Source organism: Enterococcus sp. LJL128, assembly GCF_056924295.1.
Window position 1 is genome coordinate 1 of record NZ_JBXPBP010000009.1, and the last position, 56,966, is coordinate 56,966.

Here is a 56,966-nt window from a genome sequence, read left to right on the forward strand (position 1 = left end):
TCCAGAAAGTTATCGAACCACCTTGGAGACATTTAAAAAGTTTCTTCCACAAATCAAAAATGCTCTTCAACACACCTACTCCAATGGACCGCTGGAATGTTTAAACAACCATATCAAAGTTTTAAAACGGAATGCGTATGGCTTCCGTAGCTTTTACAATTTCAAACTGCGAATTATGATTCGCCACGGCAACGCTTTAATTGTAAACTAAAAAAGACCAAGAGAAATATTTCCTCTTGATCTTCAAAAATTCTAAGATTTCTCTTCACCAACATTAGTTGACAAAGAGCCAAAAACCGTAAGCCTTTTTGTATTTATTGTATGTTTATTTTTCGTAGCCTTGATAAGTGTTTGTTTTATACTCATCAACAGTGGACTTATTATCGTTTTTACTGTAAACGCTAGTTGAATCAGCGCCTTTATCTTTCTCGATTTCTTCCAGTTGTTTCAACTGATCCTTGTAGCTATATTGAGATACATCTATTGATTTCAAGCCGCTGCCTTGATAGAAGCGCAACAGGTCGCCAGTATTAATCTGGTCAGATATTTCCAGTTGAGTATTGGCTTTTTCTTTCATTGCTTCAGCTTCCTGTTGAATTTCCTCAGTAGGGGAAACAATTAGTCTGCCAGTTCCTGTTTCATAAATGTTGGAGCCTAACATTGTATATTTTGGTGAAACATAGTTTCCATTTCTGAAAGCAACGATTTGCTCATTTTCTTTTGAGAATAAATCCTGTCCAAGCATGATGTAGTCTTTTGTATCTACACCCAGCAAATGCATCAGTGTAGGCAGTGCATCAACTTGTCCGCCATATGTGTGGTTGATACCTCCGTTTTCCTGACCAGGAACATGAATCATGTATGGTACGCGCTGCAGTTGAGCAGTGTCAAAGTCATTCCATGAAGCCTTTGATTTACCTAACAGTTCAGCTAAATTCTGATTTCTTGAAGAGGAAATACCATAGTGATCTCCGTAAAGAACAATTACAGAATTTTCATATAATCCAGAGGACTTCAAGTAGTTGAAAAATTCTTCAACTGATTTATCCAGATAGTTTGCTGTAGCAAAGTAGCCGTTAATTGTTTCATCACCAGTATCCGCAATCGGGAATCCTGCTTCATCATTTGTGAACTGAGAGTAAGGATAGTGATTAGATACGGCTAGGAATTTTGAATAAAACGGCTGCTGTAAGTGTTCCAAATACTGTGCGGACTGTTGGAAAAATGGTTTGTCATGCAGTCCGTATTGGAATGAATTATCATCGTTGACATCATAGTAGCTGGCATCAAAGAAATAATCATAGCCTAAATGCTTGTAAGTTTCATTTCTATTCCAGAAATTGCCGGCATTTCCATGGAAAACAGCACTTGTATATCCCTGTGTTTGATCGAGAATTGCAGGAGCCGCTTCAAAGGTATTCTTACCGCCGATTTGCGTGAATAATGATCCTTGACTTAGTCCGAATAAAGAATTTTCAAACAAGGTTTCAGCATCACTAGTTTTTCCCTGTCCAACCTGATGGAAGAAATTATCAAAGCTGAATGTACTTTGATTATGGAAAAGGCTATTGATAAATGGTGTTACTTCATGCTCAACACCATTTTCGTCTTTCAGCTTGTAATCAACAAGAAACTGCTGGAAGCTTTCTAAATGAATATAAATGACATTTTTTCCCTTAGCAATGCCAAAGGTTTCATCATTGGGAGCTGCATAATGGCTGTCGACATAACTTTCAACATCTTTCATGTCATTGGCACTGGCTTCCGCCCGTACTTGGTTTGTCTGGTAGGTCTTCACTCCGTCATAGACAGTGAAGGCATTTAATCCTAAGAATTTTACAATATAGTCACGAGAAAACTCTCTGCCTAACAGCTGAGGTCTTTCCGTTTCAGCAAGAAATAGATTAAACAGGAAGAATAACGCTGAAACTAAGCTAATTGAAACAGCCACCCGAGCTCTGACTGGCCGGTCTTCCATTTTAATTTTTTTAGTAAGGAGCAAACCGCCTACAATAATAAAGTCAATCCAGTAAATAACATCGTAAGGACGGAATAAGCGCAGAGCACTCTCTCCAAGTCCGCTGGCAACTTTGCCGGCACCCATCATTGTATTGACTGTAATAAAGTCGGTGAACTCTCTATAGTAGACAATATTTGAAAACAGCAACAGCGTCATGAGGAAAAAGACAACCATCATCGTAATATAAGCCCGTCTGGTTTTACGGACATATAAAGCAATCGCCAAAAGGAAAAAGGTCGTAGCGATTGGATTAATTACAAGAATGATGTACTCGTTGATATTTTCGAGCCTTAGGTGAAAGTCCGTGACATAAGCCAGTAAATTCTTCAGCCATAACAGGACTGCAACCGTTGTGAAAAGACCTAATCGCGTATTCAAAAATTCAGGTAATTTAATTTTTTTTATTCTATTTAACATGATAATTCCTTTCCAACCCTAAGTTCGAAAAAACTTAGATGTGTTTTCATGAAAATTGTGATTTGCATACATGTAATTTTACCTTTTCCGCCGAAGACTGTCAATTATTCCTACGATTATTCTAGCGTTTTGTCAAGAATTTTGAGAAACTTTAATAATCTATAGAATTAAAGACAGGACAGGCTTTTTTTGATATACTTTTTTGGACAGTTGATTGTGAATCAATAAAAAGAAGAATAAGGTGAAAAAGTGAAAATACAAGTAAAAAAACAAGCAGCCAATAAGTTTCGTCAAGGATACCCGCTGGTAAAAGAGGAAGATTTACAGCAGCGCCCTAGTCAGCTGCCTACAGACTGGATAGAGTTTACTGATCCGGCTGGTAAATTTGTCGCTTATGGTTATTTGGCAGAACAGAATAAAGGACTTGGCTGGCTGTTGAGCTGGGACGAGAAAATATCTGTACCGTTTTTTGAAAGGCTATTTAAAAAAGCAAAGCTGGAAAGAAGTGTTTACGCGAATGACAGTAGTACCTCTGCCTATCGGTTATTTAACGGAGAAGGTGATGGTTTAGGCGGAGTAACGATTGACTGCTACAACGATTTCGTCGTGTTCTCCTGGTATAATGAAACGATTTATGAGAAGCGTGAAGCCATTATCCAAAGTTTCAAAAAAGTTTTTGACGAAATAACCGGCGCATATGAAAAGGTTCGGTTTACTTCTTCTTATCCAGAATCTCAGCATTTGTACGGAGAGCAGGCAGAAGAACCTCTGTTGGTTACTGAAAACGGCGTCTCCTACGCAGTCTACTTGAATGAAGGGCTGATGACAGGGATTTTTCTGGATCAAAAGGAAGTACGTGGTGAGTTGATAAATGGCTATGCAGCAGGGAAAACAGTCTTGAACATGTTTAGCTATACAGGTGCTTTTTCTGTGGCGGCAGCGATGGGCGGTGCAATTAGTACAACAAGTGTAGATTTGGCTAAAAGGAGTCTGGCAAAAACAACGGAGCAGTTTGAAGTAAATCAGCTGCCGCTTGCACAGCAGAAAATCGTTGTGATGGATGTGTTTGAGTACTTCAAGTATGCTAAAAGAAAAGACCTGATTTTTGACTGTATCATTCTTGATCCGCCAAGTTTTGCAAGAAATAAGAAAAAAGTCTTTACTGTAGGAAAAAATTATGGTGAGTTGATTGAACAATCGATTGATATACTGGCAGAGCAGGGACAAATCATTGCGTCAACAAATGCAGCGAATCTTTCGCTGGAACGTTTTACAAAATTAGTAAAAGACGCATTGAAAGAAAAAAGTATTTCCTCATACACGATAGAAACTATCTATCAGCTTCCGGGAGATTTTAAAGTAAGTGAAGATTTTCCTGAGGGAAATTATTTAAAAGTATTGTTCTTAACTATAAAAAAATAGCTATATGATAAAAAGCGACATACAGTAGTTGATTTAAGGGAATAATAAAGATTCAAAAAGCAGAGACTGTATAGGGACCTGCTTTTTGTTTTAGGTGAACATTTAATAATGGGGTGATTAAAATGGCAAAAAAATCAAAAGTTCATAAAACCAATGCAATGAGAATTGTGGAGCAAAAGAAGCTGCCATACAAGCAGTACGAATTTCCTTGGAGTGAAGAACATTTAGGGACAGATAGCGTATCCGAGCTGTTAGGAGTTGAAGAAAAGCGAATATTTAAAACCTTAGTAGCTGTTGGAAATAAGACTGGACCAATTGTTGCCGTGATTCCGGGAAATACCGAATTGGATTTAAAAAAATTGGCGAAAGTCAGCGGCAACAAAAAAGTTGATATGCTTCATTTGAGAGAGCTGGAAGAGACAACTGGTTATATTCGCGGCGGCTGTTCCCCTATAGGGATGAAGAAGCTGTTTCCAACCTATATCGGATTGGAAGCAGAGCAATACCCCGCCATTATTGTTTCCGCGGGTCAACGTGGTCTTCAGTTTGAGCTTGCACCAGAGGATATTGCAGCTCTTACAAGAGCTAAAATCGTGGATATTACTTTATGAATCTACATTCTAAAAAAAGGAAGCAGTTGAAAAAATAACTACTTTCCTTTTAATGATTTCTGGAGTGCCTGCCGGGCAAGATTGTCAGCCCCTTTGTTTTTATTTTCAGGAATCCACTGAATCAGCAAAAGTGTGAAATGAGACTCTAATTGTTGGAATCGTTTGAGATACGGCTGAAAAACAGGATTACCCGTATAATTTTTATCAATCGTCTGTACGACGGTTTTACTGTCTGAATGAAGAAAAATGCTGGTTGTGGTAAACTGGTGATCAATCAGCCATTCCAAAGCAAGGATAAGGATTTTGAATTCTGCTTCGTGGTTGGAACATTCACCTAAAGAGAAATGGAGCTGTTCATGGATTTGCTCCCCTGTGACGACGATTCCACCGCCGCTTGGTCCGGGATTTCCCTTAGTAGCAGCATCTACATAAATTCGTAACATGATTTTCTCCTTTATATTTTCTGTTTAAAGTCTAAGTGTGTTACTATTGTACCATATGAAATTTTAGGTAAGGAGTCGTTGTATGAAACAAAAAAAATATTTCTGGCAACCAGAATTGTCAACGGCTGTTATATACTGGTCCTGCACGTTCGCCATATTATTTATGAGTTTAATCTTATCATTAGAGTATACAAGACCTTATCTTGTTAGTAATCTAGTGATGGTCGTCTTTTTTATCTTTGCTTATTTAGGATTTAACCGCTATTTTAAGCTGACTGCAACAAGTCTGTATATTCATTATTTTTTACCCTTTCATAAAAAAGAACTTTTGCTGGAAAACATTCGTTTAGTCAAAGTAGGCACTAAAAGTATCGAGATTATTTCTGAGGATTTTTCTTCCGGGTCCAGAATTTATCTTATGACGAAGAAACAAAAGCAGGGGCTTATTGAGGCTTTGAAGAAAACTGAACGTTTTTCAGATAAAATTATTTATGACGATCAGCTTAAATTAGGAGAACATTGAAGGTTGGCAAAAACTTCGCTGTGGGAATAGCGTTTCTGGGGATAAAAACTTTAGGGCAATTATTTAGATAGAGTAGAACGTCAAAATGGTGCGGTTTTCTCTGTCTTTTATTTTTTAGGAAAATAAGATAAGATAGGTAAAAAAACTGAAGGGAAAGAAATAGATGTGGAAAGATGATAAACAAAAAAGAGATGCCTATGAGTTAATGCTGCAGCAGTTGACTGGATTGACAGAAATTGAACATGATGGAATAGCGAATTTAGCAAATTCTTCAGCACTCTTAGCTGATGCTTTACCAGAGACGGTGTTTGCTGGATACTATTTGTACAATGGAGATGAGCTGGTTTTAGGTCCATTTCAAGGAAAAGTTTCCTGTACAAGAATTAAAATGGGAAAAGGTGTGTGCGGAGAGTCTGCAGAAAAACGTCAAACATTAATTGTTGATGATGTGAAAAAGCATGAAAATTATATTTCCTGTGATTCTGCAGCCCAATCAGAAATTGTTGTGCCGATGGTAAAAGCAGGCGAATTGATTGGTGTTTTAGATATTGATGCAGGAGTGACTTCCGGCTATGATGAAATAGATCAGGAATATCTGGAGAAATTTGCAGATATTCTTCTTAAAAATTCTGAGTTTTAACTTGTGGAGAAATGGTAGGCAGATGTTTCGTTCAAAGCCCTTTTCTGTGAGATAATCATAGAAAACAACAAGGGAGATGTCAACGTCATGGAAGTCTATTTGAATTTTAAAAATGAAGCAGCAGCGGTTATCAAATTCTATGAAGAGGTTTTCGATACGCCTTCGGCGAATGTTATGACCTTTGGTGATATGCCGGAAGATCCGGAGCACCCAGTTTCAGAAGATATAAAGGATTTAATATTGAATGCCAGTATGGTTATCGAAGGTACATATGTCATGATTTCTGATGTGCCGGATGGAATGGGGAAGCCATTGACCGTAGGAAATAATATTTCGTTAGTCGTAAGTACGGATGATGAAGAAAAAATAGACCGTCAATTCAACCGTTTAGCAGAAGGTGGAACTGTTGAAATGCCTTTAGGACCAACATTTTGGTCGAAGAAATATGGGATGCTGACAGATAAGTTCGGCATCAATTGGATGTTCTCTTATTATGCGGAAGGAGAGAACAATTAGGACCAACCTTTGCTATTGACCAGTTGAATTATTAAAAAGCAGCTGATGTTCCTGCTCAGGAGTATCGGCTGCTTCTTTGAAACCGCAAAAATGAGTTGGTCGATTTTGGCGAAACTGATTGGATTCATAGCTGATTTGTTATGGAGAAAATGAGAAATATTTTGCGTAGATGTTTTTCTGATATGTAAAAACGTTTTAAGGGCGGGAAAAGACTATATTAAATGAATTAGCTGCTCGCTTTATTTAATGGTATAATTATGTTATACTATTCTAGCACCAATTTTTCATGGGGGCGTTACGGATTCGACAGGCATAGTTGAGCTTGAATTGCGTTTCGTAGGTTACGTCTACGTAAAAACGTTACAGTTAAATATAACTGCTAAAAACGAAAACAAAACTTTCGCTCTAGCTGCGTAAAAACAGCGGGTGAAGATCCTCTCGGCATCGCCCATGTGCTCGAGTAAGGGTCTCAAACTAAGTGGGATACGCTAAATTTTTCCGTCTGTAAAATTTAGAAGAGCTTATCAGACTAGCAATACAGAATGCCTGTCACTCGGCAAGCTGTAAAGCGAAACCCTAAATGAGTTGACTATGGACGTAGAGGTTTAAGTGACAATATGTTTGGACGCGGGTTCGACTCCCGCCGTCTCCATAAGAGATTTAATAATAGACAGTAGAAATGCGATTGTACAGGGCTGTGTACAGTGTTTCTGCTGTCTGTTATTATTTTGAATACGAGATTGAATACGATTAGCTTAAATGCCAACATAATTAGCGAATAATTTTGTGGTCTTTTCTTTGGTATCCTTAGTGACATGAGCATAAATGAAATGTTGTTATACAAAGCATTTTATGGAAAGTTCCTTTTCTAAAGGAGCGTTTTTTTATGTACAGTAGTTAACCATTGTTAGCCTTTATAGGAATAAGGCAATAGCGTATATGTCATTTTTGTAATCAGCTAAGAGATATAAAAATGTCAACATTTGTCAACGAATCGAGGAGGAATGCCAAGGGTGATAGTTCTAATTGTAAAATAAAATAATATAATATGGTGTTTTATTTTTTCTTTTGGTATGATTGAACAAAAAGGAGTGTACATTAATAATATGAAAATTGTGGGTGAATGGGTAAACAAGATGAATGAGTACCAAAATGAAAGATCGGTGACTCAAGAAAAAAAAGGTTTTTTTGAAAGAATAAAAATAAAGTTTGTTCCCATCAAAAAAGTTGTTGAAAACAATTGGCTTATATTTGTAGTATCAACAATCATAGCAATCCCTCTTTTTATAATGTTTTATTACATAATTGCTAATATCGCTAATAATATTACTAATCACGAGGAAATAAAATCTGGATTACAGATTTCAGGATTACTGTTAGCTATTCCTATATTGTGTTTGGACGCATATTTCATGTATAAAGCGAGTATAAAAAAAATGCCAATCTTAACAATATTTTTTATAATTTTTGTGATAGGAATAGCTATGCTGAATATACTAGCAGGATTAGATTTTATCGAAATTGTCAAAACTAAAGAAGAGGATTTAAGTGGCTTATTTTTTTTGGTGTTTCTATTGGATGTCTACACAATTTCCTTTATGTTGACGAAATTAGTCTGTCTGATATTTGATAAAATTATTGATAAGATAAAAAAAGTTAAAAATTGGATAGTAGATGAAGGTGAAAATAACAATGATATCTTAAAAGCAAAGTTATCTTTTATTAATAAAATCATTACAGGTTTTATTGCAATTGTAGCTTCAATTCTAGGTCTACTACTAACTTTAAATCAAATTTTATAGTTTCACAAGCAAAAGATGTTAATAAAAAATCTTATTATAAACTGGAAACGAAATGGAAACAAGCCATAGCAGAAGGCAAAAATGTATCAGTAGAAATTAAAGTGAACTACACTGATAACGCTTTACGACCTTCATCATTTGATATTAAATCTAAAATAGATGGCGAAATTAAAACAGTAACTTTATTAAATCAAAATTTTTAGCGAGGTGCCGAAATGACAGAAACATTTGACAATAAATTCATGGATTTACAGTTTGCTATGGTTAGTGTAGCCGTTGAATTTGTTAATAAAAAAGCAGATAAAGCCTTTGTTTATGGTTCAATAGAAGAAGGCGTTGTGACAGGTGATGTGTTTTATCAAGTAGGGAAAAGAATCTTTAAAAAGCATGAGTTATCTAAATTAAATGACTTTAGCAATATTAACATGGGCGATGAAATGCAGTATAGAATGCTGGGACTATTTTCAGAAGATTTACAAAGTCTGATGAAATTATTTAAAGAAGATAATAGAGAAGTTCCGACAGAGTTCAAAATGATATATGACATTAACAGTGGAAAATTCAACTCAAATTTAAGCTATGATCTTAAATATTCGGATTCTGACTATAAAGATGCTTCCGATATTTTTGACAAATGGTTTGACGAAGTAAAAAAAGAAATCGAAGGATAAAACAAAACGCTTTGACTGCTCAATAATGATTTGAATGTTAAGTTGATTTAACTAGGTAGAAAAGGAGACTGTTTATGAATCAATTATTTGATGATTTTATAATAGAGCAGAAAGTCAATAAAGAATTAATTAAAATGTATCAAGGCAGAATCCCAGAAGAAATGTTATTACTTTGGAAAGAATACGGATTTGGTACATTTTTAAACGGATTCATGAAATCTGTAAACCCTGATAACTTTAAAGAATTACTGGTTGAAGGCAGTCAACGATTCCATGATGGAATTGTCTTGTTCGCAACTGCAATGGGGGACTTAATTATTTGGGAAGGAAGTTTTGTAAGAATATTAAGATTTAGATATGGTAAGACTGATACGGTAATATCTGGTTTTAAATTTTTCTTTGAAGATTTATCTGATAAAGACTTCAGAGCAGAGGTTTTAAAGTGGTCTCCGTATCTTTGCGCTATCGAGATGCATGGTAAGCCTAAGTTTGACGAATGTTTTGGCTATGTTCCTCTTTTAGGATTAGGTGGGGCAGAACATGTTAACAATTTGAAAGTAGTGAAGCTTAGGGAACACCTGATGCTCATTACTGAATTGATGGGTACTATAATTTGAAAAAATGGAGAAAAGGCTGCTCAATTATGAGAGCCTTTTTGTTGATTAATCGTATATATATATCAAAAAAGCTTGTAAAAAAAAGTTATATGATAAAAAAGTTGAAAAGCGGTAATTCTACGAGGGAAGGACTGCACCGTTCTCCTGCGACTTCACATACTTACTTTCTAGGTGGGGGGAGTCTCTGCTCACCACTGTTAGCATTCGATACCCTACTGCTACTATTCATCAGTAACATAAAACTTAATTACATTAACTTTATTTTTCTCCGACTTACTTTCCCAAGGATTTTATTTCTCCTGATTACTTAATTTTCTTGATATAATCGCATCCATTTTATTTAAAGTATCTGTAGCTTTAATTTGATTGCCTGGATATTCATCATTCTTGGCTATTTCAGAAAGCTTTACCATCCTTTGCTTTCTTATCATTATCACTTCATCTCGAGAAATTTCTTGCAAATCCTTGAACCTAGCCAAAATCACATTTTTTCTAAAAATTTTATTGGCTTATTATCCACAGTTTAATCTTTCCATCTAATAGAATTACCGAAATCTTCTATATAAGCTTTGATTAGGAACTGAACAAATTTTTCATGTTTCTGATTATCTAATACAGCCATAAGCCCATCTTCTTTTATGTAATAAAAAAAGAAGCATAAGCGATCTAATCTTTTTTCATTTGCTGTTGATACCTATCTTCTCTTGTATAAATGTTTTTAACAAGTGGGTAAACGTCACTATATACTTCTACCAACTGCCTTAATCCTTCTCGGTTCACATAGCTATCATTTATGCTGACTAAAGCTACACCTTCAATATGATGCTTTTTATCAGCAATTGTTAAATGTCCGCCTCTAACATTTTCAATTCCGTTCTCCAGCATATACTCAATAACTTTATTAGTAACATATATATTCCCTTCATAATGGCTCGTCAGTCCAATATCATGCACTTCGAGTATTTTTATTGGAGGATTATTTCTTGTCAATGAAAAATCTCCCCTTAAATGATAATTAAACACTTTATCTATATCTCTTGAAGTATGTCCTACATAAAATGTTTTGTCTTTCAACTTTAAAACATAGACTTTTCGAAATCTCTTTTCGCCCATAGCTGTTATACTCCTCCCTTTGATATTACTGAAACTATACCAAATAAAGAAGTTTACTCATAGGCTTTTGTAGCACAATAATTACGCACTCATGGATTGTTGTAAAAATAGAGTAAATCAAAAAGAGTACTTCAACATTTTTTGAGTAAGTTACTTCAGACTGGATTGTGATTGAGAAGGTAATTACAGATGTAGTTAATAGGTTGCATTTCAATTCTTTATGTTTGATGTTACAATCAATTTGAGGTGATTAAGATGAATAGAAAGTTGTTGAAATTATTTGAAAAATTAAAAATAATTATTTCAGGAATAAAAGAAGGAGTCGAGGAAGCTTTACATCTATACAAAGTAGCATTACAAATGATTATAATGCAAATCGTAATAGCATTAATTCGTGTTTCTTTTCCAGAATTTCATAAAAATTATTATTGGATTTTTGAATGGGTAAATCTCTTTATTGCAATCTACGGCGTGATTCAAATGTTTATATTTACTTATAAGATTTATACAAAAGAATGGAGAAAACTAGATTCTTTATTGCAAGAATATGAAGGGGAGGCTTCGAAATTTGACTTTTCATTTCCAAATGATTTTATAAAAGGTATCTATCTAGGTGAAGGAGTAAGAGGAAATAATGTTGATTTCATAAAAAAACTAGATTCAGGAGTGAAAAAGTTAGACCCTAGTCAGAAAAAAATTGCGTTAATACATATTAGAAACTATAATAGTAATTCTTTTAATTTTTTTTCAGGGTATTATATATTTGGTATTTTAAGTATACTTGCAACAATCTCGCCATTGTTTAGCTTTGAAATGTTAAAAGCTAGTAGCGCTTTTTTTATAACTGTTACTATATATGCGCTCACTGTAGGAAGATACATTTATCGAATAAACAAAAAGAAAATATATATTTGTAAAATAGTAGAAGATGTATTGAGATACTCAATTGAATAGAAGTATATAGTAAGCGCCCCACGCTTATGAGAATTTTATTGAATACGATATTGAATACGAGACAGTTTAAAATATATGAAACTTGATGATACTTTAGATAAGTGAAAGTATTTAGTTTTATTGATACTGACACATAATTAAGGCGTATGAAATCGAATTTTCTAATCCCGCCGTCTCCATAAGAGATTTAATAATAGACAGTAGAAATGCGTTGTACAGTGTTTCTGCTGTCTATTATTTACGTTAAATGCCAGCCACATTCCAGTATAATTTGTGAATGGCTCAGCAGTCTTTTTTGTGACATGTGCATAAATGTTTATTGCTATCCAGTGCAAGGGTAGCTGCAACACTATTTGAAATACTAAAAAGTTAAAAAGGCAAACATATATATTTAATTATTGACCGATTTAAGGAGGACAAATAATAGAACAGAAAAAGAGTCTGAGACATAAACAAAATCCCAGACTTTTGGCATCCTTAAAACCGAATAAACAGTATTACAAAAACAGCTTTCTCGAAAATAAGCCGAATAATATCAAAAATATGAGAAGCTCCAAGTGGGGATCAATCAATAGTTACTCGGTCCCCTCGTAGTGTTTCTTGACAATTTTCGGATTATTCTTCTTATTGCTGTGAAATACAGTGAGGGACGAGCTGATGTTAAACAGTACCTACTTGGTTCTTGGAGCTGGACACTTTTGTCACAACCTCTAACTTGAATGATGCCATTTACCATTACTAGATGAGCTTATCAAAACATCTTTATCATTAATTCCTAACTCACTAACAAGTAGCGATTTCACTTCATCTGCTGGATGAGTTGTGTTAAGTCGATAAATCTTTGAACCATAGTTGTGCCATTCACCAAGCTGCATCAATTTTTCAGAAAAAAGAATATCAGGCTTAGTACCTTCGAATAAAGCAAAGAAGTCATAAATATACTGACCATCTGAAGTTTTAAATGGGTTATCAGGTGATCGTTCAATCGTTTTTCCAAATGGTTCATAGTTCTTTTTAGGTGTACTCAGATAACGCTGATTACTTGCGGGGATAATCATTTTTTTAAAAGCATCAAATTCTTTTTTGAACATAAGAATCCCTCCAAACTACTCTAATGAATAAAGTATATACCATAAAAATATAAAAGCACTTATCAGGAAACTAGATATACTTAATTGTTAAATCCAATCTTTTGTAGTGAATGCTCCTAAAAGTTTCTTCTTTTAGTTTTAGCTCAATGAGGTTATCTCCAAACAAACAACCAATAAAAGAGCTCGATTTTCTTTTTCATCAAAAATAGATATCTTAACATCAGCATTTATATAATGTTTCTGCTGCCTTTTTGTTTAAGCATATATGTTAAACTTGAAAAAAGTATATACTTCACCACTTGACTACTAAATATTATTTAAGAGAATAGATCGATTAAGCATGTAATTAGAAATGTCAGTCCCAATAGCAGAGTTAAAGAAAAGCCGAGGACATTGTGCATATTCAGGCTGTTTCCATTTCCTTGATATTTAGTAATCAAAAATCTGGAATCAGAAAAATATTTTCCTTTTTCTCTTTTAGAACGTAAAATTCCAGGAAATGAGCAGATTGGATAAGCAAGTAATATTAAGGATATAAATAGATTTATTGTAGTATTCATTTAACACACCTCTTTTCCACTAACTTATGCTAAACCAATAGTCATACATTGCAGTAAGGAAATCATTTGAAATTTTGAGAGCTTTCATGTTAGGTAAAACTGAATCAATTGAACAATAAGGACAAATCGCTGTATCTCCAATCTCTTCATTCAGATAAAAAGTGATTTCAATAGGAGAGAATATTTTTAAACAATAGAAACAGCCGCATGTATCCGTATAGTCAAAATACTTTTTATTACCAGTACAATAAATATGTGCATGTTTAAGCGTCTCTTTGGAATAATTCATAAATAACCTCTTTTTAGTTAGGATAATTTTATGCTAATGATATCAGAGAAGTTAGAGAAATACTATAATGGATAGAGGATGCAGCACTTGAAAAAAACTGGAAAATTCTAGATTTTTTCTGTAATAATAGAGTGAAACTCATGGTCAGAAAGATAGAGAACAAGAATGAATCGCAGTTTAATATTAAAGCGTTGTCAGCAAAAAAGACCTACTATCAGAAAATGACGGTAGGACTTTTTCTATAAAATTATTCAATAATCTAAAATACGCTCTTGGTTGCCCGCTCTTTTGTATTAATCTTCTTTAAATATATCTGTACTAGTAACAAATGACCGAATAACCGTTCCACAATCTTTACAAATTACATGATGTAAGGTCTCGCCAGAAATCATTAATAACGCATTTTCAGGGATAACTTTCCCTTCATGAACTTGTTTGGCCCGGACTGTTTCCAGACCACCACAGTATTGACAGACATCAGCTTTCATCATAATTCCCAACCCCTTTTAGCTATTGAGTTAAGTATAGCAGAAAGAATCCCCTTGTTAAACGTGGATTTGCTAGAATGATGCTATTCAAAAGAAGAAATTGTAGTGACAATATCTTCTTCTAAGAACGTTACTTCCGAGATAATTAAGCTATTACATCCAAATATAGAACCGCTAAATATTTTTTGAGAAGCCGCTGTAATGACTACCCACATCTTTTTACCATCTTCCTTTTTTATTAAAACTAACTCACCAACATTAAATTTCTTCACAAAACATCCTCCAAATATAGGTTGTTCGCATTATAGTGTTTACTAAATCATAAGTAAATATGAAAATGATACAAAAAAATAGAATTAAAACGTAAAAAAAGATAATAAAAACAGGAATCAAAACATTGGAAAGGCTTTTACCTGAAATTTTTTAGCGACTCAGTACAAGTAATAGTTTCAATACTACGAGTTTAGGATAAAACTGTCTCCTTTTTTAACCAAGGTTGATTGTGAGGAAGAGTGAGTGAACAGAAAATTCAAGACTTTGAAGTAAGACGAAGATATTAAAACTGTTTTTACTAATAAAATAAAAAAACTTCCTAATTATTAGGAAGTTTCAAAAAACAAGCAAAGAATAATCTCGGACAATACATTAATTGCCCATCCATAGATTTTTTTCATGTACAACACCTCTGACTTAACTATAGCAGAAAGCTGAGTTAAAGCAAATGAGACTAAAGTCTGAACCTAATCACCAAGTATAAATACTGTTCAAATAGGCTATATGGTGGGGTGAAAACTCAAAACAATACAGGTAAAAAAAACAATAGTTTAAAGCATAAATGAAAAATAGAATGTAATGAGTAAAAGAGAGAAGGATGGTTTAAACGAGTACAAGGGTGAAGAGAGCTGACTTTCAGTGCTGTTATCCGAAAATATAACGTCTATAAAATAACAATAGTTATATATCAAAAAATGGCATAAAAATGAAAAAATGTGATAAAAAAACTTGTTTTTAGATGTGCAAACAAGGAAAAAATTATGTTATTATTTTAATACAGAAGAAGGGAGAGGATAAATAAAAACAGGTGACTTGTTAGGTATGTTTTCAAGTTCAGCTTTGACAGGGCTGACAGCAGGAGTGAAGTACATACTGAAGCTAAGAGAGTTCAGAACGTTTTAACAGATTGATAAAATGACATAGTTTTTATTGATCAGTATCAAAAAGGAGTTTGTTGACACAAAAACAGCAGTGTTGGATGGTTTGTTGGAAAGTTGCTGCTATGGTGAAGCAAAGTAAAATGAAAAATTACCAATAGAGAAAGATCAGCTTGGGGGCTGATCTTTTATTTTTTTAATAAAGTATGATTTATATTTGTTTTCTGTTTAAGCAAGCTGGCGTATGCTTGTTTTGTCAGAGAGGAGAAATATTTTATGAAGAAATCTGTGAATAAATGGATGATTAGCACCATTGTAATCAGCGTTCTATCAGTAGGAATCATCGGCTTTTTGAGCTATAAGCTAATATCTCAGCCAAGCATGGAAAACATGAGAGAGCGTCAGCCAATAGATGGAGAGCTGCCAAATGACGGAGAGCGTCCGGAAGGTGCCCCACCTGGAATGGAAGGTAATTCTGAAATGGAAAGCAGTGAAGCTGCGGATATATAGTTCGGGAACTCAACTTTATAAAAAAAGAGAGACATACCTGAACAACAAAAGAATAATCCAAAAGAATTAAGCTGATTTTTCTTGAAAGTAGAGCAGAAACCTACTATTAAGAAAGACAGCTTTTTATTTGAAAGCCATTAGAGAATTTTACCTGTTATTTGTTATTGAATAGTGTCCAGCTGTTGCCATAGACTGTATAAGACACTGTTAAAAATTATTAAAGAATAAAAAACAGCAATTATCTTTTAAAGGAAATTGATTGCTTTCCTAGATTAAGAATAGGTATAATAGTCAAAGACCATTAGAAAAATAAGATGAATTCCAACTTCGTGTAAGGTATAATTTAATGGAAATAGTTAAAGATTGAGGAGCACATTGAATGTATATATTTTGTTTATTAAATGAAAGTGAATTTGAGAGCTATGTTAATCAAGCTGAACATGGAAACTACCTTCAAACGAAAGAGATGGGCAGACTAAAAACACAACGAGGCGCCAGTGTGTCTTTTCCAGCTCTGAAAGATGAACAGAATAATGTTGTAATAGCAGCACTGATGACTAAAACCAAGCTGGGTGTTGGTTATGTATTTGATATCGATGGACTGGAAGTTCCAAAGGAGAACGAAGCACTGCTTTCAGAGTTTTTTGAAAAGCTAAAAAAACATGCAAAAGATGAAGCGGGTTTGTATTTAACAGTCACGCCTAACGCACCATACAGCACCTATGATTATCGGGGAAATCCTTTAAGTGAAAAAAATGAAGCGTTGATGCGTACATTTGTAAATTCTGGTTTTGCTCATGAAGGTTTTTATCAAGGCTATGCTGCTGATGGGAATCCACAATGGATTTATAAGAAAGATCTTGCGGGTTACTCAGAGTCGGATTTGTTGAAATCGTATGGTAAAGATGCGAAATACAGTTTAAATAAAGCTGGCAGCTTTGGTATTAGAACACGGGAATTGGCTTATGAAGAGCTTGGACTTTTTAAAGAAATTACTGAACGGACCAGCGTTCGAAGAAATTTTACGGATAAAACGTTGGAGTACTATCAAACAGTTTTTCAAGCCTACGGAGAGCGGGCTAAGTTTGTTGTTGCGGAAATCAATTTTCAAACATACTTAGATAGTTTAAGCGAGCAAAAGAAAAAGCTTGAACAAAAGCTGCTGGATATTGAAGCGTTTCTTGAAGTAAATCCTAACAGCCGTAAAAAGAATAATCAAAAACGCGAGTTCACTGATGAACTGTCAACCTTCGAAAAGCGGATACTTGATGGTGAGCAGATGCTGAAGGAAAACGGAGAGCATGTGTCCTTAGCTTGTGCCTTGTTTTTAACGTGTCCTCACGAAACTGTATATCTTTTTTCCGGTACAGAAGAGAAATACAAAAAATTATACGCACCATTTTTAATTCAAGACAAAATGCTTAAGTACTCTGTTGCCGAAAATATTCCCGTATATAATTTTTATGGAATCGAAGGTGTTTTCGATGGTTCGGACGGAATACTGAAGTTTAAACAGGCATTTAACGGATATGCAGAAGAAAAAATCGGTACCTTTAAGCTAATTATCAACCCGACTAAATACAAAGGGTATATGCTGCTGAAGCATACACGTGAGTTTATTAGTAAGCTAAGAGGAAGAGGGTAAAAAAATAAACCTATCTCTAAATAAATCTGAATTGTTAGTATAACTGACTTTCAGATTTATATTAGAGATAGGTTGTTCTATTTATCTTTTATTAAACTTACAGGATAGTCTGAATACTTAGTTTCCTTATTATCATAAGTAAGAATTTTTACTTCTTTTTTTAGTAGTTCAGCATGAAAACTATCTCCAATATCTTCTAAAAGATGAATAAAATCATAAACCTTATTTAGATAAGAAAGGTCTCCAATTTTTAAATATTGTAGAAGGTTATTAAGATATTGAAGATTCATCAAATAACTATAATTTTTACTAGATTTATCTTGTTTTTTTGCTAAGGCAATATATTTCTCAGCTAACTGATAGTCACGTTCGTATAACTTTATAGAAATGATATTCAGAATTACGTTATAAGCAAATTTTTTTGTAGTAATATCACGTTTCTCTTCGTCTTTAATGGGAAAGGCCCTATTGAAAATTAAATCAACTTGCTTATTATTAAACAAAGGAATAGTATTAGACATAATGATATAATCATATTGAATATAATAATTTTTATTCATCAAATAATCGAAAATATTAGAAATTCCATTAGAATCCAGAGGTTCTATCTCCTCCCAATAAGTATGAAAATATCCTTTAATTCCGATGTAATTAGATAGTGCTCTTAAGGAGTCCTTAGACTCTTTTTTCATTTTAAAATAATAATCTAATAATTGTTTTTTCTTGGTTTTATTTTCTAAATGAGTTGCGCAGTAATAGAATAATTCTCTAAAAGATTGTTGGTCTTTGTCTAAAGGAGAGAAATTCAAAAATTCTTCTGCAGTAACAGACATTCGATCCAATATCTGTTCCAATTCATTTAAACGAACTAGTTGTTTACCATTTTCAATACGAGAGTAAGAGGATGGATCACTGTGGTTTTGAAGCATTTCTTTTTGAGTATAATTCAATTTTGAACGAAAAAAACGTAAAGTTTCCCCTATATTCATGGGTTTCTCCTCCTTTGTTTGCTATTATAACATACAAACAGATATTTTTTGCTATTATTCAACTAGTTTACTTAATATTTAGGGAAATTTTTGCGTATTTTGCAAATGGGAGTCATTGCTCTTTATTTCTTCATATTTGTTTGTTATTCTTTACCTAGAAAAATAAATTATCAATTAGTATATTTTTCTTAAATAGCAATAAGGAGGTTCATGATGACAGGTATAGTGATAGGTACAGTATCATTAATTACAACTCTAATAGTTAGTCTTGGAGTTTAATTAAACGAAAAAAGATTTTAAAGGTCGATAGTGCGAATCGGCTAAACAAGTGCGAAAGAACAAAAAGGTAAGAACAACAAACAACTAAAAGAAAAAAATAAGTTGGAAAGTGCAAAGATAGGCTGTGGTGTCTGGGGAGATGCTGCAGCTTATTTTTTTATTGCTAAAAATACTGTTGGAAAAGCCATAAAATGAATAATATCTGTTTAATGAAATTAACAGTTTTCTTCTGCAGTAAAATAGGGTAAAATAAATTTTTAAAAGAAATTGGGGAGTTGAACGGACTATGAATAAGGACGAATTGATTAAGAAAGCTACGGATTTGATTGGAGAAGGGAATTTTGAAAAAGCTAAAAAATTCTTGGAAGAACATAAGGATGAGATTGGAGAGCAATATACGAAACTGATGAAATCTCTTCCAGATAATATGGATATTAACGGGATTGCAGATCAAGTAAAAGGCTTCTTTAAAAAATAGGCAAAAGACGGTTGTGGGATAAATAATCAATTAGCAGTGAAAACAAAAAAGGTATCAGAGAGGTTTATTCCTGTTCTGATACCTTTTTATTCTGTTCTAGAGGTACTACACAAATCATCCATTGGATTGTTTAGCTCCTTAAGCAGTTTGTTTTAGTTGATGTATAGCTCGTTCGATAGTAACACCGTATGCGACTTTGTTATGGTCGTTTGCATCATAGACCATAAACACGTTGTTCTTTGTATCAAATGCTACACGGTAACTAATAGTGTTTGTTTTGAATGTCATAGTGATCATTCTCCTTTCGTGTTAATTATGAAAGGCAACGATGTATGATAACGAAATTCTGTAGTTAGTATAGCATATTTTTTATGAAAAGACAATTTGCTGCTTGCCAGTGAAAAAGGGCTTTTAGAATCTGAGAGAATTGCTTTCCGTTTTACTCTATTCATAGTAGAATGAAAGTGTAGGGAGGGATTCATCATGGATTATAAATATCAAAATATTTTAGTTGCAGTAGACGGTTCACCCCAGGCTGAAAAGGCGTTTGATAAAGCATTGGAAATTGCCAAACGAAATCAGGCCAAACTTCATATTGTCTATATAATTGAAGAAATCAGTAATTATTTTGGTGAGTTGACAGTTTCAGTCACCAATGCGATGGAAGACCTTAGAGTGAAAGAAGAAGAGAAGATGCAGCAAAGAGCTGACTTAGCTCATGCAGGTGGACTGGATGATGTTGCCACATATGTACTGTATGGTTATCCTAAAACTTTGTTGGCAGGTTTTTCTGAGTCGGAAGAAACAATTGATTTAGTTATTATCGGAAAAACTGGTTTAAATGCAATCCAGCGTGTGTTAGTTGGTTCAACTACTTCCTATGTGGTCAATCATGCCGCTTGTGATGTGCTGGTTGTTACAGAGGAAGAATAAAACCGTATCTTAAGAAAAAAAGGCTTCGGTCAAAGTATTTTACCGCTGCAAGTGCGTTTGTCTTAGAGCCTATGCGAACTTGAAGAACGAAACAAAACGAATAATTCGTTTTGTTTCGTTCTTTTTTTAATAGAAAGCGAAAATTATGATAAACTTAATTAGAACTGCTTGTTAAGCAGAAAAAAGAGAGGAGCGTATGTTATGGAACATTTAGTGTATACAGATAAAAAATCCAATGTTCTTGATAAGATTTTGTCAGGAGAAAAAACTATGATAGTCAGGGGAGCTGCCGGCCGGAAAATGCCTCACAGTAGAGTGTTTAAAGGAGAAACATTATACTTTGTCGAAAATGATGGTTCATGTCAGATAAAAGCTAAAGCTGTAGTTAAAGATGTTTTTAACTCGGAAAAAATGACGGAAGATGAATCAACGGCTATTTTAGAAAGCAAGCAAGAACAGCTGCAGCTCTCTGCAGCACAGAAAAAGCGCTGGTATGGAAAAAAGGTACTTTGCCTGGTGACGATTGAGAATCCAGAAGCAATTGAACCGATGACCTATGACCGCCAAAAGAACATGGATGACTGGCTAATCGTTGAGGATATTAAAGACATTATTGTCGGTGGAAATGCTCAGGATTATAAAAATATCCGTCTAAAAAATTAACTGCTAGCTGACAGAAAATGTTTGGATAGCAATTGAATTTCTGTCAGCTTTTTGATACAATGATTGTTATGTGAATAAGAAAAATGGTTGGGCGGAAGCTTCAAGGATCATGTTCTTCAAGGGGTGAGAAGGATGGTTTGTTGAGTTCGGTCTTTTTTCTGTATTATTTTATTAGGAAGGTACAGGTTCTATTAAAAGAAGCCTTCCGCATGACTGTTGGAAGGCAGTCATAAAACATAGATTTAACTGGAGGTGAAATGATGGTTCTGAATGCGTTAGAGCAAATTCGTCAAGCTGAAAATCAGGTGCAGAAGATGAAACAGGACGTACAAAAGGAAATGGCTGATTACGGGCGAGGAAAGGAACAAGAAGTTCTGGCGGCTCAAAAGAACAGCCAGGAAAAAGTAAAAAAACTGCTTCAGGAAACGGAACACTTCCAACAGGAACATCTTCAAAAAGAAAAAGAGGAATTGCTGAAGGATGCCCAAGAGCAGATGAAGCTGTTTCACGAAAAATATGATGCGAACAAAGAACAGATGATTGATTATATCATAGAGAGGGTGAATGAGCTTTATGGCAGTCAATAAAATGGAAAAGGTTACGCTAATAGCGGCTGCTGAGAAAGAAGAAGTAATCCTCCAAGCAATACAGGGTTTGCAGACAATTGAGATTAAAGATTTTCACCATGCAAGCGTCGATCAATCATATATTGAAAATTATTTTGCTTCAAATCGGGTCGGCGAAGAAAAAGCGGAAAAGAAATTTTACGAAGAGCTGCTTTTGAGAATTCAGGATGCCTTATTGTTTATCGAACATTTTTCAACTAACGACGGAAAAAGAAGAGGATTTAAGCGTAGAATTCAAAGCTTGGAATCCTTGGAAGCTTCTTTTAATAAAAAGAAAGTAACTGAATATTTGGAAGGTATTGAACAGTTGAAAAGCCGTTTAAATTTTGTGGAAACACAGCGTAAAAAGCTGTTGACGGATGAAGATTGGCTGGCGCGGTGGCAGTCTCTTGATGTAGTTCCACAGACGGTTTCCCTAAAAGATGCAGTTCTTGTTTCGGGCTCGGTAAACGCAGCGAACAATCAGGATTTTTTAACTGCTATGGAAGAGCTTTCGTTTGTCTATGCTGAAGAGCTGTATCACAGTACGAATCATGTCTACTACAGTTTAATTTATTTAAAAGAGAGTGAAGCGCTGATTAGTGATTTGTTAAACCGGGTCAGCTTTGACAAGCTGAATTATTCTTTCGATGTATTGCCTCGAGAAGCATATGAGGCAACTAAAAAAGAACTCGCTGTGTTAGTTGACGAAGAGAAACAGATTAAATATGAACTGGCAGCTTATCGGGAACATTTAGATGATTTATATACCGGTGAAGAGATGATTTACGCATTGATTTACCGTGAAGAAGCAAAGGCTCATTTGTTAAATACTGCCTATTTTTCTTTAATTCAGGGCTGGATTCCATCGGATGAAAAACAAGTGTTTCTTGATGTGCTGTATGATGCGGTACCAAAATCAGAAATATACAGCGTGTTTGAACAGCCGACAACGGAAGAAATTGCCGGGGATATGCCGGTTCAGCTGAAAAATAATAAGGTGGTTGCTCCCTTTGAAATGCTGACTGAAATGTATAGCCTGCCGAAATATGATGAGATTGATCCAACGCCGGTTATGACACCGTTTTATATGGTTTTCTTTGGAATGATGGTGGCGGATTTAGGTTATGGATTGTTGATGCTTCTGGCAACGCTGGTTGTAAGGAAAACGATGATTTTACCAAGAGGGATGAAGCGTTTTGCAGATTTCTTTTTCATCTTATCTTTTCCTACGATTATTTGGGGCTTTATCTATGGGTCCTTTTTCGGAGCGTCTTTCCCGGAAAGTTTGTTTGGCATTCAGCTGCCGTTCCCAATCCTTTCGACCTCAGAAGACGTAAATACGATTCTTCTGTTGTCTGTAGCATTTGGGTTTATCCAGCTGATGACCGGTCTAATTGTTAACGGAATCGAGTTAACTAAACGGAAACAGTATCTGGAAAGTATTGGCTCCAGCTTTGCTTGGCAGGGCTTGCTGCTGGGGATTTTAATTGCGGTACTGGGAACAATTGTGTTGAAAAACAACGGCTTTTTCCTTACGGGCATTGTAATTGCAGTGATTTCGGCGCTTTCTATTGTAGCTGTACCTGTTATTCAGACAAAATCGAAAGCGAAGGGTCTGGCTAAAGGACTTTACGAGCTTTACAACTTGACAGGCTACATTGGTGATTTAGTCAGCTATACACGTCTGATGGCGTTAGGAATTTCCGGCGGGAGTATTGCGGCAGCATTTAATATGCTGGTGGAATTTATGCCTCCTGTTGCACGTTTTACAGTAGGAATTCTGCTAATCATTGCGCTTCATGCACTGAATCTATTTTTAAGTCTGCTGAGTGCTTATGTACATGGTGCACGTTTACAATATGTGGAGTTCTTTGGGAAATTTTACACCGGAGGCGGCAGAGCCTTTCAGCCTTTGAAAACAGAAGAAAAATATTTAAATATTGAAAAGACGAAATTGAAGAAATAGTGGAGGAATAGAAGATGATTGATTATTTAATAAATGAGAACGGCGGTATAATTTTTGCAGTTTTAGGAATGGCAATGGCAACAATTCTTTCAGGGATTGGTTCGGCTAAAGGGGTTGGCTTCACTGGTGAAGCGGCTGCTGCATTGACAACAGAACAGCCGGAAAAGTTTGGTCAGGCATTGATTCTACAGCTGCTGCCCGGAACACAAGGCTTGTATGGGTTCGTTATTGCGTTTCTAATTTTTATTAATTTGGATAATGGTATGACAATGGTTCAAGGGTTGGATTACTTCGTTGCATCTCTGCCAATTGCTTTTGCAGGATTGTTCTCTGGAATTGCCCAAGGTCGTGTAGCAGCGGCTGGTATTCAGATTTTAGCTAAAAAACCTGAGCATTCCACAAAAGGGATTATTTATGCAGCAATGGTAGAAACGTATGCGATTTTAGGATTCGTTATTTCCTTCTTACTTGTACTGAATGTGAAGTAAGAGGAGGCTAATTATGGATGCAATTGAAAAAATCGTCGAGCAAATCCTCGAAAAAGGAAAAGAGGAAGCGGCGGCCTACAAGACAGTAGAAAAAGAGCGAATCGAAAATGAATTTGCTGAGCAAGCCGCTGCTGTAGAGATTCAGGAAAAGAAGCAAATCAAAAAAAACGATGAACAGATGAAAAAAGCATTCAAGCAAAAGCAGAACCGTCAGCAGCTTGAGGTAAAACAAACTACATTGAATGACAAACAAGAGCTTTTATCCAGACTATTTAAAGAGACCGTTGAAAAGATGAATCATTGGGATTTGACTACGTTTCAACAGTTTGCATCAGGTATTCTAGCAAATTTGGAGTTGGCTGGTGAAGTTGAAGTAAGTGTTGGAGAGTTTTCTCAGGATAAAATTAGTCAAGAATGGCTGCAGACATTTAACACGACAGACTTAAAGCTAACGTTGTCTGATCAGCTAATCAGGAAAGAAAGCGGCTTTGTTCTTGCAAAGGACGGTATCGAGTATAATTTTCTGTTTTCAACACTAGTACAGGAAATTCAAACGGCGGAAAGCTACAAAATTGCTGAGATGTTATTCAGATAGGAGAGGATAACGATGAAAGAAACAGCATACAATCAAATTAATCCTCTAATTCGTTTGAAAGAAACGGAGCTTTTAACTGCCGGACAGTATGATCAGCTTTTAGCAGCAGAAAGCATCGATGACATGAGAGATTTGCTGAAAAATACAGTCTATGGCAATTACTTGCAGGAAGACTTTGAGGATAACTTTGAGTACATTTATTCCAAAGAACAGGGCAAGCTTTACGAATGGCTATATCAGATGGCGCCTGAGCCTGAAATTATTTCTATTTATACTTCGCGTTTCACCTTTCATAACCTGAAGGTGCTGACGAAGGCCGAGGTCACTGGACAGAATCTGGATCATTTGTTTGTTGCAGACGGGCGTTATACGTTAGAAGCGGTGAAAAGCGCTATTCATACTAGAGTATCTAGTGAGCTGCCTGAGATTCTGATGGCGGCAATTCGAGAAGTGCTTAATTATTTGGAAGAATCAACTGTATTGCAGGCTATAGATATTATTTATGACCGGACATTTCTTACCTTTCAACGACAGCTGGCTGAAAAGCTCGGCTATGCAGATGTTTTGGCTGAAGTGATGAGTTTCATCGATTTAACCAATATTTCAATCATGGCGAGAGGCATTGTTCAGAAGCAGACGGAGACTTTCTTATCTACGGTTCTTTCCAGCTCTGGAAGTATTCCGAAAAGTGACTATCTGCCGTACGCTGAAAGCACATTAGAAGTTTTTTCGACATTTGCTGCAGCTACAAAATATGGAGATATCTTAACACCGTTAATTGATTCGGAAACCCATGAGCTTGATTTAGTTGCTTTTGAAAGGGTTAAGGATGATTATCTGACAAATATTTTTAATAAATCAAATGTGGTAGCCTTTGGTCCACTACCGCTGCTCTCTTATCTTAATGCTAAAGAAGTTGAGTGGAAAAATCTACGTTTGCTTGTAGTCGGTAAGAAAAATCATTTCCCGGCAGAACAACTGAAGGAAAGGATGCGATCAGTCAATGGCTCATAAAATTGGAGTAATTGGAGACAAGTATTCTGTGATGCCTTTTAAGCTTTTTGGCTTTGATGTTCGCTACGGTATGTCTGGAAGACAGATTAGAGAAAGTATTGAACAGATGGCAGAAGAAGACTATGGCGTGATTTTTATCACTGAACAGGCTTCTGAACAAGTGACAGAAACGATTGACCGCTATAAGAGCAAAATGAAGCCGGCAATCATCCTGATACCAAGTCATGATGGAACCACTGGAATTGGACGAAAGGCTGTTCAGGAAAATGTCGAAAAGGCAATTGGACAGAATATACTATAAATTTAAATTGAATTAGACAATGAGAAAGCGGGGATAACGGCTTTCTCAGATGATAAAGTTCGAGACAGAAATTTCTGTATGATAATTGTTCAGCTAATTTTTTATTCTTTTAATAAGTAATAGTTCTAATGGACTATTACTTAAAAAGATTGGTTGACTGGAACTGTCTCAGCTTCATTCTCGGAACAGGAGGAAAGATAGTGCAAAAAGGAAAAATTGTCAAAGTATCTGGTCCTCTGATCATGGCAGATAATATGTCTGATGCAAGTGTTCAGGATATTTGTCATGTAGGAGATTTAGGCGTAATCGGAGAAATTATTGAGATGCGCAAAGACGTTGCCTCAATTCAGGTATATGAAGAAACAACTGGAATTGGACCAGGAGAACAGGTAACTTCAACTGGAGAAGCGCTTTCTGTGGAGTTAGCTCCAGGGCTGGTTTCACAAATGTTTGATGGGATTCAGCGTCCGCTGGATACATTTGCGGAAGTAACTGCCAGTAACTTTTTAGGTAGAGGTGTTAAAATTCCCGCTTTAAACCGTGAGAAAAAATGGCTGTTTGAGCCATCTGTCACTGTAGGAACAGAAGTTACTGCTGGGGATATCATTGGTACTGTTCAGGAAACTGATGTTATCCAGCATCGAATTATGGTTCCTGTAGGTATATCAGGAACTGTGAAGGAAGTGAAAAGCGGAGAATTCACGATAGAAGAGACCGTTTATACTTTGGAAACCGAGCAGGGAGACAAAGAATTTACTATGATGCAGAAATGGCCGGTTCGTAAGGGGCGTCCAATTTATGAAAAAATGAATCCGGAAGCACCTATGATTACTGGTCAACGGGTTATTGATACATTCTTTCCTGTGACAAAAGGCGGAGCAGCAGCAGTACCAGGGCCTTTTGGCGCTGGGAAAACAGTTGTGCAGCACCAAATCGCCAAGTGGGCGGATGTGGATTTAGTTGTGTATGTGGGCTGTGGTGAACGGGGAAATGAAATGACGGATGTTCTGAATGAGTTTCCAGAGCTGATTGACCCAAATACAGGTAAATCATTGATGGAACGAACGGTGCTTATCGCCAATACATCAAACATGCCGGTAGCAGCACGGGAAGCATCAATTTATACAGGTATTACAATTGCTGAATACTTCCGTGATATGGGCTATTCGGTAGCTATCATGGCCGATTCTACCTCTCGTTGGGCAGAAGCCTTACGGGAAATGAGCGGACGTTTGGAAGAGATGCCCGGAGATGAAGGTTATCCAGCTTATCTAGGCAGCCGTTTAGCTGAATATTATGAGCGGGCAGGTCATGTTGTGGCACTTGGAAAAGATCATCGAGAAGGAAGTATTACTGCAATCAGTGCGGTTTCTCCATCCGGTGGAGATGTCTCGGAACCGGTGACGCAAAACACGCTGCGTGTAGTGAAAGTCTTCTGGGGATTGGATTCAATCCTCGCTCAAAAACGTCATTTTCCATCGATTAACTGGCTTCAAAGCTACTCGCTATACAGCACAGAGGTCGGAAAATATTTGGATCAGCAGCTGCAAAACGACTGGTCTGGTATGGTTGCCGAAGGGATGAGAATTTTACAGGAAGAATCTCAGCTGGAAGAAATTGTTCGTTTAGTCGGAATTGATTCTTTATCTGATAAAGACCGTTTAACTTTGGAAGTCGCAAAATCATTGAGAGAAGATTATTTGCAGCAGAATGCGTTTGACGACGTAGATACGTTTACCTCAAGAGACAAACAGTTTAAAATGTTGAAACTGATTTTGACTTTCTTTGAAGAAGGAAAGAAAGCGTTGGAGCTCAACGCATACTTCTCTGAGATTATTAATGGAACAGGTGAAATCCGTGATCGCATTGCCCGAAGCAAATATGTACCAGAGGAAGAAATTGACCGTCTGGATGAACTTGTAGAAGTAATTAAGACTACGATGAAACAAATTGTTGCTGATGGGGGGATGACAAATGATTAAAGAGTACCGTACGATTAATGAAGTTGTTGGACCCTTAATGATTGTTGAAAAGGTTGAAGGCGTAAAGTATGAGGAACTGATTGAGGTTCGGATGCAAAACGGCGATATTAGACGGGGGCAAGTGCTTGAAGTCAATGGTGATAAAGCCATGGTTCAGATTTTTGAAGGAACGAGCGGAATTAATATTCGTGATTCAAAAGTCCGTTTCCTAGGTCATCCACTTGAACTAGGTGTTTCGGAAGATATGGTTGGCCGGATATTTGATGGCTTAGGTCGTCCGAAAGATAATGGTGTTGATATTCTTCCTGAGAAACGTCTGGATATAAATGGTGAAGTAATCAATCCTGTCAGTAGAGATTATCCCGATGAATTTATTCAGACTGGAATCTCTGCAATTGATCATCTGAATACACTGGTTCGTGGTCAGAAGCTGCCGGTATTTTCCGGTTCAGGTCTGCCTCATAAAGATTTAGCAGCACAAATTGCCCGTCAGGCCAACGTGCTGAATAGTGAAGATGATTTCGCTGTTGTTTTTGCGGCAATCGGTATTACGTTTGAAGAAGCGGAGTTCTTTATGGAGGATTTCCGTCAAACAGGTGCTATCGACCGTTCGGTGCTGTTTATGAATCTGGCGAACGATCCGGCGATTGAACGGATTGCTACACCAAGAATGGCTTTAACTGCTGCAGAATATCTTGCTTATGAAAAAGGGATGCATGTGCTGGTTATCATGACGGATATGACAAACTATTGTGAAGCGCTGCGTGAAATCTCTGCGGCCCGCCGGGAAGTACCAGGGCGTCGCGGCTATCCAGGCTATCTGTATACCAATTTGGCAACTTTGTATGAACGCGCCGGCCGTATTCGTGGTTTAAAAGGTTCGGTAACGCAGATTCCTATTTTGACTATGCCGGAGGATGATAAAACGCATCCAATTCCCGATTTGACAGGCTATATTACTGAAGGGCAGATTATCTTGTCAAGAGAGCTTGATAAGAAGGGGATTCAACCGCCGATTGATGTTTTACCTTCGCTTTCTCGTTTGAAGGATAAAGGAACTGGAGAAGGTAAAACCAGAGGAGACCATGCGGCAACGATGAATCAGCTGTTTGCTGCTTATGCTCAAGGGAAGCAGGCCAAAGAACTAGCAGTTGTTCTAGGGGAATCGGCTTTATCTGATGTAGATAAAATCTACGCGAAATTTGCAGATCGCTTTGAGAATGAGTATATCAATCAAGGATTTTATGAAAATCGTTCAATTGAGGAAACACTGGATCTTGGCTGGGAATTGTTAGCTATGCTGCCGAGAACTGAATTAAAACGTATCAAGGATGATATGCTGGATGCTTATTTGACTAAGGGAGAGTGAGCACAATGGCTAGATTGAATGTGAATCCTACACGTATGGAGCTTACCCGTCTGAAAAAGCAGCTGGGCACTGCCAGTCGCGGACACAAGCTGTTGAAAGACAAGCAGGATGAACTGATTCGCCGTTTTATTCTGCTGGTAAGGAAAAATAATGAACTTCGTCTTGAAGTAGAAGAAGAATTAAGCGGAGCCCTGTCCAGCTTTGTTTTGTCCAGTAGCACGCTGAATGAAGCCTTCATTGAGGAACTGGTTTCCATCCCGGCAAGTGATGTCACAATGGACATCATTGAGAAAAATGTGATGAGTGTGGCTGTTCCTATTATGAATTTTCATTATGATGAGGAAATTGTCGATGCGCCGTTAAATTATGGTTATCTAAATTCTAATGCAGAGCTGGATCGTTCCTTTGACAAAATTTCTTCTGTTTTGCCTAAGCTTTTAGAGCTGGCCGAAGTAGAAAAAACGTGTCAGTTAATGGCAGAGGAGATTGAAAAGACCCGTAGACGGGTAAATGCTCTGGAGTATATGACCATTCCTCAGCTGGAAGAAACCATCTATTACATCAAGATGAAGCTGGAAGAAAATGAACGTGGAGAAATTACGCGTTTGATTAAAATCAAAGATATGGGTTCATAAAGAGAAGCGTAGTACAGCCACTCTATTTGCCTTCTATCTAAATAAATACAAAATACGACAAAAAAAGAGTCTGAAGGACGGCAATCCTTCGACTCTTCTTTGTTTACGAGAATAACCAGTAGCTGATTAAAAGTACCCCTAAAACAATTCGATACCAGCCAAAAACAGTAAAGTCATGTTTTCGAATATAGTTAAGCAGGAATTTAATGACGACAACTGAAACTAGGAAAGCAACAGCTGCCCCTACTAACAGAATAAAGAATTCAGAGAAGTTAAACAGATTTCCCTTCATTAAATACTTAACAATTTTTAGGAAGCTGGCTCCAAACATAACAGGAATTCCCAAGAAAAAGGAGAATTCAGCTGCAACATAACGGGAAGCACCAATCATAATGGCTCCTAAGATTGTAGCACCGGAACGTGAAGTTCCAGGAACTAAAGATAATACCTGAAAGAAACCGACAATAATTGCTGCTTTATAAGTGAATTGGTTTAAGCTGGTACATTTTGGCTTTTTGTTTTTATTTTGTCTCTCAACAAGAATAAATCCGATACCATAAACAATCAGCATAATAGACACAGTTACAAAGTTATGAAAATGGGCATCCAGCCAGTCATCCATCAGAATGCCTATCACGCCTGCCGGTACACAGGCAACCAGAACTTTCTTCCAAAGTTCCCAAGTGTCTTGTTTTTCTTCTTCGGTTTTTGTTTTGGCAAAAGGATTTAGCTTATGAAAATACAAGACAACAACGGCCATAATAGCACCTAATTGGATAACAACATTGAACATTTCCATAAAATCAGCACTAAGGTTCATTTTGATAAATTCATCGGTTAGAATAAGATGTCCTGTGCTGCTGATTGGAAGCCATTCAGTGATACCCTCGATAATTCCAAGAATAATTGCTTTCCATAAATTAGATAACATGAGTTCATTCCTTTCTATATAAAAATAGATACATGTATAGTATACCGTTAAGTGGAAAAAAAACCAACCAACTATAGATTACATGTATTAAAATTTTAAGTAATTTGTTTTAATTGTGTTTTTGCAGATGTTTTTCTATACTAGAAACAAGGGGGGCTATACTGGAGGAATAGAAATGTATAGACCATTATCAAAAAATGCAGCAGACGCGAGAAACTCATTTTATGCTGTTGCTGACGGAACAGCAGTAAAGATTAATGAAGTGGCAGATCCAGTGTTTTCACAAAAATTATTAGGGGACGGCTATGCCGTTTTTCCGGAAAACGGCATCATTCATGCGCCTGTTTTCGGCAGAATCATTAGTATCTATAAGACCAAACATGCAATGAATTTACGAATGGATAATGATGTGGAGATTTTGCTTCATATGGGAATTGATACGTGGGAATTACAGGGATTTCCTTTTGATTTGAAAGTCACAGTAGGGGAATTAGTAACGCCTCAAATGGTTGTCGCAGAGGTGAATCTCGATGAGTTGAAGGAGTTTGGAAAAGAAACAGATATGATTGTTGCGATTACATCAAATGACGAAGCAAAAAAGTTTGTCATGAAAAAGTCTGGTAAAGTAAAGGTTGGAGAAAAAATAGGAGAAATCATTGATTGATAAAAACCAAATACATAGAATGGATGGATTTACTGTAGACTAATCAGATTGAAACGATAATCAAAGAAACCGGATGATTTTAATGATTACACTATTCCATAGTTTAACTAATCATTTATTCAAATAGCGAGAGTGGAGCACTGGTCAATTTGGCAAGTGCTTTTCTATTTTTATTTTTGTGAAATTTAATTTTACTAATAAGATTATTTTTTTGATTATACTTGAAATTTTATTTCAATCGATATATAATGTAAGCGTATTAAAGAGGAGGCAGCAGTTTATGTATGGAATCTCTATATTTTTAGGAGAGGGTCTGACAGAACAGAAGATTAAGTATATTCAAGAGTTACGTGAGATTGGTTTTAGAGGAATTTTTACATCACTTCATATTCCCGAAGATGATGCTTCATTATACCTGGAAAGACTCAAAGCTCTTGGCAGGGTTGCAGCTTCTGAAGGAATGAAATTAATGGTGGACATATCCGGGGCTACGTTGGAACGGGCTGGTTTATCCACTAATCGAGTCAATGAAATTTTAGCGCTGGGAGTAACTGGGTTGCGAATGGACTACGCAATCTCTAATAAAGAGATTGCTGAACTGTCTCATCAGCTAACTGTTGGTTTGAATGCCAGTACCATTACTGCTGAGGATATTGCTGAACTAAAGAAATATGAGGCAGATTTTTCCAGCTTTGAAGCTTGGCACAATTATTATCCCCGACCAGAAACAGGTTTAGATAAAACAATGTTTGTAGAAAAAAATCGTTGGTTGAGTGAAAATGGTTTTGAAATTTTTGCGTTTGTTCCGGGAAATAGAGAATTGCGCGGTCCTCTGTTTGAAGGACTACCGACTTTAGAAGAACACCGGGGACTCAATCCGTTGGCTGCTGCACTCCAATTAAAAGAACTGGCAGTTGATGCAGTTTATATTGGCGATCCAGAGATTGATTTCCGAACGATTCGACAATTTGAAGGTTATCTGAGTCAAAAACAGCTGATTTTGGAAACAGAAGATGTAGGCAGCCGTTTTTATGAATATGTTTTAGGCGAACACACCAATCGGCTGGATGCAGCAAGAGATGTGATTCGCAGTGCAGCTGCGCGTTTTAGACAAATCCCTGTAATTGAGCCTGAAATTATTAGAGAACGGACATTAGGACTAGTAACTGTAGACAACAAAAAATATGGTCGATATATGGGGGAAATACAAATCATTCGGAAGTATCTTCCGAAAGACGAGAAAGTGAATATTGCCGCTGAGATTGCTGCTTTGGATAAGTCGTTAGTTAGTCAAATTAAAGGCGGAGTGAAATTTAAATTAGTTAAGAAAGGATTTTTAACAAATGAACTTAGATAACTTGACAACTGAGCGAAGAAATACAAATACGATGAACTTAGATGAGCTAACAGTAAAAGAAGCGTTACTCAAAATGAACGAAGAGGATCAAAAGGTAGCTTTGGCAGTCAAAGAAGCATTACCTGCTATTGAAGTAGTGGTAGAAAAAATTATTCAAAGCTTTAAAAAAGGCGGTCGTCTTGTTTATCTTGGTGCAGGAACAAGTGGTAGACTAGGTGTTTTAGATGCAGCGGAATGCGTACCGACTTTTGGTGTTTCACCAGAAATGGTTCAGGGACTAATTGCTGGTGGTGAACAAGCGATGACTCTTGCCGTTGAAGGCGCAGAGGATTCTCAAGAGCTTGGCAGGCAGGATCTAATCAATCTTCATTTGACAGCAGAGGATTATGTAGTAGGTATTGCTGCCAGCGGACGGACACCGTATGTCATTGGCGCACTAGAATATGCCAATGAAGTTGGTGCAGGAACAGCTTCGTTAGCCTGCAATAAGCATGCTGAAATCAGCCAATATGCACAGTCAATTATTGAGGTTGATGCTGGACCGGAATTTTTGACTGGCTCGACTCGTTTGAAATCTGGTACTGCTCAAAAGTTGATTTTGAATATGCTGTCAACGGTTTCGATGATCGGAATTGGTAAGGTTTACGGTAATCTGATGGTTGATGTCAAGCCAACCAATGAAAAGCTAGTGGAACGTTCTAAGCGGATAATTATGGAAGCAACTGGCTGTAAATATGAGGAAGCTGCTGATTACTTTAATAAAGCCGATAAGAATGTCAAGTTGGCAATTGTAATGATTTTAACTAACTCTTCAAAAGAAGAGGCAGAAGAAAAATTAATTAAAGGCAATCATTTTATTAAAAATACAATTTCTTAATCAAGGAGGAAAAGAGAATGGCAGAGGAAAAAATTCAACGAATCGCCAGAGAAATCTATGAAGAAGTAGGCGGAATGGGTAATGTGGAAAAGCTGCGGCATTGTATGACGCGTGTCCGGATGGATATTCGGGACTATGATAAAGTCGATTTGGAAAAGTTGAAGGCGATTGACGGCGTTATGGGGGTTGTTGAAGACGACACATTACAAGTAGTTATTGGACCAGGAACAGTCAATAAGGTTGCACAGGAAATGGTGGACATTGCCGGCGTAAAGCTGGGAGAGGAATTTCCTGCTTCTGAACAGACAGAAGCTATCTCCGGAAAATCAGGAAAAGAACTTGTTGAAGAAAAAGCAGCACAAATGAAGGCTGAACAAAAAGAAAAGCACAAAAGTAATTCTCCATTTAAAGCCATTTTAAAATCTATTTCTAATATTTTTGTTCCGCTAATTCCAGCATTTGTAGGCGCCGGAATTATTGGCGGCATTGCTGCGGTTATGTCCAACCTGATTGTTGCAGGAGACTTAGCTGCTTCGTGGCAGCAGTATGTGGATGTACTGAATATCATCAAAAACGGAATTTTTGCTTATCTGGTTTTATATACAGGGATTAATAGTGCCAGCGAGTTCGGCGCTACTCCAGCTCTTGGCGGAGTTATCGGCGGCGTAACAATGCTGACAGGGATGAATCCTGATGCACCATTGCCGAACTTATTTACTGGTGGGACGTTGTCAGCAGGTCAAGGGGGCATTATTGGTGTTATCTTTGCGGTTTGGTTGCTTTCTTTATTGGAAAAACAACTGCATAAGGTAATTCCGGATTCAATTGATATTATTATTACTCCAACGATTACGTTGCTCGTTATCGGTTTGACTACTATCTTTCTAATTATGCCGATTGCTGGTTTTATCTCAAATAGTCTAGTTGGAATTATTAATACTGTTTTGCAAACTGGCGGAGCATTTGCTGGTTTCGTGCTGGGGCTGACTTTCCTGCCAATGGTTATGTTTGGTCTACATCAAATTCTAACACCGATTCATATGGAGATGATTACTCAAACTGGACAAACTTTACTGCTGCCAATTCTGGCTATGGCTGGTGCTGGGCAAGTAGGTGCAGCAATTGCGTTATGGATACGCTGCAGAAAAGATACGAAGCTTGTGGAAATGATTAAAGGAGCACTTCCCGTCGGTATTCTGGGAATTGGTGAGCCGCTAATTTACGGTGTGACATTACCATTAGGTCGTCCTTTTATCACAGCCTGTATAGGCGGAGGAATTGGCGGAGCTGTAATCGGGGCATTTGGCAATGTTGGAGCAATTGCTATTGGACCAAGTGGTGCTGCATTAATTCCGCTGATTGCTAATAATCAATGGCTGGCTTATGTTTTAGGTTTGCTGGCTGCATACGCTGGCGGTTTTGCAGCGACGCTCTTCTTTGGGATTCCAAAGGATATGAAATAAATAGCAGAAAAAGACGAGAAAAATTTTCTTGTCTTTTTTGTTAAAGAAGCAAAAATATATATTATAATAGAGAATGTGGAATACATCATTTAATGAAAAAAAGAATGGGGAGTGATTAGAATGAAGCAGAATATTATTTTGTCAATTAAAGATTATCGAGCACAGCTGCCGAAGTCAGAACAGAAGATTGCAGACTATATTTTGGATAATACGAATGAAGTGATCACTTTAAGTGCGCAGGAGCTGGCAAAAAAAGCAGCTTCTAGTCCTGCGGCTATCATTCGATTTTGTCACTCGATAAATGTTAATGGGTTTACCGAATTGAAACTTCTGCTTTCTGCAAATTTGGGCTCAATGGCAACAGATATGTATACAGAAGTGGAAAAGGATGAATCTGTAGAGGCAATCAAGCAGAAGCTGAACGTTCGTTTTGTTCATGCAGTGGAGCGCACAGCAGATCTTTTAGATGAAAGGAATATAACTGAAGTGTTTGAGCTGATTGAACAGGCCGAACTGATTTTTGTTTATGGTTTAGGCGCGTCTTCTTTAGTCGCTCAGGATATTCATCAAAAGTTTACCAGACTTGGAAAAAATGTATTCTGTACACTGGATCATCATTTATTTGCTTCAGCTATGGGAACGACAAAGGGAAAAAGTCTATTTATTGCGGTATCCAATTCTGGAGAGACAAGGGAACTGATTTCTCTATTGAGTATTGCTGCTGAAAATGGTATCCCTACCATAGGAATAACTCAAAATGAGCAGTCAACGGTTGCGAAATACAGCGATATTGTCTTGCTAACAGCCAAAGGCGAGGAGGCACCGCTGAGAAGTGCGGCGACAGTTTCACTGATTGCACAGATGTATGTAGTTGATGTTTTGTTTTTCCTTTATGCATCCAGTAATTATGATGAGACGTTGGAACATATTCAGCAGTCCAGAAAAACGGTTGGTCAGCTGAAACAATAACAAATGGAACAAGACAAAAAGGCGATAGGAGGAGAAGGGAACATCCTCTTATCGTCTTTTTATTTCTGTTCTACACTCTTTTACAAGAAGAATTTGAAACAAAGCCAGTTAATTTTTGCTCCAAGTTCTACGATATTTAACTTATAGAAGATTTTTTTCGGTTAGTTCTTTTTTTCCAGCTTCGATGTAGCTCAAATCATTGATTTTATCAATCGTAAAGCTCCCGTTATTATAAAGAAGCGTCGTAACGCTGCCGTTTTCCAATCCCATCTGCATAGGAAGAGAGTCGTCGATGAGGGAAAGCAAAAAGGAGATTGTTAACCCGTGAGAAACGATCATCACGTTGCCCCCACCGTTTTTTTCACGGCGGTGTGCAATATCCTCAAAGCCGTTCCATGTGCGTTCACGAATCTTTTCGTAAGGTTCTGCCCAGTCAGCCGTATCAGCTGCCATGATAGCGCTGGCTAATTCTTCATACGTAATGGATTTGGACATCATTTCTTCATAATTTTTAAACGCTAAAATTCGAGGAACTACGCCCCATAATTCCCCATCATAGCCGCCGTCCAGTGAACCAAAGCACCATTCACGAATCCGCTTGTCTGTACGGTAGGGAAGCTGCTCGCCGTGAGAATGCTCCTGTAGAATAATTCGCGCTGTCTGCATAGCACGTCCGCTGTCGCTGGAGTAGGCCTCTTCAAAAGCTACGCCCTTCAATCCAGCTCCCAATTGATGAATTACTACCTCTCCTTCTGCAGTCAGAGGGGTGTCTGACCAGCCCTGAGTTCTCCCAATTGTGTTAAACATTGTTTTTCCGTGGCGGATGATATAAAGCTTTGTTTCTGTCATACGTTCACCTCATTTATATCGTTTACTGAAAAAAGGGATTTGTTTTCTTCTCATGACCAATAGTTGTTGCTTCACCATGCCCTGAATACGCTGGAAATTCATCTGGTAAAGTAAACAGATAGGTTCTAATGCTATGCAGGAGCTGTTCCTGATTGCCGGTCGGCAAATCAGTACGGCCAATACTGCCTCGGAATAACGCATCCCCAGTCACTACAAAATCATCAAAGATAAAACTAACGCTGCCAATTGAATGACCGGGTGTCGGCACAACGGTGAAGGACATGCCGCCGATGGTATAGTCTTTCATTTCAAATTCATATTCAGCAGGCTGAACGACGATATCAGGCAAATCGTCATGACGTGCTAAACCAGATAGATTCATTTGCGGGTTAGATAACCAGTCTTGCTCTAATGGGCTGACGTAAACTGGAATATCAAATGTTTTTCGTAATTCTTCAACAGCACCGATATGATCGTAGTGAGTATGCGTCAAAAGGATAGCTAGAGGCGTTTTGTTGATTTTACTAATGGCATCAAGCAGCTTTTGTGCCTGCGCACCCGGGTCTACAATCAGCAGCGATTTGTCGTTATAAATAAGGTAACAGTTTTCTTCAATGATACCTGTTTTAATTTGTTCAATTTTCAACATAAAAAAATCAGAACCTTTCTTTTTCGTAGTCTCAGCTTTAATTATACAACAACTTTTTAGCGAGGGACAAAGTTCGGTACTAAAAAATCTTAAGGACTGGAAGAAAAAAGCAAGGATTTAAAGAATTCCTTTGACAAAGCTCTCAAAATGATGTAAATTATCATGGGCGCCGAAAAAAGACGAACAATTATTTTATAATTGCTGTTCTTTTTACGTATTTTAAGCCTAAAAAACTATTAAAAATGCTAGGAGATAGTAGAATGAAAGTTTTTGATTATGAAGATGTGCAGTTAATTCCGAATAAATGTATTGTAGACAGCCGCTCTGAATGCGACACAACAGTGCAGTTAGGTAAGCATCAGTTTAAAATGCCAGTGGTTCCTGCAAATATGCAGACAATCGTTGATGAAAAAATAGCAGAATTTTTAGCAGAAAAAGGTTATTTCTATATTATGCACCGTTTTGATGAGGAAGCACGTATTCCTTTTATCAAACGAATGAAGGAAAAGAATCTGATTACATCCATTAGTGTGGGTGTTAAAGAAGGGGAATATGCTTTTGTTGAAGAACTAGCTAAACAGCAGTTGATTCCTGATTACGTAACAATTGATATTGCCCATGGGCATTCAAATGCAGTGATTCAGATGATACAGCATTTGAAAAAACATATTCCGGATACCTTTGTGATTGCAGGAAACGTAGGTACGCCTGAAGCGGTTCGCGAGCTTGAAAATGCTGGTGCAGATGCGACAAAGGTCGGGATTGGTCCTGGTAAGGTCTGCATCACAAAAATCAAGACTGGCTTTGGTACTGGCGGCTGGCAGTTAGCGGCGCTGCGCTGGTGTGCAAAGGCAGCACGTAAACCGATTATTGCAGACGGCGGTATTCGTACACATGGAGATATCGCTAAATCCGTTCGTTTCGGGGCAACTATGGTTATGATTGGTTCTCTATTTGCAGGTCACGAAGAATCTCCGGGAGAAACCAAGGTAGAGAACGGTGTTGTCTACAAAGAATATTTCGGTAGTGCTTCTGAGTTCCAAAAAGGAGAAAAGAAGAATGTAGAAGGGAAAAAAATCTGGCTGCGCTACAAAGGCAAACTAGAAGACACCCTAGTTGAGATGCGCCAAGATTTACAATCCTCTATCTCTTATGCCGGCGGGAAAGATTTGGAAGCCATCCGCAAAGTGGACTATGTTATTGTTAAAAACTCTATTTTTAATGGAGATACAATCTAATAAAGTATTAACTATTAAACAGTAATTTGTCTTTTTTTGACAGGTTGCTGTTTTTTCTATTTTCTTTTCTTTTTTTACTTTACCTGTCGTAGTAATTGTGCTATTATAATTACAACGACAGACGTAGTACGTTAGATGAAGTAATTTAGGAGGTGATTCAATGATTGGCAGTGATGCAATCAGAGGATACAATGACACGTTCATCTTGACGATTCTTTTAGAAGGTGATTCGTATGGTTACGAGGTATCTAAACGTATCATGGAGGTTTCAGAAGAGAAATACTCGATAAAAGAAACGACGTTGTACTCAGCATTTACCCGTTTGGAAAAAAATAAATTCATTGAGTCTTATCCAGGACAGGTCACTCATGGTAAGAAACGAACCTATTATAAGATCACAGAATCTGGCAAAATTTATCTGGAAGAAAAAAAAGAAGAATGGCTGCTGACGAAGAAGGTCGTCGAACGCTTTATCAAGGAGGAAAAATGATGAAAACAATTCGAGAGTACATAGAAAGCCTATTTTTAGGGATTGAAGGAACACCACAAGTGTTAAAACTAAAAGAGGATTTGCTTGCAGGGGCGGAGGATCGATACGAAGATTTGAAGAATCAGGGGAAATCAGAAAATGAAGCAATTGGAGCCGTTATCTCCGAATTTGGAAATATTGATGAGCTTCTGGAAGAAATGAATCTAAAAAAAGAATATCGAGATGAAATTGGTCATGATGTCGATGAAATTACTATTGAAGAAGCAGAAACATTTTTAAATGTTCAGAAAAAAGGAGCTCTTTTTATCGGGATTGGCGTTGCTCTTATTTTAATTGGTTCAGCTATATTTTTTGGAATTTCAGGTTGGTATGGTGAACGGGTTGGAGAGATGTTTGGGATTATCTTCTTATTTTTAGGTGTCGCTGCAGGAGTTCCGCTATTTATCACTGCAGGAACAAGTATGGGAAATAATCGCAAAGAATTAGATGATCGTTTGATTCCAATTCAAGTGAAGCGACTGGTTGAAAAGAAAAAAAAGAGCTTCCAGCGTTCTTATGTGTTTAGTATTTCAGCTGGGGTGGTATTTTGTATTATCTCTGCAACCCCAGTAGTAGCCCTTTCGGCATACAGTGATTCGGATCGATATACTATGCTGGGGTTAGGTTTAACATGTCTGATTGTTTCAGCTGGCGTTTTTCTCTTCATCTATGCCGGTGTGATTATGGGTAGCTTTACTCAACTGTTGAAACACAAATACTTTATTTCAGACGAAGATAAGCTAGGACCGCGTGCGAAAGAAGAAAAGCGTAAAAAAAAACCATATTTTTGGCAAATCGTTGAGCGAGTTTACTGGCCGATAGTCGTGATTATTTCACTTTTTGAAGCGTTTGTAGTTGGAAATTGGACGACTTTCTGGATTGTTTATCCAGTAGCAGGGATTTTATTTGGTATTCTGGAAAGTATTTTTACTAGTAAAGACAAGTGGTAATTTAGAAAATCAGTAAAATATGAAAACAAGAATTTAGAAAAAAGCAAAAAAGACGGAATAGAAGATTCAAGTGCTCAAAATGAGCCTGTTTCTATCTCGTCTTTTTTAGTTTATCTGAAAATCGTAGTCATTGCTTTTTTTAACGGGAAATAAGCAAATGAAACAATGACGATTGTGGTTATAACGTTTAGGACAGTGGCTAAGAGCATTGAGGTGGCACTGGAAAAGGCTAAGGTAAAGCTGCTGCCGGCAAACATAGCTAGCGCAGTATTTTTTAGCTGAGTCATAATGATTTTGGCAACACCAGTCATGACAGCGACAGTAATCAGCTTTTTAAAGCTGTCGATGTTGTTGTTAAATGCCATTATAGTCAAAGCCGCCGCACCGCCAACAATAAAGCTTTCAACAAAAAAGTAGGGTGCTTCAGCAGCAAAGCCGTTCATCAAGTCGAAAATGGCAAAGCCTAAACCGCCCGCCAAGGCGCCTCTCGTATACCCTAGCAGTAAGACTGCCAGCAACAGGACTGAATTTCCTAAATGAGCGAAAGCACCAGTTGGCATAGGAATCTTAATCATTGTTCCCATAATAGTCAGCGCTGCAAAAAGGGCAATTAGCACAATTGAAAGTGTGGTATTCTTTTTAGTCATCCTTACACTCCTTCAATATCAGTCATTCGTTTTTCTGCTTGATTGTAAGCACCATGCCACACATGTCCTAAGAATGGATTGATTCGCTGACCGTTTTTAATTCCAGCGGCAACAAAAGCTTTAGCCGTCCGGACAGCTTTTTCTACAGAGAATCCTTTTGCTAATCCAGCAGCAATTGCTGCTGCAAAGGTACAGCCGGCGCCGTGGTTAAAGTCTGTCGAGATTTTTTCATTTTCTAATAAAGTAAAGTTTTCGCCATCATAGAAAAGGTCGGTCGCCTTTTCAGTCTGCAAACGATGTCCGCCTTTAATGACAACATAGTCAGGACCAAGCAGACGAATTTTTTTAGCCGCTTCTTTCATTTGTTCCACAGAGGTTAAATCGCCCATTTCAGAGAGAATTCCAGCTTCTACCAGATTAGGCGTAGTAATGGTCGCTGTTGGAAGAAGCAGGCGGGTCATCGCAGCTACATTTTCCGGCTGCAGCAGCTCGCTGGTTCCTTTACAAGCCATCACAGGATCAATTACAACATTATTCATGTGAAATTGATCAATATATTTTCTGGTAATTTCAATAGCTTCTACAGTTCCGAGCATCCCGGTTTTCATGCTGTCTAAGGCACCGTCGGCAAAAATCGTTTTTAATTGCTTATCTACAAGTTCAGGATCGATTGGCGTTACGGTATGGCTCCAGCCTTCATCAGGATCCATTGTTACGATGCTTGTTAGAGCGGAAAACCCAAAGGTACCATATTCCTGAAAGGTTTTTAAATCTGCCTGAATGCCTGCTCCCCCACTTGAATCAGAACCAGCCACAGTAAGAACTTTTTTAATCATTGTTATCCCCCTTTAGTAGTAAATGAATAAGTAGTTGTATTGTATCCTAGTCATTCATTGACAAAAACAGCCAATTGGATTATTTTTAACTCATCCAATTTTATTTGAAGGTGAGTATATGTGGGAGATAAAAAAAACAGATGGGCTGCCTTTTTATCAGGCAATCGTTGAACATATTTTAGGTCTAATAAAAAACGGAGAACTGCTTCCAGGTGAAAAGCTGCCGGCAGAAAGAAAGCTGGCAGATATGCTGGGGGTGAATCGTTCTACTGTGGTTCATGCACTAGAAGAGCTTGAGGCAATGGGCTGGCTGCTTCGAAAACAAGGGAGCGGCTCGTTTGTTGCTGAAGGAAAGTGGGGCATTACGTCAACGGCAAGAACAGACTGGCGAAGATATCTGGAGCAAAATGCCTTTAGTAAAACAGAACCATTTATAGAGCAGATGAAGCAGCTTCTTACTAAGGAAAATAATGAAGTACTTGATCTTTATACTGGAGAACTGCCATTGGAGCTAATTCCAGCCTTTGATCTTCCTTCACTTACGTGGAAGCAATTTTTGGAAGAAGAGCAGCAGGATGAGTTTGGCTATCAAGGGCTAAGAACAGCGGTTAGCCGTATGATTAAGCAGCAGTATGGATTTTTAGTGCCGGAGGAAAGTCTGCTCATTACTTCTGGAGCGCAGCAGGCGCTATTTCTGATTTTGCAGGTTCTCTTAACGTCTGGAGATAGTGTAGCTATAGAGGACCCGTCCTTCTTATACGATTTGCCCATCTTTCAAGCCGCAGGGATTCGGCTTTATGGTGTACCGATGGATGAAGACGGGATTGAACTATCGGCTTTGGAACAGGTCATCAGACAGCACAGGGTAAAAATGGTGATGGTTAATCCTTCGTTTCAGAATCCGACAGGAAAGGTCATGAGTCTGAAACGCAGGCAAGCATTAGTTGAGCTGTGTCAGAGCTATCAGATTCCTATTTTAGAAGATGATGTATTTGGGCAGATTAGTGAAGTATCAGGCAGCCAAATTCCGCCGCTCAAAAAACTTGACCCTGAAAATGTTCTTTATATCGGTTCCCTATCTAAGATATTAGGTTCAACAACCAAAATAGGCTGGCTAAGTGCACCGCCCTCTGTCAACCGGCAGATTGCGGAGGCACGAAAAATTATGGATTTTTCTTTAAGTATCTTTCCGCAACTATTAGCGGCTATTGCTTTGAATGATCCAGCTTTTGACAACCGGCTTTCTGAATTAAAAAAAGAGCTGAAAAAAAGAGAAAACAATGTCTATAGAATAATGAAAGAGCAGCCGCATTGGCAGGTTGAACGTCCCCAAGGTGGTTTTTACTTATGGGCAACCTTTAAACGAGGAAAGCTGAGTCAAAAAGAATGGCAATTTTTTCTGAAAGAAGGACTTCTTGTTGCACCAAGCTTTTTATTTGGGGCATCAAGAGAAAGTATACGAATTAATTTTTCCAGGGTATCAGAAGCTCAGCTGCCGGATTTCCAAAGAAAGATCACAGCAGTAACTGAAAAAATAGTGGCTAATCGAACAGCAAATATATGATTCAGCGTTGTTTTTAGAGCGTGTCTGAAAACACAGGCGGAGAATGACTATATAGACTATCTCTCAAAGATAAGCGGCGCTCATTTCTTTCAAGGAATAGTCATCGCAACAGTGTATACCATTCTGTTACCATACTTAAGTTAAGTAAACAGAACTGGCGACTCGCTTATGCGGCACATTACCAGTTCTGTTTGCCTAAAGACCTGCTAACAGAATGGTATGTAGACGAAAGTAAAAGTTATTTTTCAATCAAGAGTAGTAAAAATGATTACTCTGAAATGAGCTAGCTTGTGGTTGTGTTTAATTTCCACAATAATCACTGAAACATCCGAATGCCAATTTACTTTTCAGAGATACTCTAGTTAAAAGAGCAGGTTTTCAAAAATATTTTAGAAGCTTAGCGTTTAATCTGAAAAAGCATAATAAGCTTTTTATGTGAGAGATGGATAAATAGTATTACGGGGTATGCTAAAATAAAAAGTGAAATGAAGGGAGTGGTAGTAGATGAATGAAACAATTAAACTGTTAAAAAATCGAAGGACTCACCGCAATTTTGATGAGAACTACGAATTGCCGGAAGAGGAGCTGCAGTTAATAGTAGATGCAGCCAGACAGGCACCGAGCTGGATGAATGGTCAGTTTTACAGTATTTTTGTCATTCGGGATCTTGAAACAAGGAGACAGCTGGTAGAATGGAATCCGGGCAATCCTCATATGCTTGATAGCTCAGTTTTTCTTATTTTTACTGGTGATTTAGCTCGAACACGACAGGTAAGCGAGGAGTATGGAGTAGAAAATCATACTGGGGAAAGTGTGGAGCCGGTCTTGATTGCGACAACTGATGCCGCACTTGCGATGGAAAATGCCGTTATTGCTGCAGATAGTTTAGGTTTGGGCTCAGTGGTTGTCGGCAGCATTAGAAGACACAGTCGGGAAATCAGTGAACTGCTGGGGCTTCCTGAGGGAATGTTTCCTTTGTTTGGACTAAGTATTGGCAAGCCAATAGTAGAAATGGCGGTGAAGCCTCGTCTTCCCGAAGAAGCTGTTGTTCATTATGAAAAATTTTTACCTTATAGTTATTTGGTAATTGAAGAATATGATCAAATTATGGAAAAATTTGGCGAAGCAAGAGAAACGAAAAAATGGAGTCAAAAGTTCGCTGATTATTTTGCTGCTGAACCAGCATTAATTAGTGACCAGGTACTACGGATAAGTCGTTTACTGAAATAAGAAAGTCCCAGATGTTTTTTCACGGATTACTTTCTTAAGCCTTTGAGGAATGCTATACTATTAGAGAGTCAAAAACAAAGTCAAAAGAGGTGTTTATTCATGTCTTGGGAGCAAGTCTATGAACAGTGGGTAAGTGAGGAAAATTTACCGGAAGTCTTAAAAAATGAATTAGCAGAATTGAAAAACAATCCGGAAACATGTGAAGATGCATTTTATGCACCATTGGAGTTTGGAACAGCAGGGATGAGAGGAATCATTGGAGCTGGAATCAACCGCATGAATATTTTTACTATACGTCAGGCGACAGAAGGGTTAGCTAGATTTATGGATGCCCAGAATCTGGAAACGAAAAAAAGAGGAGTTGCTATCGCCTACGATTCTCGACATATGTCTCCTGAGTTTGCCATGGAGGCTGCAAAAACATTAGCTCAGCATGGCATTCCTGCCTATGTATTTGAGAGCTTACGCCCAACGCCAGAGCTTTCCTTTGCTGTTAGATATTTTAAAGCTTTTGCAGGAATCATGATTACTGCTTCTCATAATCCGGCTGCATACAATGGCTATAAGGTTTATGGCGAAGATGGCGGGCAAATGCCGCCAGCTGATGCAGATGCTTTGACTGCTTATGTACGTGAGGTAGAGAATCCGTTAAAAGTAGAAGTGTTGAGTGAAGAAGCTGCAAAAACAAGTGACTTAATTACTATTATCGGTGAAGAAGTAGATACAGCTTATTTGAAAGAAATGAAAGCTGTAACAATTAATCAAAATCTGATTGATGAAATGGGCGGCGACTTGAAGCTTATTTATACGCCCCTTCATGGTACCGGCAAAATGCTGGGAGAAAAGGCTTTGATGCAGGCTGGTTTCAAGCAGTTTATGCTAGTGCCGGAACAAGCTGTTGCTGACCCGGACTTTACCACAGTAAAATCACCTAATCCAGAGGAACATTCAGCGTTTGAATACGCAATTCGTTTGGGAGAAAAAGAAAATGCCGATTTGCTGATTGCGACTGATCCCGACGCTGACCGTTTAGGAGCAGCCGTTAGATTGCCAAACGGTTCATATGAGGTATTAACTGGAAATCAATTAGGTGCCATCATGATTCAGTATATTTTAGAAGCGCACAAACAGGCTGGAACGCTGCCTGAAAATGCGGTTGTTTTGAAATCGATTGTTTCCAGTGAAATGGCAACAGCAATTGCAGAAAAGTATCAGACTAAAATGGTTAATGTATTGACTGGCTTCAAATTTATTGCTGAAAAAATTGAGCAATATGAACAGGATCATTCTCAAACATTTATGTTCGGTTTTGAAGAAAGCTACGGCTATCTGGTGAAATCATTCGTTCGTGATAAGGATGCAATTCAAGCACTGGTTCTGCTTGCAGAAGTAGCTGCTTATTATAAGAAACAAGGTAAAACTTTATACGATGGACTTCAGGATATTTTCGCTGAATATGGCTACTTCAAAGAAAAAACAATTTCGGTTACACTTAGCGGAATCGAAGGAAGTCAAAAAATTAAAGAGCTGATGGCGAAATTCCGCAAAGAAGCACCAAGTGAATTTGCCGGAATTGCTGTAAGTAAAACAGAAGACTTTAAAGCATTGACCAGCCGTACGGCTGATGGTCAGGTGGAAGCACTGACTACACCTCCTTCCGATGTGCTGAAGTATCATTTAGCAGACGGCAGCTGGATTGCTATTCGTCCTTCAGGAACTGAACCGAAAATTAAGTTTTATGTGGCTACAGTGGCTGAAACACAGGAAGAATCGGACAATAAGCTGACTGCCTTTGAACAAGCCATCAACAAGATTACTGAATAATAAATCATTAGAAAAGTAAAGTGGCGGGGCAGGCGTTTAGACGGTTGTCCCAGCTTTTCTTTTCTATACGAATACTGTAAAATGACTTGAGTGCACAAGAAATTGTCAGCTTTTATTTTTTAGTACAGTCTAGCCAATTAAAAGCTGCAGCATAGAGAATAAGACAACAGCTAAATTTTTGTGAGATTTATATAGGCGATATTTTATGAAGGGAGTAATCGGGATGAATATTGGATTTATTGGAGCAGGACATATGGGCGGTGCAATGATTGAAGGACTGTTGAAAGCAGAAGCTGTCTCACCGAATCATCTTTATGTAAAAGGAGGATCCAGCGGCACAGCAGAAAAGCTGCAACGTAAGCTGGGATTTCAACTTGCTGATGACTATGCAGCATTTCAAGAATGCAAGGTTGTCTTCATTGCGACTGGTGCAAATATTGTTTTGTCTATTTTGAAGGAGCTATCTCCTTTTTTAGGAAAGGACTGTCTTGTAATTTCTGTTGCAGCAGGTCACACTGTTGCGCAGGCGCAGGAAGCTCTTGGGTCAGAAAAATATGTAGTACATGCGATACCTAATACACCTGTCAGCGTAAATGAAGGCATGATTGGAGTGGTCTACGGCAGCAACCTTCCAGAAGCAGAAAAAGAAACAGTAAAGGAACTGCTGGAAAGCCTTGGCAAAGTAACAGAGGTTCCAGAACATCTGTTAGCAACAGTAGGAACAGTTGCCGGCTGTAGTCCGGCGTTTGTGGACATATTTATGGAAGCTTTAGGAGATGCCGGCGTAATGGAAGGTTTGCCCAGAGCACTTGCCTATGAAATTGTCGAACAAATGGTTTTAGGTTCGGCTCGTTTGGCCATTGAAACCGGGAAACATCCTGGTGAGTTAAAAGATGGCGTTACTTCTCCCGGTGGAAGTACAATTAAGGGAGTAGCTGCTTTAGAGAAAAACGGGTTTCGCTACGCACTAATCGACGCTGTAAAGCAGGCAAACAGTTAAGGATAAAACTGCGGATTTGAAACGACTATTAGTTTGAAGAAAACTTTATCCTCAACTAATGGTGCTGTAGAAAAATAATTATATCTGATAGATTTATCAGAACCATAGAAAGAGTTGAGGTATATGGAATTAACGGAAGAAATCCAAGAAGTCAGTCAGCTGTATAAGGTTCTTAGCGATTCAACAAGACTTCGCATACTTCTTGTATTGAAAAAAGGGGAGCTGAATGTCACTGCTTTGGCAGGAGAACTGGCTATGGAACAGTCAGCAGTCTCTCATCAGCTAAAACTACTGAAACAAAATCGCGTCGTTAAATCAAGACGTGAAGGAAAAACAATCTATTATTCTCTAGATGATAATCATGTGATTGATATTTTGAACCAGACCTTTGAACATATTAGCCATCGTTAGTTCTTCATTTGCAGTTTTCTGACAATAGCCGATGTTTATCATGGCAGGAAACTGGTATTTAAGAGGGCATCAATACAATAATCTCATACTAGCTTTTTCTTTTAATTTAGTGAGAAATTAAAAGAAAAGGCTAGTTTTTTGTTTTACGGTTAGGTATACTAGAGACATGTTTTATGAGAATGAAATGAAATTTTTCTCATTTTATAACGTATTTGAAAGATAATCTTAGTGATTTCACTAAAAGCGATATTCTTTCAAAATAACGAGACCATCAATAAATTTGTACACTGGAGCTGAAAGAGTGGTGTTTTTACTTCTTAAGAACAGCGGGTTCTGCTATAGCTGCAGTAGTAATGGCACTTGGTGTTTTCTGATAGGTTCTAGTATCATCTATAAAAAAATTAGTTGGGGGAAGCACAATGAAGGAAAAATTGAAGATTGGCTTATTAGGTTTGGGAACAGTTGGTTCAGGTGTTCCGACAATCCTGCAGGAGCACAGTGAAAAAATCTCCCAAGTAACCGGAATGGAGATTGTTGTCAGTAAAGCCTTAGTCCGTGATGAAGCGGAAAAACAGTATCAATCTGAGCGGTTTGATATTGACTTAACGACATCGATAGATGAAATTATCAACGATGAAGAAATTAAAATCGTAGTGGAACTGATTGGCAAGGTTGAGCCGGCAAAGACATTTATCACCAAAGCATTGGAAAACGGCAAGCATGTTGTAACAGCTAATAAGGATTTGTTAGCACAACATGGCAGCGAACTAGTTGCCTTAGCTCAAAAAAATCACTGTGACCTTTATTATGAAGCTAGCGTAGCGGGCGGTATCCCAATTTTACGAACAATCGCTAATAGTCTTGCAGCAGACGATATTCAAAAGGTTCTTGGTATCGTAAATGGAACGACTAACTATATGCTGACAAAGATGGTTTCAGAGAAAAAGACGTATGATGCAGCGCTAAAAGAAGCACAGGAGCTGGGATTTGCGGAATCTGATCCGACAAATGATGTTGACGGGATTGATGCAGCGTACAAAATGGTTATTCTTAGCCAGTTTGCCTTCGGTATGAACATTAGCCTCGATCAAATAGATACAAGAGGAATTCGCGGCATTTCGTCAGATGATGTAGCGATGGCCTCTCATCTTGGTTATGAGATTAAGCTGATTGGCTCCTCTGAAAAAAGCAACGGCGGTATTGCAGCTGAGGTAGCACCTATGCTGGTAGCGGCTGCCCACCCGCTTGCTTCTATCAGAGACGAGTTCAATGCGGTATTTATCTACAGTGCAGGTGTGGGTGAGTCGATGTACTATGGCCCTGGTGCTGGAGCCAAACCGACAGCGACTAGCGTAGTCAGTGATATTATTACTATTGCTAAAAACATGCGTTTAGGAACAACCGGTCATATGTTCAATTCCTACCAGCATGAGACAAAACTGACTGATGCGGCGAATATATTTGGAAAATATTATTTTTCTATTGAAGTACCGGACAAGCCTGGTCAAATTCTATTGTTAACACAGCTGATGGCAGAAGCCAATGTGAGTTTTGACCAGCTGCTGCAGCAGAAATCGGATGGGGAAAGAGCGAAATTTGCAACGATTACTCATACAATTAGTAAAGCACAAATGCAGCAGGTTACTGCTGGAATTGAGAAAATAGCTGGGTTTAAATTATTGAATACGCTGAAAGTTTTGGAGGGATAATTTTATGTATGAAGGACTATTAAAAAAATATCAGGAATATCTGCCCATCACAGAAAAGACACCGATGCTGTCTTTAGCAGAGGGCAATACACCTTTGATTCCGCTACACAGCTTGTCAAAGGAATTAGGCATTACCTTGTATGGGAAATACGAAGGCTTGAATCCGACGGGATCTTTTAAAGACCGCGGAATGGTTATGGCTGTCGCTAAAGCAGTTGAAGACGGCGCCAAAGCAATTATCTGTGCCTCAACAGGTAATACAAGTGCTGCGGCTGCGGCGTATGCTACCCGAGCAGGCATCAAGGCTTACGTCATTATCCCTGATGGAAAGATTGCGATGGGGAAACTGGCTCAGGCGATTATCTATGGTGCAGATATTATTTCAATTCCAGGAAACTTTGATGAAGCTTTAAAAGCTGTGAGAGATATTGCCGAAACGGAAGCAGTTGCTTTAGTAAACTCAGTAAATCCTTACCGTTTGGAAGGACAAAAAACGGCTGCCTTTGAAGTTTGTGAGCAGCTAGGTAAGTCACCAGATGTTCTGGCGATTCCAGTAGGAAATGCCGGCAATATTTCTGCTTATTGGAAAGGTTTTAAAGAATGGCATGATGTACAGGGGACATTATTGCCGCGGATGCACGGATTTGAAGCTGAAGGAGCAGCAGCAATTGTTAAAGGTGAAGTGATTGAACAGCCGGAAACAATTGCAACAGCAATCAGAATTGGAAATCCGGCTAGCTGGAAACTGGCAGAAGCTGCTAGAGATGAGTCTAAAGGCTACATCGACAGTGTTACGGATGAAGAGATTTTAAATGCTTATCGTAAAGTGGCAGCGCAGGACGGCGTGTTTATTGAACCTGGTTCTGCTGCTTCACTTGCTGGGGTGATTCAGCATGTGAAATCAGGAAAAATCAAGCAAGGAGAAACAGTCGTAGCTGTCTTCACAGGAAATGGCTTGAAAGATCCGGATACAGCGATGACGGCTGTTGATGTTTCGATTTCAAAAATGAGTGATTTAGAAGAGATGCGTCTGCATCTGCGCAACGGAGTGGCTAATTTATGAAAATAAGAGTTCCGGCTACCAGCGCTAATTTAGGTCCAGGGTTTGATTCCTGCGGGATTGCTTTATCTCAGTACCTGTACATTGAAATCATCAAGGACGCTGAATTTTGGGAGATTGACCATTCTTTAGGAGAAGATATACCTAAAGATAAGAAAAATCTGCTGATTCAGACGGCGCTGAAGGTTAATCCGAAACTGTCACCAAAAAAACTAAAAATGACTTCAGATATCCCTTTGGCAAGAGGACTGGGCAGCAGCTCTAGTGTAATTGTAGCGGGAATTGAACTGGCAAACCGATTAGGGAATATGCATCTGTCTCAAAAAGATAAGGTACAGATTGCAACTGAAATGGAAGGACATCCAGATAATGTAGCACCGGCAATTTGTGGTGATTTTGTAGTGGCCAGCTATGTTGATGGAGAGGTTCGCCATGTGAAACACCATTTTCCAATGTGTGATGTGATAGCTTACGTGCCTAATCACGAACTTCTGACGCAAGAAAGTAGAAGTGTGCTGCCTGAAATGATGCCTTATCAGCAGGCGGTTCAGGCAAGTGCGATTGCCAATGTGATGATCGCCGCTATTCTGAACGGCAATTTGCCTTTGGCCGGGGTAATGATGGAGAAAGACCGCTGGCACGAATCTCACCGCAGCCATCTTGTTCCGCATTTGACAAATATTCGCGAACTAGCACATAAAGTCGGTGTATACGGTGCGTTTCTCAGTGGAGCTGGTCCAACTGTTCTTGTCTTGACACAGGAAGAAAAGACGAATGCGATGATTTCAGAGCTTGAAAAGCTTTCAGAAGACGCTTCGATTCATTTGCTTTCCGTTGATCAGGAAGGGGTTCAGGTGTTTTAACATCAGAAGGAGCTTGGCACATAACTCAATATGAAGTGCGCCCCTAAGTTAGAGCCGAAAATCTAACTTAGGGGTTTTTAGTATCTCGCTGTTGATTCGGATTCTAAATGAGGCAAAGTTTGGATATTTAGTTATGTCCCACTCACTTCACTAAAAATAAAAAGAACGGAATTAAACATGCAAAAGCATCTAATCCGTTCTTTTTTTTAGTTAATCTTCTGTAGTGAAGTAGCTGTGATCTTCAAGATGAAGAGCGCTTAGAATCATCGCAGCAGTTTCTTCAATTGAAAGAGAAGCAACGTTAATCGTTACACAACCTAATTTTTTATATAAATCTGCTGCATACTCCAATTCTTTGCGAATTTTTTCAATATCAGAATAAGACGTGTCGGCAGGCAGACCATAAGCACGCATCCGTTCTTTACGGATACCGTTTAAGATATCTGGATCATTAGTTAAACCAACAACTTTTTTCGGATCAATTTCCCAAAGCTCGTTTGGCAGATGTGCTTCCGGAATTAACGGCAGATTCGCTACCTTCAGATTTTTATTAGCCAAGAATAAGCTTAACGGTGTTTTTGACGTACGGGAAACACCAAGAAGAACAACGTCAGCCTCTAGGAAGCCTCGGGGATCTTTTCCATCATCATATTTTACAGCGAACTCCATCGCTTCAATACGGTTGAAATAATTTTCATTCAAATGATGCAAAGCTCCGGCTTCACCGCTACGCTGAATACCAGTGAAACGTTCAATTTCTTCAATTGGAGAAGTTAGAATATCAAAATGGTAAAGAGCATTCTCTTCAAAAAATTCATGTGCGATTTTAACCAAATCTTTACTAATAATCGTATGAAGAATCATTGCATTTTCATTTTTGGCATCTTCCAGTGCTGCTTTTAGTTTTTCCTCTTCTTTAACAAATGTTTTTCTGTATAAAGAAAAATCTACGGTTGGAAATTGTGCCATAATCGCCGCTGCGAGCTTTGACGCAGTTTCACCGGCAGAATCAGAGATTACAAATATTGTGACTGTTTTTTTGTCATTATTTTCCATTAAAAACGACCTTTCTTGATTTTTTAATGACTTTATTATACCATACAAGCCAAGAGTTAGTTCGTAATAATTTTGATTTGAGAAGGAGCATAAAAAATGGCGCAGACGAAGTCCCAAGTAGCAGAAGCACTTGAAGTCATGAAAACTCATGGATTAAAATATACTAAAAAGAGAGAAGCGATCATTGCCTATCTCATTAAACGCAATCGCTATATCTCTGCTAAAGAAGTTTACGAGTTCATGAACAATGAATACAAAGGCATCAGTTATGATACGATTTATCGGAATCTTCACGATTTTGAAGATATGGCGCTGCTGGAGACAACAGACTTAAATGGAGAAAAGAAGTTTCGTTTCCACTGTAGTCATGATATGGAGCATCACCATCATTTTATCTGTGTGGTATGTGGCAAGACCAAAGAAATCCATATGTGCCCAATGACCTTTTTCGAGGAACAACTAAATGGCTGCAGTATTGAAGGACATCGCTTTGAAATTTTAGGAAGATGTGAAAACTGCCAATAATTTTTCAGAAAAATTTGTCTAAAATTATTGAATTGTCAAAATATTTTTGTCAATTTTCGTTGGAGAGGTTGACGATAAAATCTGCATTAGATATAATGTAAAAAGGACAGTATTTTATTTATAAGAAATACATTTATAAATAAGAAAAACGGTTACTTTTTAAGCTCGGAGGGAGGGAATTACAATGTCAAAAACTGTCGTTCGTAAAAACGAATCTCTGGATGACGCTCTTCGTCGCTTCAAACGTTCCGTTTCGAAAGCGGGTACTCTACAAGAATCTCGTAAACGTGAATTCTACGAAAAACCAAGCGTAAAACGTAAGAAAAAATCAGAAGCTGCTAGAAAACGTAAAAAATTCTAGTTTCTGATGAAGTGGAGCTGGTTGTATGTCATTATTGACAACGTTGAATGACGATATTAAAACAGCGATGAGAGCTAAAGATAAAAGTGCTTTAGGTGTTCTTCGCTTGTTGAAAGCCGCCATTCAGAATGAGCAGATCAAAGTAGGCCGTGATTTGAACGGAGGAGAAGAGTTGGCTGTTTTGTCTCGAGAGATGAAACAGAGAAGAGACTCTTTGGTAGAGTTTGAAAAAGCGGGACGAGAAGATCTTGCAGAAAAAGCAAAGATTGAAATGGCAATCGTTGAGAAATATCTGCCTGAACAGCTTTCTGAGGACGAAATCCGCAAGATTGTTCAGACAGCAATCGATAAAACTGGTGCCACCTCCCAAGCAGAGTTTGGGAAAGTTATGGGACTGGTAATGCCGCAAGTCAGAGGCAAAGCCGATGGCGGGTTGGTAAATGCAATTGTCAAAGACTCACTACAAAAGAACTGATCAAGAAATAAAGAGACTGGGGATTCTAGAATCCCCAGTCTCTTTATTCGTTGTCCTATACGGATTTTTAAAAGAGGATATCAGCCATTAAAAAACAGAAGGACATAGGCATTTGTTTCTGTAACTCAATTTAGTTGCTTTTGGTTCCTGTTGCGCAGTATAATCGTCAAGACTGAGGTAGCTGACGAGGTTTACTGTTTTGAATGTGGTTAAGCTGTGACAGTTCTAAACAAACGTTAAAAGAGAATGATAAAGTTTTTAATCCATTATGAGTGCTTCTTTTTTAAAGAGGAAGAATATGGTATTATTGTAGGGAATGTACGAAAAAAAGGAGCTGGAAATTTTTTGACGGAAAACGAAAATCAGGCAACATCTTTAGAAATAAAATTAACGGATATGGATGATGCAAGTATGCTTTTTGGTACGCATGACAAGCATTTGAAGTTTCTTGAAGAGAATGGTGCAGTCGTCATCAATACTAGAGGAGAAACCATTCAGATTATTGGCTTAGAAGAAAATGTTCATATTGTAGAGTCTGTCTTTCGGGCGTTACAGGAGCTAATCAAGAGAGGAATCAAGATTGGGACACCTGATGTTGTGACTGCTTTAAAGATGGCTAGGAGCCAGCAGCTGGATTCGTTTATCGCCATGTATGAAGAAGAGATTCTTAAAGACCACCAAGGGCGTTCAATCCGTATAAAAAATACTGGTCAAAAACGTTATATTGATGCAGTGAAGAATCATGATGTTGTATTTGGTATAGGTCCTGCCGGAACAGGGAAAACATATCTGGCAGTAGTGATGGCCATCGCAGCCTTAAAAAAGGGACAGGTTCAAAAGATTATTTTGACACGTCCGGCGGTAGAAGCAGGAGAAAATCTTGGTTTTCTGCCAGGTGATTTAAAAGAAAAGGTTGATCCTTATCTACGACCGGTTTATGATGCGTTGTATCAAATTTTCGGTGTAGAACATACCAACCGGCTGATGGAGCGCGGTGTCATCGAAATTGCTCCGTTGGCTTATATGCGAGGGCGTACATTGGATGATGCTTTTGTCATTTTAGATGAGGCTCAAAATACAACTGTCGCTCAGATGAAAATGTTTTTAACACGTCTTGGTTATCAATCCAAGATGATTGTGAATGGTGATACAAGTCAGATTGACTTGCCTAAAGGAGTTGTCAGCGGGTTAGTTCACGCTGAACGAACACTGAGACCTATCAAGAAAATTGCATTTATCCACTTTGAAGCTGGGGATGTAGTTCGTCATCCAATCGTGGCGGAAATCATTCAAGCATATGAAGAACAAAAGAAAGACTCTTAGCACTTCTGGAAAAGGAGGGATAATTAGTTGAAAATATGGTTGCTACAAATACGTGATAAACTGGGAAAAGCGTTTATTCCAGTGTTGCTGGTTGTTTTTTCATTACTTATATTCGTCATAATGTTTAGCAGCGTTCATGAAAAGAAAGTTGAAATTAAAGAAGGACAATTAGCTGAAACGACAATTAGAGCAAATAAAAATATTGAAAATACATATGAGACGGAGCAGAAGAAAAAGCTTGCTGAAGAGGCGGTTACACCTGAGTATATTTATCAGGAAGATACTGCTGGAATTCAGCATGAACGGGTAGAAAAGCTCTTTGAACTTGTTAATTCAATAAACGCTAAAATCGATAAGGACTATGAAAATAAAAAAACATCAGCTAAAAAAGATGAAACGATCCCTCAGCCAACAAATGAGGAACGGGTTGCAGCTTTAAAGGCAACTTTTGAAAAATTGACACAAGAAGAAATAACAATGTTTCAGTCATTTCCTAATGTGTTTTATCAAAATATATTCAATTTGACGGATGAACAGATTGCGACCGTTGAAACCGAAAGTCTGAAGCTGATTGATGATACTATGGAGGACCATGTCCGCGAGAGTGAATTAGCTGAGATTCGCCAGAAAGCAATCAATAAAATTCAATTTCTGGATGTAAGTTCTCTAATGCAGCAGGAGATTCGCTACGTTGTGAACGCTGGTATTGTTGCTAACGAATTTACAAATGAAAAGAAAACCGAAGAGCTGAAAAAAACAGCGCGTGAAGCGATTCAGCCTGTAATGATTTATCAAGGTGAAATCATTGTTCGTGAAGGAACACAGATTGATGCAAAAGCCATCGAAAAGCTGGAGCTGCTGGGAATGACGAATCAGAATCCGTCTATTTTTCCGATTGTTGCTCTGGGACTGACCATTCTCTTTCAGATAGCTGTACTGCTGTTCTTTACGAAGCAAATAACCTTAGAGCAGACACGTCGCTCCTTTGTTCTATTTTATGTGAGCGCAATGTCCTTGAGTATTCTGGTGATGAAATTCTTCCAGATTTTCCAAAGTGAACAGCTTTTGTATATTCCGCTGTTTTTCCCAGCTGCGTTTGTACCATTGGTACTTAGTTATTTTGTTAACCGGCGTGCTGGTATTTTATCTGGAGTCTTTCAGGTAGTCTTTGCACTGTTTGTGTTTTATGATTCCATTGGAACGAATATCTTAACTATTATTCTAGTATCCTATTTATTTTCAGGATTGCTGGCAGCTGTAGTGAATCGAAAACGAATCAGCCGGCAGGGCTGGACAGCAATGGTTTGGGTTGTGGCTTTTCCAGTAGGGATGGATCTTATTTTAACTATCTATCAGGGGATGTCCTTTGTTGATGGAAAAACCTGGACTCTGCTTATTTCGGCTTTTGCCGGAAAACTGCTGGCCTTTCTACTAACAATGGGGCTGCATCCGTATATTGAATTAATTGTGACGGATGACAGTATGATTGTGCTGAATGAACTGAGCAACCCTAATCATCCGCTTTTGAAGCAGCTTTTGGAGGAAGCACCTGGAACCTATCACCATAGCATGATGGTTGCAAGCTTGAGTGCCAATGCTGTAGCTGAAATCGGCGGGCGTTCGTTGTTAACACGAGTGGCTTGTTACTATCACGATATTGGAAAAATCAAGCATGCTAATTTCTTTGTGGAGAATCTGCCGTCAGGTGCTGAAAATCCACACAACTTTTTACTGCCGGAAGATAGTAAACAAATTATTTTTGGCCATGTTATTGATGGAGCAAAAATCTTAGAGGAATACAATATGCCGCAGATGGTCATCGA

Annotated in this window: 61 protein-coding genes, 1 other RNA gene and 1 other annotated feature (1 of these 63 running past the window's edge); of the genes, 47 read left to right on the plus strand and 15 right to left on the minus strand. The window is 37.9% G+C overall.

Annotated features, from left to right (window positions below):
* A partial coding sequence (locus AC1Z3K_RS11470; RefSeq protein WP_461732729.1) for a transposase occupies positions 1-211 on the plus strand: 211 nt, incomplete at its 5' end.
* Positions 212-325: 114 nt separating this feature from the next.
* Here AC1Z3K_RS11470 and AC1Z3K_RS11475 read toward each other — a convergent pair.
* Positions 326-2,425 carry an LTA synthase family protein gene (locus AC1Z3K_RS11475; RefSeq protein WP_426081800.1) on the minus strand — a complete coding sequence of 700 codons (2,100 nt, stop codon included), beginning with the start codon at positions 2,423-2,425 and terminating at the stop codon, positions 326-328.
* A gap of 261 nt (positions 2,426-2,686) precedes the next feature.
* Between AC1Z3K_RS11475 and AC1Z3K_RS11480 the strand changes: the two genes are divergently transcribed.
* On the plus strand, positions 2,687-3,859 hold the full coding sequence (locus AC1Z3K_RS11480) for a class I SAM-dependent rRNA methyltransferase (protein WP_461732789.1): 1,173 nt from the start codon (positions 2,687-2,689) through the stop codon (positions 3,857-3,859).
* A gap of 122 nt (positions 3,860-3,981) precedes the next feature.
* Positions 3,982-4,470 (plus strand): Cys-tRNA(Pro) deacylase, encoded by a 489-nt coding sequence (gene ybaK / locus AC1Z3K_RS11485; RefSeq protein ID WP_461732790.1) that lies wholly within the window; start codon positions 3,982-3,984, stop codon positions 4,468-4,470.
* 38 nt (positions 4,471-4,508) lie between these two features.
* Here the strand turns inward: ybaK and AC1Z3K_RS11490 are convergent, their stop codons facing one another.
* A complete protein-coding gene (locus tag AC1Z3K_RS11490; RefSeq protein WP_461732791.1) occupies positions 4,509-4,913 on the minus strand; it encodes a ribonuclease HI family protein in 405 nt (134 codons plus the stop codon).
* Between the two features lie 82 nt (positions 4,914-4,995).
* Between AC1Z3K_RS11490 and AC1Z3K_RS11495 the strand changes: the two genes are divergently transcribed.
* The 8 genes from AC1Z3K_RS11495 (at position 4,996) to AC1Z3K_RS11530 (ending at position 9,682) form a co-directional block, all read left to right on the plus strand.
* Positions 4,996-5,436, plus strand: a complete 441-nt coding sequence (locus AC1Z3K_RS11495) for an EbsA family protein (RefSeq protein ID WP_426081605.1) — start codon at positions 4,996-4,998, stop codon at positions 5,434-5,436.
* 163 nt (positions 5,437-5,599) lie between these two features.
* Positions 5,600-6,076, plus strand: a complete 477-nt coding sequence (locus AC1Z3K_RS11500) for a GAF domain-containing protein (protein ID WP_426081604.1) — start codon at positions 5,600-5,602, stop codon at positions 6,074-6,076.
* Positions 6,077-6,163: 87 nt separating this feature from the next.
* Complete coding sequence (locus AC1Z3K_RS11505) at positions 6,164-6,592, plus strand: VOC family protein (protein ID WP_426081603.1); 429 nt, start codon at positions 6,164-6,166, stop codon at positions 6,590-6,592.
* 288 nt (positions 6,593-6,880) lie between these two features.
* Positions 6,881-7,247: a transfer-messenger RNA gene (gene ssrA, locus AC1Z3K_RS11510) on the plus strand.
* A gap of 451 nt (positions 7,248-7,698) precedes the next feature.
* Positions 7,699-8,394, plus strand: a complete 696-nt coding sequence (locus tag AC1Z3K_RS11515) for a hypothetical protein (protein ID WP_426081602.1) — start codon at positions 7,699-7,701, stop codon at positions 8,392-8,394.
* Between the two features lie 41 nt (positions 8,395-8,435).
* Positions 8,436-8,597, plus strand: coding sequence for a DNA/RNA non-specific endonuclease (locus AC1Z3K_RS11520; RefSeq protein ID WP_461732856.1), 162 nt, complete (start codon positions 8,436-8,438; stop codon positions 8,595-8,597).
* A 12-nt stretch (positions 8,598-8,609) separates the two neighbouring features.
* On the plus strand, positions 8,610-9,065 hold the full coding sequence (locus tag AC1Z3K_RS11525; RefSeq protein WP_426081601.1) for a hypothetical protein: 456 nt from the start codon (positions 8,610-8,612) through the stop codon (positions 9,063-9,065).
* 74 nt (positions 9,066-9,139) lie between these two features.
* Positions 9,140-9,682 carry a T6SS immunity protein Tdi1 domain-containing protein gene (locus tag AC1Z3K_RS11530; protein ID WP_461732792.1) on the plus strand — a complete coding sequence of 181 codons (543 nt, stop codon included), beginning with the start codon at positions 9,140-9,142 and terminating at the stop codon, positions 9,680-9,682.
* A 290-nt stretch (positions 9,683-9,972) separates the two neighbouring features.
* Here AC1Z3K_RS11530 and AC1Z3K_RS11535 read toward each other — a convergent pair whose 3' ends face one another.
* Together AC1Z3K_RS11535 and AC1Z3K_RS11540 are read right to left on the minus strand one after the other, a co-directional pair.
* On the minus strand, positions 9,973-10,113 hold the full coding sequence (locus AC1Z3K_RS11535) for a hypothetical protein (protein WP_426081599.1): 141 nt from the start codon (positions 10,111-10,113) through the stop codon (positions 9,973-9,975).
* A gap of 235 nt (positions 10,114-10,348) precedes the next feature.
* Positions 10,349-10,795, minus strand: coding sequence for a hypothetical protein (locus tag AC1Z3K_RS11540; protein WP_426081598.1), 447 nt, complete (start codon positions 10,793-10,795; stop codon positions 10,349-10,351).
* Between the two features lie 255 nt (positions 10,796-11,050).
* Here AC1Z3K_RS11540 and AC1Z3K_RS11545 point away from each other — a divergent pair, with 255 nt between their 5' ends.
* The gene (locus AC1Z3K_RS11545; protein ID WP_426081597.1) at positions 11,051-11,749 is read left to right on the plus strand and encodes a hypothetical protein; all 699 of its coding nucleotides are present in this window, start codon (positions 11,051-11,053) and stop codon (positions 11,747-11,749) included.
* 710 nt (positions 11,750-12,459) lie between these two features.
* Here AC1Z3K_RS11545 and AC1Z3K_RS11550 read toward each other — a convergent pair.
* The 4 genes from AC1Z3K_RS11550 to AC1Z3K_RS11565 all read right to left on the minus strand — a co-directional run bounded on the left by AC1Z3K_RS11550 (position 12,460) and on the right by AC1Z3K_RS11565 (position 14,449).
* Positions 12,460-12,840: a hypothetical protein gene (locus tag AC1Z3K_RS11550; RefSeq protein ID WP_426081596.1), complete on the minus strand. Its 381-nt coding sequence runs from the start codon at positions 12,838-12,840 to the stop codon at positions 12,460-12,462.
* 579 nt (positions 12,841-13,419) lie between these two features.
* The gene (locus AC1Z3K_RS11555; RefSeq protein WP_426081595.1) at positions 13,420-13,689 is read right to left on the minus strand and encodes a cytoplasmic protein; all 270 of its coding nucleotides are present in this window, start codon (positions 13,687-13,689) and stop codon (positions 13,420-13,422) included.
* A 293-nt stretch (positions 13,690-13,982) separates the two neighbouring features.
* The gene (locus AC1Z3K_RS11560) at positions 13,983-14,180 is read right to left on the minus strand and encodes a hypothetical protein (RefSeq protein ID WP_426081594.1); all 198 of its coding nucleotides are present in this window, start codon (positions 14,178-14,180) and stop codon (positions 13,983-13,985) included.
* 80 nt (positions 14,181-14,260) lie between these two features.
* On the minus strand, positions 14,261-14,449 hold the full coding sequence (locus AC1Z3K_RS11565; protein ID WP_461732793.1) for a hypothetical protein: 189 nt from the start codon (positions 14,447-14,449) through the stop codon (positions 14,261-14,263).
* A 1,155-nt stretch (positions 14,450-15,604) separates the two neighbouring features.
* On the opposite strand from AC1Z3K_RS11565, the gene AC1Z3K_RS11570 reads away from it, so the two are divergent.
* Together AC1Z3K_RS11570 and AC1Z3K_RS11575 are read left to right on the plus strand one after the other, a co-directional pair.
* Entirely contained in the window at positions 15,605-15,838 is a 234-nt protein-coding gene (locus AC1Z3K_RS11570) for a hypothetical protein (protein WP_461732794.1), read from the plus strand.
* Positions 15,839-16,217: 379 nt separating this feature from the next.
* On the plus strand, positions 16,218-17,483 hold the full coding sequence (locus AC1Z3K_RS11575; RefSeq protein ID WP_461732796.1) for an aminoacyltransferase: 1,266 nt from the start codon (positions 16,218-16,220) through the stop codon (positions 17,481-17,483).
* Positions 17,484-17,560: 77 nt separating this feature from the next.
* On the opposite strand, the gene AC1Z3K_RS11580 is transcribed toward AC1Z3K_RS11575, so the two are convergent.
* The gene (locus AC1Z3K_RS11580; protein ID WP_461732797.1) at positions 17,561-18,472 is read right to left on the minus strand and encodes a helix-turn-helix domain-containing protein; all 912 of its coding nucleotides are present in this window, start codon (positions 18,470-18,472) and stop codon (positions 17,561-17,563) included.
* A 565-nt stretch (positions 18,473-19,037) separates the two neighbouring features.
* On the opposite strand from AC1Z3K_RS11580, the gene AC1Z3K_RS11585 reads away from it, so the two are divergent.
* The 12 genes from AC1Z3K_RS11585 to AC1Z3K_RS11640 all read left to right on the plus strand — a co-directional run bounded on the left by AC1Z3K_RS11585 (position 19,038) and on the right by AC1Z3K_RS11640 (position 29,783).
* Entirely contained in the window at positions 19,038-19,229 is a 192-nt protein-coding gene (locus AC1Z3K_RS11585; protein WP_426081590.1) for a hypothetical protein, read from the plus strand.
* Positions 19,230-19,712: 483 nt separating this feature from the next.
* Positions 19,713-20,162, plus strand: a complete 450-nt coding sequence (locus tag AC1Z3K_RS11590; RefSeq protein ID WP_461732798.1) for a universal stress protein — start codon at positions 19,713-19,715, stop codon at positions 20,160-20,162.
* A gap of 201 nt (positions 20,163-20,363) precedes the next feature.
* The gene (locus AC1Z3K_RS11595; RefSeq protein WP_426081588.1) at positions 20,364-20,825 is read left to right on the plus strand and encodes a hypothetical protein; all 462 of its coding nucleotides are present in this window, start codon (positions 20,364-20,366) and stop codon (positions 20,823-20,825) included.
* Positions 20,826-20,910: 85 nt separating this feature from the next.
* Positions 20,911-20,958, plus strand: a sequence feature (sodium ion sensor (DUF1646 type); this cis-regulatory element may regulate processes involved in with the transportation of sodium ions).
* A gap of 124 nt (positions 20,959-21,082) precedes the next feature.
* Positions 21,083-21,412, plus strand: coding sequence for a hypothetical protein (locus AC1Z3K_RS11600; protein ID WP_426081587.1), 330 nt, complete (start codon positions 21,083-21,085; stop codon positions 21,410-21,412).
* Positions 21,399-23,399: a V-type ATP synthase subunit I gene (locus AC1Z3K_RS11605; RefSeq protein ID WP_461732799.1), complete on the plus strand. Its 2,001-nt coding sequence runs from the start codon at positions 21,399-21,401 to the stop codon at positions 23,397-23,399. The genes AC1Z3K_RS11600 and AC1Z3K_RS11605 overlap by 14 nt, the downstream gene beginning before the upstream one ends.
* 14 nt (positions 23,400-23,413) lie before the next feature.
* Complete coding sequence (locus AC1Z3K_RS11610; protein ID WP_426081585.1) at positions 23,414-23,887, plus strand: V-type ATP synthase subunit K; 474 nt, start codon at positions 23,414-23,416, stop codon at positions 23,885-23,887.
* A 13-nt stretch (positions 23,888-23,900) separates the two neighbouring features.
* Complete coding sequence (locus AC1Z3K_RS11615) at positions 23,901-24,482, plus strand: hypothetical protein (RefSeq protein WP_426081584.1); 582 nt, start codon at positions 23,901-23,903, stop codon at positions 24,480-24,482.
* 12 nt (positions 24,483-24,494) lie between these two features.
* Positions 24,495-25,496, plus strand: coding sequence for a V-type ATPase subunit (locus tag AC1Z3K_RS11620; protein ID WP_461732800.1), 1,002 nt, complete (start codon positions 24,495-24,497; stop codon positions 25,494-25,496).
* Positions 25,486-25,797: a V-type ATP synthase subunit F gene (locus AC1Z3K_RS11625; RefSeq protein ID WP_426081582.1), complete on the plus strand. Its 312-nt coding sequence runs from the start codon at positions 25,486-25,488 to the stop codon at positions 25,795-25,797. The genes AC1Z3K_RS11620 and AC1Z3K_RS11625 overlap by 11 nt, the downstream gene beginning before the upstream one ends.
* Before the next feature lie 200 nt (positions 25,798-25,997).
* Entirely contained in the window at positions 25,998-27,779 is a 1,782-nt protein-coding gene (locus tag AC1Z3K_RS11630; protein WP_461732801.1) for a V-type ATP synthase subunit A, read from the plus strand.
* A complete protein-coding gene (locus AC1Z3K_RS11635; RefSeq protein ID WP_426081580.1) occupies positions 27,772-29,148 on the plus strand; it encodes a V-type ATP synthase subunit B in 1,377 nt (458 codons plus the stop codon). The genes AC1Z3K_RS11630 and AC1Z3K_RS11635 overlap by 8 nt, the downstream gene beginning before the upstream one ends.
* 5 nt (positions 29,149-29,153) lie before the next feature.
* Positions 29,154-29,783, plus strand: coding sequence for a V-type ATP synthase subunit D (locus AC1Z3K_RS11640; protein WP_426081579.1), 630 nt, complete (start codon positions 29,154-29,156; stop codon positions 29,781-29,783).
* Positions 29,784-29,886: 103 nt separating this feature from the next.
* Here the strand turns inward: AC1Z3K_RS11640 and AC1Z3K_RS11645 are convergent, their stop codons facing one another.
* Positions 29,887-30,714 (minus strand): undecaprenyl-diphosphate phosphatase, encoded by an 828-nt coding sequence (locus AC1Z3K_RS11645; protein WP_426081578.1) that lies wholly within the window; start codon positions 30,712-30,714, stop codon positions 29,887-29,889.
* A 175-nt stretch (positions 30,715-30,889) separates the two neighbouring features.
* On the opposite strand from AC1Z3K_RS11645, the gene AC1Z3K_RS11650 reads away from it, so the two are divergent.
* From AC1Z3K_RS11650 to AC1Z3K_RS11670, 5 genes are all read left to right on the plus strand, one after another.
* The gene (locus AC1Z3K_RS11650; RefSeq protein ID WP_426081577.1) at positions 30,890-31,378 is read left to right on the plus strand and encodes a PTS sugar transporter subunit IIA; all 489 of its coding nucleotides are present in this window, start codon (positions 30,890-30,892) and stop codon (positions 31,376-31,378) included.
* A gap of 280 nt (positions 31,379-31,658) precedes the next feature.
* Positions 31,659-32,735: a DUF871 domain-containing protein gene (locus AC1Z3K_RS11655; protein ID WP_461732802.1), complete on the plus strand. Its 1,077-nt coding sequence runs from the start codon at positions 31,659-31,661 to the stop codon at positions 32,733-32,735.
* A complete protein-coding gene (gene murQ / locus AC1Z3K_RS11660; RefSeq protein ID WP_461732803.1) occupies positions 32,722-33,612 on the plus strand; it encodes an N-acetylmuramic acid 6-phosphate etherase in 891 nt (296 codons plus the stop codon). The genes AC1Z3K_RS11655 and murQ overlap by 14 nt, the downstream gene beginning before the upstream one ends.
* A 17-nt stretch (positions 33,613-33,629) precedes the next feature.
* The gene (locus AC1Z3K_RS11665) at positions 33,630-35,075 is read left to right on the plus strand and encodes a PTS transporter subunit EIIC (RefSeq protein WP_426081572.1); all 1,446 of its coding nucleotides are present in this window, start codon (positions 33,630-33,632) and stop codon (positions 35,073-35,075) included.
* 120 nt (positions 35,076-35,195) lie between these two features.
* Positions 35,196-36,044 (plus strand): MurR/RpiR family transcriptional regulator, encoded by an 849-nt coding sequence (locus tag AC1Z3K_RS11670; RefSeq protein ID WP_426081571.1) that lies wholly within the window; start codon positions 35,196-35,198, stop codon positions 36,042-36,044.
* Between the two features lie 141 nt (positions 36,045-36,185).
* On the opposite strand, the gene AC1Z3K_RS11675 is transcribed toward AC1Z3K_RS11670, so the two are convergent.
* Both AC1Z3K_RS11675 and AC1Z3K_RS11680 read right to left on the minus strand, forming a co-directional pair.
* Positions 36,186-36,893 (minus strand): histidine phosphatase family protein, encoded by a 708-nt coding sequence (locus AC1Z3K_RS11675; RefSeq protein ID WP_461732804.1) that lies wholly within the window; start codon positions 36,891-36,893, stop codon positions 36,186-36,188.
* 22 nt (positions 36,894-36,915) lie between these two features.
* Positions 36,916-37,542, minus strand: coding sequence for an MBL fold metallo-hydrolase (locus AC1Z3K_RS11680; RefSeq protein ID WP_426081569.1), 627 nt, complete (start codon positions 37,540-37,542; stop codon positions 36,916-36,918).
* A gap of 260 nt (positions 37,543-37,802) precedes the next feature.
* On the opposite strand from AC1Z3K_RS11680, the gene guaC reads away from it, so the two are divergent.
* The 3 genes from guaC (at position 37,803) to AC1Z3K_RS11695 (ending at position 40,259) form a co-directional block, all read left to right on the plus strand.
* A complete protein-coding gene (guaC, locus tag AC1Z3K_RS11685; RefSeq protein WP_461732805.1) occupies positions 37,803-38,780 on the plus strand; it encodes a GMP reductase in 978 nt (325 codons plus the stop codon).
* 160 nt (positions 38,781-38,940) lie between these two features.
* Complete coding sequence (locus tag AC1Z3K_RS11690) at positions 38,941-39,270, plus strand: PadR family transcriptional regulator (protein WP_461732806.1); 330 nt, start codon at positions 38,941-38,943, stop codon at positions 39,268-39,270.
* Positions 39,270-40,259, plus strand: a complete 990-nt coding sequence (locus tag AC1Z3K_RS11695) for a permease prefix domain 1-containing protein (protein WP_461732807.1) — start codon at positions 39,270-39,272, stop codon at positions 40,257-40,259. The genes AC1Z3K_RS11690 and AC1Z3K_RS11695 overlap by 1 nt, the downstream gene beginning before the upstream one ends.
* Positions 40,260-40,369: 110 nt before the next feature.
* Here AC1Z3K_RS11695 and AC1Z3K_RS11700 read toward each other — a convergent pair whose 3' ends face one another.
* Both AC1Z3K_RS11700 and thiD read right to left on the minus strand, forming a co-directional pair.
* The gene (locus tag AC1Z3K_RS11700) at positions 40,370-40,906 is read right to left on the minus strand and encodes an ECF transporter S component (RefSeq protein WP_461732808.1); all 537 of its coding nucleotides are present in this window, start codon (positions 40,904-40,906) and stop codon (positions 40,370-40,372) included.
* 2 nt (positions 40,907-40,908) lie between these two features.
* Positions 40,909-41,742 (minus strand): bifunctional hydroxymethylpyrimidine kinase/phosphomethylpyrimidine kinase, encoded by an 834-nt coding sequence (gene thiD, locus AC1Z3K_RS11705; protein WP_461732809.1) that lies wholly within the window; start codon positions 41,740-41,742, stop codon positions 40,909-40,911.
* A gap of 118 nt (positions 41,743-41,860) precedes the next feature.
* Here thiD and AC1Z3K_RS11710 point away from each other — a divergent pair, with 118 nt between their 5' ends.
* The 8 genes from AC1Z3K_RS11710 (at position 41,861) to thrB (ending at position 51,403) form a co-directional block, all read left to right on the plus strand.
* Complete coding sequence (locus tag AC1Z3K_RS11710; RefSeq protein ID WP_461732810.1) at positions 41,861-43,306, plus strand: aminotransferase-like domain-containing protein; 1,446 nt, start codon at positions 41,861-41,863, stop codon at positions 43,304-43,306.
* A 504-nt stretch (positions 43,307-43,810) separates the two neighbouring features.
* A complete protein-coding gene (locus tag AC1Z3K_RS11715; protein WP_461732811.1) occupies positions 43,811-44,536 on the plus strand; it encodes a nitroreductase family protein in 726 nt (241 codons plus the stop codon).
* 99 nt (positions 44,537-44,635) lie between these two features.
* On the plus strand, positions 44,636-46,360 hold the full coding sequence (locus tag AC1Z3K_RS11720; protein ID WP_461732812.1) for a phospho-sugar mutase: 1,725 nt from the start codon (positions 44,636-44,638) through the stop codon (positions 46,358-46,360).
* A gap of 223 nt (positions 46,361-46,583) precedes the next feature.
* Positions 46,584-47,360, plus strand: coding sequence for a pyrroline-5-carboxylate reductase (gene proC, locus AC1Z3K_RS11725; protein WP_461732813.1), 777 nt, complete (start codon positions 46,584-46,586; stop codon positions 47,358-47,360).
* Positions 47,361-47,483: 123 nt separating this feature from the next.
* Positions 47,484-47,771, plus strand: coding sequence for an ArsR/SmtB family transcription factor (locus AC1Z3K_RS11730; protein ID WP_426081558.1), 288 nt, complete (start codon positions 47,484-47,486; stop codon positions 47,769-47,771).
* Positions 47,772-48,190: 419 nt separating this feature from the next.
* Positions 48,191-49,480: a homoserine dehydrogenase gene (locus AC1Z3K_RS11735; RefSeq protein ID WP_426081557.1), complete on the plus strand. Its 1,290-nt coding sequence runs from the start codon at positions 48,191-48,193 to the stop codon at positions 49,478-49,480.
* A gap of 4 nt (positions 49,481-49,484) precedes the next feature.
* Positions 49,485-50,543 (plus strand): threonine synthase, encoded by a 1,059-nt coding sequence (thrC, locus tag AC1Z3K_RS11740; RefSeq protein WP_426081555.1) that lies wholly within the window; start codon positions 49,485-49,487, stop codon positions 50,541-50,543.
* On the plus strand, positions 50,540-51,403 hold the full coding sequence (gene thrB / locus AC1Z3K_RS11745; protein WP_461732814.1) for a homoserine kinase: 864 nt from the start codon (positions 50,540-50,542) through the stop codon (positions 51,401-51,403). Before thrC ends, thrB begins: the two co-directional genes overlap by 4 nt.
* 210 nt (positions 51,404-51,613) lie before the next feature.
* Here the strand turns inward: thrB and AC1Z3K_RS11750 are convergent, their stop codons facing one another.
* Complete coding sequence (locus AC1Z3K_RS11750; RefSeq protein WP_426081552.1) at positions 51,614-52,459, minus strand: pyruvate, water dikinase regulatory protein; 846 nt, start codon at positions 52,457-52,459, stop codon at positions 51,614-51,616.
* Positions 52,460-52,555: 96 nt separating this feature from the next.
* Here AC1Z3K_RS11750 and AC1Z3K_RS11755 point away from each other — a divergent pair, with 96 nt between their 5' ends.
* The 5 genes from AC1Z3K_RS11755 to AC1Z3K_RS11775 form a co-directional block, all read left to right on the plus strand.
* Entirely contained in the window at positions 52,556-52,984 is a 429-nt protein-coding gene (locus AC1Z3K_RS11755; RefSeq protein ID WP_461732815.1) for a Fur family transcriptional regulator, read from the plus strand.
* 184 nt (positions 52,985-53,168) lie between these two features.
* Complete coding sequence (rpsU, locus tag AC1Z3K_RS11760) at positions 53,169-53,345, plus strand: 30S ribosomal protein S21 (RefSeq protein WP_002356740.1); 177 nt, start codon at positions 53,169-53,171, stop codon at positions 53,343-53,345.
* Between the two features lie 25 nt (positions 53,346-53,370).
* The gene (locus tag AC1Z3K_RS11765; protein ID WP_461732816.1) at positions 53,371-53,820 is read left to right on the plus strand and encodes a GatB/YqeY domain-containing protein; all 450 of its coding nucleotides are present in this window, start codon (positions 53,371-53,373) and stop codon (positions 53,818-53,820) included.
* A gap of 396 nt (positions 53,821-54,216) precedes the next feature.
* On the plus strand, positions 54,217-55,143 hold the full coding sequence (locus tag AC1Z3K_RS11770) for a PhoH family protein (RefSeq protein WP_426081798.1): 927 nt from the start codon (positions 54,217-54,219) through the stop codon (positions 55,141-55,143).
* Between the two features lie 27 nt (positions 55,144-55,170).
* On the plus strand, positions 55,171-56,966 hold the 5' portion of the coding sequence (locus AC1Z3K_RS11775) for an HD family phosphohydrolase (protein WP_426081549.1). 403 nt of this gene lie beyond the right edge of the window; 1,796 of the gene's 2,199 nt are visible here — the first part of the coding sequence; it begins with the start codon at positions 55,171-55,173; the stop codon falls past the right edge of the window.

Coding starts and splice junctions, on each gene's coding strand:
- ybaK (WP_461732790.1), top strand. CDS start 3,982: ATGGCAAAAAAATCAAAAGTTCATAAAACCAATGCAATGAGAATTGTG.
- AC1Z3K_RS11490 (WP_461732791.1), bottom strand. CDS start 4,913: ATGTTACGAATTTATGTAGATGCTGCTACTAAGGGAAATCCCGGACCA.
- AC1Z3K_RS11495 (WP_426081605.1), top strand. CDS start 4,996: ATGAAACAAAAAAAATATTTCTGGCAACCAGAATTGTCAACGGCTGTT.
- AC1Z3K_RS11500 (WP_426081604.1), top strand. CDS start 5,600: ATGTGGAAAGATGATAAACAAAAAAGAGATGCCTATGAGTTAATGCTG.
- AC1Z3K_RS11505 (WP_426081603.1), top strand. CDS start 6,164: ATGGAAGTCTATTTGAATTTTAAAAATGAAGCAGCAGCGGTTATCAAA.
- AC1Z3K_RS11515 (WP_426081602.1), top strand. CDS start 7,699: ATGAAAATTGTGGGTGAATGGGTAAACAAGATGAATGAGTACCAAAAT.
- AC1Z3K_RS11525 (WP_426081601.1), top strand. CDS start 8,610: ATGACAGAAACATTTGACAATAAATTCATGGATTTACAGTTTGCTATG.
- AC1Z3K_RS11530 (WP_461732792.1), top strand. CDS start 9,140: ATGAATCAATTATTTGATGATTTTATAATAGAGCAGAAAGTCAATAAA.
- AC1Z3K_RS11535 (WP_426081599.1), bottom strand. CDS start 10,113: ATGATAAGAAAGCAAAGGATGGTAAAGCTTTCTGAAATAGCCAAGAAT.
- AC1Z3K_RS11540 (WP_426081598.1), bottom strand. CDS start 10,795: ATGGGCGAAAAGAGATTTCGAAAAGTCTATGTTTTAAAGTTGAAAGAC.
- AC1Z3K_RS11545 (WP_426081597.1), top strand. CDS start 11,051: ATGAATAGAAAGTTGTTGAAATTATTTGAAAAATTAAAAATAATTATT.
- AC1Z3K_RS11550 (WP_426081596.1), bottom strand. CDS start 12,840: ATGTTCAAAAAAGAATTTGATGCTTTTAAAAAAATGATTATCCCCGCA.
- AC1Z3K_RS11555 (WP_426081595.1), bottom strand. CDS start 13,689: ATGAATTATTCCAAAGAGACGCTTAAACATGCACATATTTATTGTACT.
- AC1Z3K_RS11560 (WP_426081594.1), bottom strand. CDS start 14,180: ATGATGAAAGCTGATGTCTGTCAATACTGTGGTGGTCTGGAAACAGTC.
- AC1Z3K_RS11570 (WP_461732794.1), top strand. CDS start 15,605: ATGAAGAAATCTGTGAATAAATGGATGATTAGCACCATTGTAATCAGC.
- AC1Z3K_RS11575 (WP_461732796.1), top strand. CDS start 16,218: ATGTATATATTTTGTTTATTAAATGAAAGTGAATTTGAGAGCTATGTT.
- AC1Z3K_RS11580 (WP_461732797.1), bottom strand. CDS start 18,472: ATGAATATAGGGGAAACTTTACGTTTTTTTCGTTCAAAATTGAATTAT.
- AC1Z3K_RS11585 (WP_426081590.1), top strand. CDS start 19,038: ATGAATAAGGACGAATTGATTAAGAAAGCTACGGATTTGATTGGAGAA.
- AC1Z3K_RS11590 (WP_461732798.1), top strand. CDS start 19,713: ATGGATTATAAATATCAAAATATTTTAGTTGCAGTAGACGGTTCACCC.
- AC1Z3K_RS11595 (WP_426081588.1), top strand. CDS start 20,364: ATGGAACATTTAGTGTATACAGATAAAAAATCCAATGTTCTTGATAAG.
- AC1Z3K_RS11600 (WP_426081587.1), top strand. CDS start 21,083: ATGATGGTTCTGAATGCGTTAGAGCAAATTCGTCAAGCTGAAAATCAG.
- AC1Z3K_RS11605 (WP_461732799.1), top strand. CDS start 21,399: ATGGCAGTCAATAAAATGGAAAAGGTTACGCTAATAGCGGCTGCTGAG.
- AC1Z3K_RS11610 (WP_426081585.1), top strand. CDS start 23,414: ATGATTGATTATTTAATAAATGAGAACGGCGGTATAATTTTTGCAGTT.
- AC1Z3K_RS11615 (WP_426081584.1), top strand. CDS start 23,901: ATGGATGCAATTGAAAAAATCGTCGAGCAAATCCTCGAAAAAGGAAAA.
- AC1Z3K_RS11620 (WP_461732800.1), top strand. CDS start 24,495: ATGAAAGAAACAGCATACAATCAAATTAATCCTCTAATTCGTTTGAAA.
- AC1Z3K_RS11625 (WP_426081582.1), top strand. CDS start 25,486: ATGGCTCATAAAATTGGAGTAATTGGAGACAAGTATTCTGTGATGCCT.
- AC1Z3K_RS11635 (WP_426081580.1), top strand. CDS start 27,772: ATGATTAAAGAGTACCGTACGATTAATGAAGTTGTTGGACCCTTAATG.
- AC1Z3K_RS11640 (WP_426081579.1), top strand. CDS start 29,154: ATGGCTAGATTGAATGTGAATCCTACACGTATGGAGCTTACCCGTCTG.
- AC1Z3K_RS11645 (WP_426081578.1), bottom strand. CDS start 30,714: ATGTTATCTAATTTATGGAAAGCAATTATTCTTGGAATTATCGAGGGT.
- AC1Z3K_RS11650 (WP_426081577.1), top strand. CDS start 30,890: ATGTATAGACCATTATCAAAAAATGCAGCAGACGCGAGAAACTCATTT.
- AC1Z3K_RS11655 (WP_461732802.1), top strand. CDS start 31,659: ATGTATGGAATCTCTATATTTTTAGGAGAGGGTCTGACAGAACAGAAG.
- murQ (WP_461732803.1), top strand. CDS start 32,722: ATGAACTTAGATAACTTGACAACTGAGCGAAGAAATACAAATACGATG.
- AC1Z3K_RS11665 (WP_426081572.1), top strand. CDS start 33,630: ATGGCAGAGGAAAAAATTCAACGAATCGCCAGAGAAATCTATGAAGAA.
- AC1Z3K_RS11670 (WP_426081571.1), top strand. CDS start 35,196: ATGAAGCAGAATATTATTTTGTCAATTAAAGATTATCGAGCACAGCTG.
- AC1Z3K_RS11675 (WP_461732804.1), bottom strand. CDS start 36,893: ATGACAGAAACAAAGCTTTATATCATCCGCCACGGAAAAACAATGTTT.
- AC1Z3K_RS11680 (WP_426081569.1), bottom strand. CDS start 37,542: ATGTTGAAAATTGAACAAATTAAAACAGGTATCATTGAAGAAAACTGT.
- guaC (WP_461732805.1), top strand. CDS start 37,803: ATGAAAGTTTTTGATTATGAAGATGTGCAGTTAATTCCGAATAAATGT.
- AC1Z3K_RS11690 (WP_461732806.1), top strand. CDS start 38,941: ATGATTGGCAGTGATGCAATCAGAGGATACAATGACACGTTCATCTTG.
- AC1Z3K_RS11695 (WP_461732807.1), top strand. CDS start 39,270: ATGAAAACAATTCGAGAGTACATAGAAAGCCTATTTTTAGGGATTGAA.
- AC1Z3K_RS11700 (WP_461732808.1), bottom strand. CDS start 40,906: ATGACTAAAAAGAATACCACACTTTCAATTGTGCTAATTGCCCTTTTT.
- thiD (WP_461732809.1), bottom strand. CDS start 41,742: ATGATTAAAAAAGTTCTTACTGTGGCTGGTTCTGATTCAAGTGGGGGA.
- AC1Z3K_RS11710 (WP_461732810.1), top strand. CDS start 41,861: ATGTGGGAGATAAAAAAAACAGATGGGCTGCCTTTTTATCAGGCAATC.
- AC1Z3K_RS11715 (WP_461732811.1), top strand. CDS start 43,811: ATGAATGAAACAATTAAACTGTTAAAAAATCGAAGGACTCACCGCAAT.
- AC1Z3K_RS11720 (WP_461732812.1), top strand. CDS start 44,636: ATGTCTTGGGAGCAAGTCTATGAACAGTGGGTAAGTGAGGAAAATTTA.
- proC (WP_461732813.1), top strand. CDS start 46,584: ATGAATATTGGATTTATTGGAGCAGGACATATGGGCGGTGCAATGATT.
- AC1Z3K_RS11730 (WP_426081558.1), top strand. CDS start 47,484: ATGGAATTAACGGAAGAAATCCAAGAAGTCAGTCAGCTGTATAAGGTT.
- AC1Z3K_RS11735 (WP_426081557.1), top strand. CDS start 48,191: ATGAAGGAAAAATTGAAGATTGGCTTATTAGGTTTGGGAACAGTTGGT.
- thrC (WP_426081555.1), top strand. CDS start 49,485: ATGTATGAAGGACTATTAAAAAAATATCAGGAATATCTGCCCATCACA.
- thrB (WP_461732814.1), top strand. CDS start 50,540: ATGAAAATAAGAGTTCCGGCTACCAGCGCTAATTTAGGTCCAGGGTTT.
- AC1Z3K_RS11750 (WP_426081552.1), bottom strand. CDS start 52,459: ATGGAAAATAATGACAAAAAAACAGTCACAATATTTGTAATCTCTGAT.
- AC1Z3K_RS11755 (WP_461732815.1), top strand. CDS start 52,556: ATGGCGCAGACGAAGTCCCAAGTAGCAGAAGCACTTGAAGTCATGAAA.
- rpsU (WP_002356740.1), top strand. CDS start 53,169: ATGTCAAAAACTGTCGTTCGTAAAAACGAATCTCTGGATGACGCTCTT.
- AC1Z3K_RS11765 (WP_461732816.1), top strand. CDS start 53,371: ATGTCATTATTGACAACGTTGAATGACGATATTAAAACAGCGATGAGA.
- AC1Z3K_RS11770 (WP_426081798.1), top strand. CDS start 54,217: ATGGATGATGCAAGTATGCTTTTTGGTACGCATGACAAGCATTTGAAG.